We start from the raw sequence: 42,083 nt of genomic DNA on the forward strand, positions 1-42,083 counted from the left end.
CCGCTTTAATCCAGAACATCACGATGATCTCATTCTGGCGGAAGATGACGATGCAGCCGCGCGCCAGGCCATGCTCAACTGGCGCCTCGCCCGCGGCCTCGTCTCCCCTGAGCACGCCCGTGCATTCCAATACGGTATCCAAGCTCCGGCCTCCGTCGTCGCAATTAAACCGACCGGCGCCCGCAAGGACGCGCAGGTGGAAGTGGCGCTTCGCGTGCTCATTGCCCCGCCGTCCGCCCCGAGTTGGGAAGCAGAAACCAGTGGCTACGTGTTTCCCGAGGCCCTCGCGGCCTTGCAGGTCGGCTCCCCCGTCACGGCCTGGTACCTGCCCTCTGACCCGCTGACCGTAGCGCTAACCAACGATGAAGGCTGAGGAGGAATCATGAAAGACACTCTGGCATGGCTGCTCAATTTCCCGGTAAGCAACGGCTACGCAATGGTCTTCCTCGCAGGCTTTGGCCTGTTCGGATCGATCATGTGGATATTCAGGGGCCCGGCGGACGGTTACGGAAAACTCATCAAGATTCGCGAGCGCGAAGGCCTTCCCGAACCCCGCCTCAAAGACGATCTCTTGCGCATTTACCTTCCCATTCGCCGCACGGCAGCGCTGATCCTCACAATCATCCTCGGGATATCACTGGCAGCCGGGATCCGCGGCATGACCGGAGACACGTGGGTCCGCGAGTACATCTATGAACACGGCGTCACAGCAACGGGCGTCATGCTCGATTACGACGGCCCCATTCAGTTTCAGGCCGAGGACGGGACAACCTACACCGTCATGAACGAGTTCTTCAGCCCGTCCGAATACCCGGAGGACACGTCCTTCTACGCCTACGAAGGCGATAAAGTCACGGTTCGATACCTCCCGTCCCACCCGCAGGCGTACGTGATAGATACGGCCGCCGGGGTCCAGAGAACCGATTAGTTTTTCGACGACGGCGACCTCCCTCACCCCACCGTGCCAACCTTCGGACTCGAACGCTCGCAGTCCACACTAACGCTCGCCACCGCTGACCGGCCGAAGAGGTGGATATATCCACCCTAAACATATGGATATATCCACACCTCTACTATGGATATATCCACCACATTGGTCTACTGTCTTACCATGAATACTTATCGCCCTCGCACCATCGATGCAGAGCTTTCGCGGGCATTGCAAGCCTCTGGAGCCGTGGTGATCAACGGTGCGCGAGCGACGGGCAAGACTGAATCGGCCCGCCAGCTCGCGGCGTCGGAACTGCGCCTCGACTCGGGTGATCCCCGGGCAGTCCTCGCCCGGGAGCAACCTTCCAGCGCTCTACCCGGTGCCACTCCGCGACTTCTTGACGAGTGGCAGCTGTCCCCAGGGCTGTGGAACGAGACCCGGCGAGCTGTAGATGACCGCCGCACGCCCGGGCAGTTCATCCTGACAGGCTCCGCCGCGCCTGATGACGATCCCCTCCGGCATTCCGGCGCAGGGAGGTTTCGGCAGGTCCTGATGCGCACCATGTCCTTCTTTGAAACGGGCCACTCCACAGGAGCTGTCTCGCTAAGAAAGCTATTTGAGCAAACCTCGGGCGACGATAATTTCCCCGGTAATTTCTCGGAATCCGCCATTGATTTTCACGAGGTTATCACTCGAATAGTTACTGGCGGTTGGCCGGGATGGTTCGAGATGGAGGAGCACGATGCCAGATCACAGATTCGCTCCTACATCGATGACATCGTCCAATACGATTTCCCTTCGGTGGCTGGCCCACGGCGCGATCCACGGCGCTTCGCCGCGTTCCTTGGGGCGTACGCTGGGCTTGTCTCACAGCCAGCCTCTTTCGCGGCAATAGCCCGGAGGATGGAAGAGAGCGCCTCGGTGTCCTCTGGCGGCCTCGGTGCCGCACAGCTTCACGATCTGGCCGTGCGAGTTCATCTGATTGAAGATCAGCCTGCGTGGGCACCAAAACTGCGGTCACGGACTCCCTCAATTCAAACACCTGCCCGCCACCTGCTTGACCCCTCACTTGCTGCCTCACTCCTCTCGGCAAGCAGCGATCGTCTGCTATCTGAGCCGGAAACTCTGGGATTCCTCTTCGAATCACAAGTCGTCCACGACTTGCGTGTTTATGCCCAATCCATCCATGCCCGCGGAGTTTTCCACTATCGCGATATGAAGGCACGCGACGAGTTTGATGCCGTTGTGGAGGCCGACGGCGGAACATGGCTCGGCATCGAAGTTAAGTTGGGAGAGGCCTCAGTTGACGCAGCCGCCGCAAACCTCTTGCGCGTAGCGGCTAAGGTTGTCCGCGCCCCAACCGCGCTCATCGTCATAACGCCCACAGGAATCGCGCACCGGCGGAAAGACGGAGTATTCGTCATACCACTGACGGTGCTTGGCCCCTAGTACACAAGAAGTCTTCTCCACCTCGCTCAGGATTTGAGAAACGTCGTAATCCTTACCAATGGCTTGTAATGTCTCCTGTGACATAGGTAAATCGAATAAACTCGCGAGTTCCGCGCTGGGACTCATTGGATTTGCCATCCATTGTGAGAGAGAAGCATCGTGTCCAAACTACTTGCTACCACCGACGCCGCGCGTCGCAACTACCCCATCGCCCTGCTTGTTGGCCTCATTGGTGGAGCCTTTGCAGCGATAGTGAAGTTTGGCTGGGAAGTTCCCTTCCCTCCCCGAACGCCAGAACGAAACGCAACCAATCCCCCACAGGAACTCCTGCAGCAGCTCGGATTCTCGGCAGATTTCACCCACACCACCGTGGGCTTCAATGGCAATGACCTTCCGATCATCTCGTTCATCATCCACTTTGGATTCTCGATCTTCTTCGGGCTGCTCTACTGCATTTTGGCCGAAAAGTATCCGAAGGTGAAGGCTGGTCAAGGCGCAGTGTTTGGCCTGCTGGTGTGGATCGTTTTCCACGCACTCCTCATGCCCGCGATGGGCACCGTACCGGCACCTTGGGACCAGCCGCTTGAGGAACATCTATCGGAGGCGTTCGGACACGTCATCTGGATGTGGGCGATCGAAATCGTGCGCCGCGACCTGCGAAACCGCATCACACACCAGCCTGACCCAGAGGTCGAGCCCGCCTCACAGCGCTAGCCCACACGGTAACGTGCACAAACGAAGTCCCGGTTGCGCGCCACGTCAACGAGCTCAAGCTGTTGTTCGCGAGGGAAGAGCGGCTGACCAGAGCCAAGTGTAACCGGGGCATATTGGACCCAGACTTCATCCAAGTGTCCGGCATCGGCGAACTGTCCGGCCAAATCGCCGCCGCCCACCACCCACACGTCCCGGCCGTTGGCAGATGCGTCGATTTCTGGAAAGGCGTTGCCTACATCATCACGGACAAAGCGCACGTCCGCTCCTTCAGGCACAGAAAGCTGACGATGTGTGAACACCCAAGTCGGCTGAGCGTAGGCCCACGGGCCACCGCTGCGCAGCAACCATTCGTATGTGGAGCTTCCCATGACCAGCGCGCCGATTCCCTCGGCAAACGCCGGATACGCCATCGGGCCTTCCATATCGAAGTCCTGCTGGAACAACCACTCGAGCGAGTGATCCGAGGTTGCAATGAAACCATCCAAGCTTGATGCAGTATAGAAATGTGTCGCCATCTCGCGATTGTATATCGCTATCCGGACGGCACCCCCATCGAACTGAGCACATATTCTCGCTAGCGTTCCGCGAAGCGCCCGCCGCGCACGGTTTCGCCGAACGGTAGAAAACACTTGCACGCACAAGCCGCGCGCGGTGTTATTGACCGGTAGTCGCAATCTGTCATGGAAGTAGGCGAAAGCAATGCGTGCACTCTTACTCAGCGCACCAGGCTCAATTGGAAACCTCGCGATCGGGCACCCCGATAAGCCGGAACCCGGGGCCGGGCAGGTACGTATTCGGGTAGAAGCCGCCAGTCTCAACCCGGTGGACGTCTCCACGATCCGCAGCGAGGCCAATCCGGCGTGGGACTGGCCTCACATACCGGCTCAGGACGCCGCGGGAACGGTGGACGCTCTGGGGCCGGGTGTCGAAGGATTCGAGGTGGGTGACCGTGTGGCCAACCACGGTTCGATGGCGGATCAGGGTTCGCTCGCCGAATACCGGTTGGCGCATGTGGAGACCTTGGCGCGTATTCCAGATGACGTCAAGGTATTCTCTGCCGCCGCTCTGCCGTGTGCTGGACTCACTGCGTATCAGGCAATCGTCCGCAGGCTCCACGTACAGCCGGGACAAACGGTTCTGGTAACGTCCGCTGCCGGGGGCGTTGGCGGATTCGCCGTCCAACTGGCCACCTTGGCTGGCGCGCGCGTGATCGGCACCGCCTCGAAGGCGAACCATGAGCACGTTCGTCAGCTCGGCGCCACCGATGTGATCGACTACCACAGCGAGGACGTCGTCCAGCGCACCCTCGAACTCACAAACGGTCGCGGCGTGGACGCTGTGCTGGATCTGGTCAGCCCCGAATCGGCAACCGCTAACCTTCAGGCGCTGGTTCACAACGGCGGCCTAGCTTTCGCAGCTGGCCGGCCCGATCTAAACTCCGTTGAGCCCTTCACCATCGCTCCGTCCATCCACGAGTTGGCGCTCGGTGCCGCCTACGGGAGCAAGGATCCTGCAGCTCGCGAGCGTTTGGCCACCGATTTGGAGGAACTGCTCAAGCTCGTTGACGAGGGCAGGCTCGATCCCATGATCGAACGCGTGGTCCCGCTCGATGAAGCCCCCGAAGCCTTGGCCGAAGTGGGAGAAAGGCACGTGCGAGGCAAGCTCGTCGTCGAAATCGGTCCAGAAATTTAACGACGACGACGGCGAACCCATCACTCCGAATCCCCCTGCTTCGCGGCTCTCATCTGCTGGAAGTAAGCCAGTCGGTCAGTGATCGTTTTCTCGAACCCATGGGTGGTGGGGCGGTAGATCTGCTGCCTCTCCATCCCCTCGGGGAAATAATTCGCGCCTGAGAACCCACCCTCGGTGTCAGGATCGTATTGGTAGCCCTCACCGTAGCCAAGTTCTTTCATGAGCTTGGTCGGAGCGTTGAGGATGTTGGCAGGAGGCATGAGGGAGCCGGTCTCGCGCGCGAGTTTTCTCGCCGCACCGAAGCCTCGGTACACGGCAATCGACTTGGGCGCAGTTGCCAAGTACACGACGGCCTGAGCGATGGCGAGTTCTCCTTCGGGCGATCCCAAGCGCTCGTAAACGTCCCAAGCTGCCAGCGCCTGCTGGACAGCGTTCGGGTCCGACATACCAACATCTTCGGTCGCGAACCGCACGACCCGACGGGCAATGTAGAGCGGATCTTCACCGCCATCGAGCATTCTGGCCAGCCAATACAATGCGGCGTCCGGATCCGAACCTCGCATGGACTTGTGAAGTGCCGAAATGAGGTTGTAGTGGCCTTCTTGGGACTTGTCGTAGATCGGGGCTCGCTGCTGGACAAGTTGAGCGAGACTCCCAACATCCAACGGCTCCTTGATGCTCTGAAGTTGCTCGATGAGGTTGAAGATGTAGCGGCCATCTCCGTCCGCCATGGCGATCAACGCTTGCCGCGCCTGCTCATCCACCGGCAACGGCCTACCCGTCGCTTCCTCTGCGCGTCCCATCAGAGTGGTCAGCGCCCGTTCATCGAGCCTATGGAGCACGAATACTTGGCAACGTGAGAGAAGCGCACCATTAAGCTCAAAACTCGGGTTCTCAGTGGTGGCGCCAACGAGGGTGATCGTTCCGTCCTCCACGTAGGGTAGGAAGGAGTCCTGCTGGGCACGGTTGAACCGGTGGATTTCATCCACGAAGAGTAACGTGCCCTGCCCCATTTCGTGACGCTTCTTCGCGGCGGTGAACACCTTCCGCAGGTCGCCAACACCGGAGAATGTTGCCGAAAGCGGCTCGAACTCAAGATTCGTCCGCTCGGCCAACAGGCGTGCGATCGTTGTTTTTCCGCAGCCCGGCGGGCCCCACAGCACCATGGAAACAAGGCGTTGTTCCTCAACCATCCTGCCGATCGGTCCATCGGGGCCAAGAAGATGATCCTGACCAACAACGTCCTCGAGGGACTTCGGCCGCAAACGGTCAGCGAGCGGACGCGAATCGTCCTCTGGCTCGAACAGCGACATCTGTGCGTCGGACATTGAAGTTCCCCTCCCTTACTCTTCATCGAGTCTAAAGCTATCCTCCGACGCCCTTCGAGTCAGACCGAATGTAGGGTTCTGACAATCGAACCTGATCCGCCTGTTTGGTATGCCGAATGAAGTATTTCCTCACCCGGGGAATTAATGATGTATAGTGTCTCCTTGGAACGTCGCACGGTAGTGTGACCCCTAATCGCTTGAGGAGAACCCGGATGGCCAGTGACAATACCGTGATACGGGTGGAGGGCTTAACGAAGTCCTTCGGAAAGTTCCGCGCCCTCAACGGACTTGACCTTCAGGTCACAGAGGGCGAAACCCACGGATTTCTGGGACCAAACGGAGCTGGAAAATCCACGACGATTCGAGTTCTGTTGGGGCTGCTCAAAGCAGATAGTGGCTCGATCTCCGTACTCGGCGGTGATCCGTGGGGCGATGTTGTTGAGTTGCACCGCCGCCTTGCCTATGTTCCTGGTGACGTCTCCCTCTGGCCCGGCATGACAGGAGGGGAAGCCATTGACCTGCTCGGCTCCCTGCGCGGCGGGATTGATGAGAGGCGCCGCACCGAACTTATCGATCGCTTCGAGCTGGACCCAACAAAGCGCGGGCGCCAGTACTCGAAGGGAAATCGGCAGAAGGTTGCGATCATCGCGGCACTCGCCTCCAACGTTGAACTTCTTATCCTCGACGAGCCCACCAGCGGCTTGGACCCGCTCATGGAGAACGTATTCCAAGAGGTCGTGGGTGAGGCCAAGTCCCGTGGAACCTCGGTTCTCTTGTCCAGCCACATCCTCGCGGAAGTGGAAACTCTCGCGGATCAGGTCTCCATCATTCGCGACGGAAGAATAGTGGAAACCGGTACTCTCGATCAGCTACGCGGCCATGCCCTCACATCGATTCACGCGACTCTCAACCATCTGCCGGACCCAAGAGATTTATCTGAGGCCAGCGGACTATACAACGCACGGATGGACGGCCATACCCTGACCGCCCAAGCAGACGCGGCCAACATCGGCTCAGTCATGGAGCTGCTCACGGGCTACGGCATCACCTCCCTCACCGTGGAGCCGCCGTCCTTAGAGTCCCTATTCCTGCGGATGTACGACGATCCGGGCTCAGGCGATAGCGATCCGAACGGCATTGAGGCAACCGCCCGATGAACACCGCACTTGCCGGGACCCGGCCCCTACTCCACGCAACGCTCCGGCATGAGGGCCGCTCCTTCGCGCCGTGGATAGCGATCGTGACGCTCCTGTCAGCATCTTCCGTGCTGCTGTATCCACTGATCTTCCCTGATCAGGCTGATCGGGCAACATTCGCCGCTACCGTTGGCTCTAACCCCGCCCTCGGCCTCATCTTTGGCCCAGCCTTTGATCTTTCCACCGATGACGGCTTCAACGCGTGGCGCACACTCGCACTCGGCGGATTCCTCACGGGACTCGCCGCCATTTTCGCCGTGGTCAAGGCCGCGCGTGGCCAAGAGGATTCCGGCCAAGCCGAACTTCTGGCCTCCGGGGTGATGGGGCGCCAAACCCGCCTCCTGACAGCCGTGAGCCTTGCCCTGATCGGATCGCTCCTCGTGGGAGTGATCTCGGCTCTCGTGACCGTGTTGTGCGGGGGCGGCTGGGAAAACTCCCTTCTCTTGTCGGCCACATTCACGGTTACCGGCTGGATGTTTGCGGGCGTCGCGGCCATCACGGCCCAGCTGGGCACGGATTCGCGAACGGCCAACTCCATGGCCGTTGCCGTTCTCGGAGCCCTCTTCGTTCTTCGCGGCTTCGTCTACTCGATCGAAGCATCGAAATGGACGATCTGGATCAACCCTCTCGGGTGGATGACCGAAACACGTCCGTCCACCGGCAACGATTGGTTACCGGTTCTTTATGCGCTGGCGTTGAGTGCCGCAATGTTTGGCGCGGCCTTCATCCTTCAGGCCCGCCGCGATTTTGGACAGGGAGCAATCGCCCCGCGCCCGGGTCCTGCCCGTGGCAAGGTCCGCTCAACCATCAGGCTCGCGTGGCGGCTGAATGTCGGGCCGATTCTCACGTGGGCCCTAGCGTTCGTGGTGCTCGGCATCGTTTTCGGATACTTTGCCACCTCGATTCACGACATGCTAGAAGGCGATTCGGCCGTCTCACAGATCCTCGCTGCTGGCGCCACCAGCCACTCCGAACTGACATCCGCATTCCTCGTCACCATCCTCAGCCTCGCCGGGATCCTCGCCGCGATTCCCGGTGTGCAGATCGTGCTTAAGGTCCGCAGCGAAGAGTTGGAAGATCGGGTGGAACCACTTCTAGCCGGCGCGATCTCCCGCCCGCGCTATTACGCGAGCAACGTGTTCTTCGCCTTTCTGGCACCAACCCTCTACGTCCTCATCGCCGGCCTTGGTATCGCAGGGCTGGCCGCGAGCGCAGATATAGGCGTGGAATTCGCCAATGTGATCCTCCAAGCTGGTGCCACGATCCCGGCGGTGTGGACGATTGTGGCGCTCTCCGTTGCCGTGATCGGGGCCCGGCCCGCCGTCTCGCTGGCCGCTTGGGCGGGCGTCCTTGCCTCCTTCGGTCTGACCATCCTCGGCCCCACGTTCAAGCTCTGGGACTGGGCTCTGGCTATCAGCCCGTTCTGGCACGTCCCCAACGTCACCCCGGACAGCGTGGATTGGAGCGGCCTGGGGTGGATCAGCCTGTTCACACTGGGCTTTTTACTCGCTGGCTTCGTGGGCTTCCGCCGCCGGGACGTGGCGCGGACGAAGTAGAGGAACGACGACGACGTTTCAACGCGCCTACCTCACAGGGATGCTGATTCCGTGAGGTAGGCCTGCAGGGTTGGGGCAATGGCACGCACGAGTTCGTCATGTGAGAGTCCCACCAAAGGAGGAGCGTGCAGAACGTAGCGAGCCATAGCAACTCCAAACAGGTGCGAACTTGCCAACGCCATGCCTACCGTCATACTCCCACTCTGCCCATCACCAAGGCGCGCTTTCATCACATCCAAAAGCAATGCTGCGGCGCGCTCGGAGGAGGTCGCTGATCGTGCCAGAGCAAGAAGGACAGGCCTCGTTTCCTCATCTTCCCAGAGTGCTAAGTACGTGTCCGCGAGTCTCTCACCAACCGACGAGGGATCACCATGCAGGGACCCGGCGATCTTCTGGGAGATCTGGGTGCGATCCGCCATGGTTGCCATGAACAGCCCAGCCTTGTCTGAGAAGAAATGGCGAATTAAGCCCGGGTCAACGCCCGCCCGTTCGGCAATGGCTCGCACGGACGCTCCGTCATAACCGTTCGCTGCAAACATCTCCAGCGAGGCGTCGAGAATCGCATCGCGTGTGCAACTGTCCCCCACCGGGCGTCCCGGACGGCGGCGCTTGTGGGATGACCCCTTCTGTTCCATATCGTCAATTCTATTCTGGGCTGCCAATGGAAGGCGCGATGTGCTTTCTCTCCGTGTTATCGCCCAGCAACCGAATCGGCGACGAGTTCAATAATCCCCTTGTATGGCTTGCCCGTTGCCCGCGTCATGCCAAGTTCGCATGCGCGATTGGCTGAAGCGTGCACCGTAGAGTTCAGCGCCTCGACATCCGCGGCCTCGGGGGCCGTAGCCGATGCCGTCAGCTCTGGGTGGAGCATTCCGCGATCGCCCGCAAACGCGCAGCATCCCCAATTGTCCGGTAGGCGTACATCGTCTGCGATAGCACCCGCCACGTCAAGCAAGGCGGGCGTTGAGCCTAGGTGGGTGGTGGCACACGTGGGATGAAGCGTGACGGACGGGACGTGGCGGAGGATGCCAAGCCGTGGGAGAACCTCGTCTCTCAGGAACACCACGCCGTCAACGATCCGAAGCGGCCTAGCGCTGGGCGCATCCTGAAGCAGGCCGATAAAGCCCTCGGTACACGAGGAGGCGTCACATACGATCGGCAGCTCTCCCTCCCGGCTGGCCTTGACCACCGCGCCAATAACTCGGCGGCGCATCTGCTCTTTGCCCTTGAGGTATCCCTTGGACGACCATGGCGTGCCGCAACACAAACTATCGATATTCCGAGGAATATGGACTTTCAGTCCGGCCTCAGCGCACAACTCTTGGAAGCTGCGCTGCAGGCCTGGGCCGCCATCGGCTGGCCCGAACATCGCACTCTGGCACGATGGGATGTACACAAGATCTGCTTCGTCCGCCGGATAAGAATCGGCGATCTTCCCGCGCCGCGTACCGCCCGCAGGTAGGTCCGCTGTCCACTCGGGCATGGTGTCTTCACCGATGACCTCGCGGGCGGCCTTGGTCACGCCATTGACCAGCTTTGGCACTGGGACGGCCTTAGCAACAGAGAGGGCTGCGCTGGCCGCAGTAGTCACTACGCCCCACTTCTTCTGGGCTGCGTTCCATCCACCCGCAAGTGGTTGACGCGCACCGTCCGCCCTCAAGTGGCGAACCAGATCGGCGGTGTTGATGCGCATCGGGCAGGTGGTTTGGCACATCCCGTCCACAGCACACGTGTCAATTCCGGCGTATCGGTATGCTTCAGCCAACGAATCCGCGAGTTCCGTATCCCCGGCTGCCTGTGCTTTTGCCATATCTCGCCGCAGGGCGATGCGTTGGCGCGGAGTCAGCGTCAGATTTCTGCTGGGACACACAGGTTCGCAGTACCCGCATTCCACGCATCGATCTACCTCAGATTCCACCGTCACAGTGGTCTTGATGCCATGGAGATGGGCATCGTCTCGATTCGAAAGCAAAACGCCCGGATTCAAGATCTCCTGCGGATCACAGGCCCGCTTGATCGCCCACATCACCGCATACAGTTCATCACCGTATTGGCGATTCACGAACGGGGCCATGGCCCGTCCTGTGCCGTGCTCTGCCTTGAGTACGCCACCCTCACGCAATACAAGATCCACCATGTCCTCGGTGAAGGCAGCCAGCCGCTGCTGGCCCTCGGCAGTGTCGAAGCGGTCAGTGATCATGAAGTGAATGTTGCCGTCCTTGGCATGACCAAAGATCACGGAATCCTCGTAGCCATGGGCCTCGAACAGGTCCGTGAGCTGCATACACGTACCCGCCAGCCGTTCAACCGGCACTGCGATATCTTCCAAGAGTGCCGTGGTCCCCGAAGCGCGTGCACCAGCAATCGTGGCGTACAAGCCGTTGCGGATCTTCCATAGGCTTGCCCGAGTCACAGGATCAGCACTGAACACTGCCGGGGAAGCCAAGGGAAGAGTGGCGGCAACGGCTTCGGCAGCCGCCTTCTTTTGGGCAACAACCTCTTGATTCGGTTCCTGATACTCCACCAACAGGGCCGCATGATCTACAACGTCCAGCTCTGCAATTCCCGCAGCCGGGTCAGGCGTTTGTTGTGCCACCCGCAAGCTGGCAGCATCCATCAACTCGATGGCCGCCGGTTCCGTTGCCACGAGCGCCGGAAGTGAGGACGTCGCATCGTTCAGGTTCTCAAACACCAGCAGCCCTGTGGCCACATCGGTGTAGGCAGGGACCGTGACAAACACGGCCTCTGCGACAAAGCCAAGAGTACCCTCGCTTCCGATGAGGAGGTGAGCCAAGATATCCACCGGCCGGTTATAATCCACGAGCGAATTAACGCCGTAGCCGATCGTGTTCTTCATCGAGAACAGGTGCTTGATCGTGGCCATCGATTCCGCATCATGTCGCACGCGGTCGCGAATCTCGCCTAGCTTGGCATGAAGCTCGGGCCGCGCACTGGCCAGCAGCTCGTCCGCCCGCGCATCGGCGGTATCAATCGTTGTGCCATCCGCTAGAACAAAGGTCATTGACTCAATCGTCTTGTACGTATTGTGCACGGTCCCGCAGGCCATGCCACTGGAGTTGTTAGCCACAACGCCGCCGATCGTACACGCCACTGAGCTTGCCGGATCTGGACCAAGCTTGCGGCCATAACGCGCCAGCCGTGCGTTGACTTGATTGATCGTGGCGCCTGGCTGAACCCGTACCCGTATTCCATCATCTTCGATGGACATGGCGCGGAAACCAGCGCGCGTATCGATCTGGAGCGCCTCTGTGCTCGCTTGGCCTGACAGGCTTGTGCCACCCGAGCGGAAGGTGACTGGCTGGCTACGCCCATTCGCGTAGGACAAAATATCGGCAACTTGTTTGGCGCTCTCCGCACGCACCACACCTGTGGGCATCAGGAGGTAATGGGAAGCATCGTGGGCTGCTGCGTGGATATCGATTGGACGATCATGGACGGCATCTTCGCCGAGCAAACCGCGTAGTTCATCAATGAATAAATCGCTCATATATTTTAGCTTACCATTCGGCAATCTTTTCTTCGAGCCACACGAATTAGACGCAGAATCTCTCACAAAAAGAATGCATCTTAGCCTTCGTTGCACAGGGCGCCCATCCCATCGCTGGCATCACGGCCGCCACTTGTAACGGCGCCGTGTGGGAATAGGCTGGAGCTATGAATATTTCGTGCGAACGAGTCTATGACTGGAAACCGGAGGACTCAGGGGACTCACACATCTTCCCCGTTCTGGTGGACAGGCTTTGGCCGCGAGGAATAAAGAAGGAACGGTTGGAGGGTGTCACGTGGGACAAGGAGGTGGCCCCAAGCCCCGATTTGCGAAAACGGTTCCACTCGGGCGTACTCAGCTTCAACGAGTTCGCCTCCGAGTACCGCAGCGAATTGGAACATACCGGCGCCGCCGAAAAGCTACTTGCCCGCGCTTCCAAACAGTGCACGGAACGCCCAGACCTCATCCTGCTGTACGCGGCAAAAGACAAAGAACACAATCATTGTCTCGTTCTGGCCGATTACCTGCGCGAGGCGTGAGGAGTTGGAACCGAGTAGGATGGCGGCGTGACTAATCATGCGTTGAAGAACCCCATTGTTTGGATCGATTGCGAAATGACGGGCTTGGACTTGGCCGTCGATGAGCTCGTTGAAGTATCCGTGGTGATCACGGATTACGATCTCAACCCCGTGGATGAAGGAATTGACCTCCTGATCAAGCCCTCACCCGAGGCAGTCGCCCACATGGGCGATTTCGTCCGGGACATGCACACAAACTCAGGGCTGATCAATGAGTGGGACGGCGGCCTCGAACTCTCGGACGCCGAAGCTCAGGTTCTGGCCTACATCAAGGAACGAATCCCAGAAGTCCGCAAAGCTCCCCTAGGCGGAAACTCGGTGGGAACGGACAAAACGTTCCTTGAGAAGTACATGCCGCAGGTCATCGAGCACCTTCATTACAGGATAGTGGACGTTTCCTCAATCAAGGAGCTGGCCAAGCGCTGGTATGCGCGCAGCTATTTCAACGCTCCGGCGAAGACAGGCAATCACCGCGCCCTTGGCGATATCTACGATTCGATCGATGAGCTGCGCTACTACCGCCGAGTGCTCATGCCTGAGGGCGAAGGCCCCAGCACAGAGGATTGTGAAACCGCCGCACAGGACGTGACGGGGAAAACCCTCGCGCTCGCAAAGGACAAGTCCGAGAAGTAGAAAAGTACGTACGGAGTTCGCTGCACTTTTGTATCAAACGTGGTGTTGATCCGATAAGCTAATGGCGTTCTACACGATCGATTCTTAGGAGAACCCGTGGCAACGACGCCAGAAGCACCAGTCCTTTGCCTTGGTGAGGCACTCATCGATGTTGTTCATCGTGGCGGTTCCTCCACAGAACACGTGGGAGGAAGCCCTCTGAATGTGGCGTGCGGCCTCGCCGCGCTCGGCCACTCCACGGAGTTGGCCGCATGGTGGGCCAACGATCCTCGCGGAAAGGCCATTGAGGAACTGCTCGCCAAGAACAATGTGCGGGCAGTTTCCGGGTCCAATCAGGCGGAGAAAACCGCCGTGGCGATGGCGTACTTGGATGATCAGGGCCGCGCTACCTATGAGTTTGATCTGGAATGGAAGGTCCCCTCCCTGCCGGCGCCAGCCGAAATCTCCCACCTACACACTGGAAGCTTCGCCGCCACACTAGCCCCCGGCGGCAACGATGTACTGCGTGCGGTGAAAGCGCAATCCATCGTGGGAACGGTGTCCTACGATCCGAACGCACGTCCCAACTTGATGGGGTCCCCAGCCGATGTGGTGGGCCGCATCGAGGAAATCATCGCCGTCACCGATGTTCTCAAAGCCTCCGATGAGGATATCGAGTGGCTCTACGGAAAAGATACGCCCGTTGAAGACGTGATGCGCCGCTGGCTATCGATGGGTCCGGCCATGGTTGTTGTCACACGCGGGCCATGGGGCGCCTACGCGCGGCTGAAGAACGAGCGCGACATGCTGGTGATCGATCCCCTGAACGTCGAGCTAGCGGACACCGTGGGCGCTGGCGATTCCTTCATGAGCGGCATGCTATCGGCCCTTCTTGACGCAGGATTACTGGGAAGCGCCGATGCCAAGACCCGGCTGCGCAAGGCATCGTGGGGCGATATTGTCCCGGCCCTTCACCGCGCCACCATGACGTCCGGACTGACCGTCAGCCACAACGGCGCTTACGCTCCAAACCGTGATGAGATCGCTAGGGTCCTGGCCGCGAATCCCTTGCTTGGCTAGGCTTTTCGGCCCGTGACGCCCTGCAGTTCGCGCCCGACTCTCACAATTTGGGACGATGTACCTATAACTCACAACCTTTTTTAAGATAACTGTGTTTCCGATGCCATCCCAGATGGCACCAACGAAAGGACCTACACGTGAAGCTAAAGAAGCTCTCCACCCTCCTGATGATCCCCGCACTCGCAGTTGCACTCTCCGCTTGTGGCGGCGGTGAAAAGCCCACCAAGGAAGAAGTCACCAATGGCCTATCATCGGCCATGGAGGGCCAGATCGATCAGGCAACGCTGGACCAGCTAGGCGGCGACGCGCTGGACAACTACTACAGCTGCATCGTCGATGGTTCTTACGACGATCTGTCCGACGATACGCTGCGTTCACTCGCAGACGGCGAGGATCCCTCGGCTTCAACGGAATCGGACGATTACAAGGTGTTCAATGACGCCGTCAACACCTGCGCCCAGAGCCTGATGGATGAGGCGCTCAGCAATCTCGAAGGCTAAGAAACACTCAAGCCTTAAGGCGAAAGGGGAGTTGGTCCTACCTAGGACCGGCTCCCCTTTTTCCACCTCTACCTCCGACAAAAGTCCATGATTGAAGCCAGAACGGCCAACTAAGATGGAAGCCGACATCGCACTCCAGCGGCGCTCGGACCAACAAAGGAATTGTCCATGCAGAACGTGACTCTGAACAACGGCATTGAAATGCCAATCCTCGGATTTGGCGTTTTCAAGATCCCCAATGAGGAAGCGGAAGCTGCGGTGCTTGCAGCTCTCGAAGCCGGTTATCGCTCCATTGACACGGCAGCGATCTATCACAACGAAGAGGGCGTGGGCCGCGCCATCGCCAAGGCAGGCATTCCCCGCGAGGAGCTTTTTATCACCACGAAGCTGTGGGTCCAACCTGATGCGGCCAACACGCAGCGTGCTTTTGATGCCTCCCTCAAGCGGCTCGGCTTGGATTACGTTGATCTGTACCTGATCCACCAGCCATTCGGCGATGTGTTCGGCGAGTGGCGCGAAATGGAGAAAGTCTATGGCGAGGGCCGCGCGCGTGCACTGGGCGTTTCTAACTTCTACTCGGGCCGCTTGGTTGATTTCATCCTGCATACCGATTTGCGCCCGGCGGTCAACCAGATCGAAGCCCACCCGTTCTTCCAGCGCGTGAAGAGCCAGCGGGTCCTTGAGCACCGCGACGTTCAGATGGAATCGTGGGGTTCGCTCGGTCAGGGCAAGATGGGCGTGCTGGAGAATCCCACTCTGATTGGCATCGCCGATTCGCACGGCAAGTCCGTTGCGCAGGTTGTTTTGCGCTGGCTGATCCAGCGCGACGTCGTCGTCATCCCCAAATCGGTCAACCCCACCCGTATGGCAGAAAACTTCAACGTGTTCGATTTCGAACTCAACGAGGACCAGATGCGCTCAATTTCCACTCTGGACAAGGGAGTCTCCCCTTATCAGGACCACTATTCCGTGGATTCGGCAGAGCGTCTGGGTAAGCCAGATGATCTCTCCTCGGGTTTGCTCTAGCACCGTAGCTCGGACGCCCCCGGCCCGTCCTCCCACGTTGGGATGGCGCGTTGAGGGGCGTCGCGCTTTTTAGGACGACGACGAAGCCGTCCGTCCGCACCAAGCCCACGCACGTGTGCCTCACTGTGATGTGAAGAACTGCCCGGCCAGCTTGATCAGGGCTCGCCCAACGCGTTAGATTATCCGTACGGATACCCCCTAGGGGTACTAACTAACGTTTGGACGAAAGGAAGCCCATCATGGCAACAACGGAGTACAAGGTAACTGGCATGACCTGTGGACATTGCGAGAACCACGTGCGTGAAGAAGTGGAGAAGATCGCGGGAGTTCAGGACATTTCGGTCAGCCACAAGACCGGCCAGCTCTTCGTCACTTCTGATGCAGATCTCAATGATGCAGATGTTGCTGCCGCCGTGGATGAGGCCGGCTACGAGGCAGTTCGCGCCTAACATCCCAGATCACTACGAGGTAAGGAATTCACTATGGCAGCCGCCCCCGTTGCGGATACAGGCATTGAGCTAGACATTACCGGCATGAGCTGTGCCTCGTGTGCAGCTCGAATCGAGAAGAAGCTCAATAAGCTCGATGGCGTCAACGCAACCGTCAATTACGCGACGGAGAAGGCTTCGGTGCATGCGCCCACCGGATATGATCCGATGCAGCTCATCACCACCGTGGAGGATGCGGGCTACGGAGCCACGCTCCCCGCCCCGCCTCAGGCCACGCCTGAGGACCATCACGTGGATGCCAAGGATCAGGAATTGGAGACGCTACGTCAGCGCTTCATCATTTCTGCGATTCTGGCGGTGCCGGTGATCCTCCTCGCTATGATCCCCTCCCTCCAGTTCACCTACTGGCAGTGGCTCTCTCTCACGCTAGCCGCGCCGGTGATCGTGTGGGGCGCCTGGCCGTTCCACAAGGCCGCATGGAAGAATCTCCGCCACGGCGCCACCACGATGGACACGCTGATCTCGATCGGCACCTCGGCGGCCTTCCTGTGGTCCCTCTACGCACTGTTCTTCGGGACAGCGGGCCACGCAGGTATGACGCACGGTTTTGAACTCACCGCGCAGCACATGGACGGCTCATCCAACATCTACCTAGAAGTTGCCGCTGGAGTGACCACCTTCGTGCTGGGCGGGCGCTACTTCGAAAAGAAGTCCAAGCGCGAAGCCGGTGCAGCACTCCGGGCCCTCATGGAGCTTGGAGCCAAGGAAGTAACAGTCCTGCGCGGTGAACAGGAAGTTCTCATCCCCATCGAAGATCTGCGCGCCGGAGATCAGTTTATCGTCCGCCCTGGTGAGAAGATCGCAACAGACGGCGAAATCGTGGCCGGCAGCTCGGCAGTAGACGAATCCATGCTGACGGGCGAATCGGTTCCCGTTGAAGTGACGGCAGGTGACGCCGTCACCGGTGCAACCATCAACGCTTACGGGCGGTTGACGGTGCGCGCCACCCGCGTGGGTCCCGATACCCAACTGGCCCAAATGGCGAAGATGGTGGAGGATGCTCAATCGGGCAAAGCTGAGGTGCAGCGGCTCGCGGATAGAATTTCCGGCGTCTTTGTGCCGATCGTCCTCGTGATCGCAGTGGTGACTCTGTTTACTTGGGTGATCGCGGATGGCTCATGGTCCATGGCGTTCACGGCAGCAGTTGCTGTGCTCATCATCGCGTGCCCCTGTGCTCTTGGCTTGGCAACGCCCACAGCCCTTCTTGTAGGAACTGGACGTGGCGCTCAGATGGGCGTCCTCATCAAGGGACCTGAAGTTCTCGAATCCACACGCAAGGTGGACACCATCGTGCTGGACAAGACCGGCACCGTCACCACAGGCGTCATGACCGTTACGGACGTTGTAGGTATCGATGATCGCGCCGAACTCCTCGCACTGGCAGGAGCCGTGGAAAACGGATCGGAGCATCCGATCGCTCGCGCCGTGGCGCAGGCCGCCCTCAACGAGTTGGGCACGTTGCCCGAACTCACGGACTTCGTGAACGAGGAAGGCATGGGCGTGCACGGTGTTGTCAACGGACACCAAGTAGCCGTTGGCAAGAACCACGATCTCGCACTACCCGAACAGCTGGAACAGGCACGTGAAGCGCTCACCGGCAAGACTGTTATGACGGTGGCCGTTGATGGCAATGTCCGCGGCTTGATCGCCGTTGCTGACACAGTCAAGGACACGTCCGCCGATGCCATTGGCCAGCTGAAGGATCTTGGGCTGACCCCGATCCTGCTGACCGGAGATAACCAGTCCGTTGCTGACCAGATTGCTGGCCAAGTGGCGATCGACGATGTGATCGCCGAAGTACTGCCTGCGGACAAGGCCCAAGTGATTTCCGACCTACAGAAGGACGGAAAGATCGTGGCGATGGTGGGCGACGGCGTGAACGATGCGGCCGCCTTAGCGCAGGCCGATCTGGGGCTCGCTATGGGCACCGGAACTGATGTTGCCATTCAGGCAGCGGACATCACGCTTGTGCGTGGGGATTTGCGGGGCGCCACGGATGCGATCCGGTTGGCCCGCCGCACGCTTGGCACGATCAAGGGCAACCTCTTCTGGGCGTTTGCTTACAATGTGGCTGCCATTCCGCTCGCCGCCTTCGGTATGCTGAATCCCATGCTGGCGGGGGCTGCCATGGCATTCTCCAGCGTATTCGTGGTATCCAACAGCCTGCGGCTGCGTGGCTTCAAGAGCGTTGTGCCCGAGGTCATGCCCGCCAAAGGAAACAATCGGTAAGGAAGATAGGTGAATCATGGAAGAAGAACATCACCATCACGGTTACCTCAACGATAAAGATCGATACTTGGCTCGGATGAAGCGGATCGAAGGCCAGGCCCGCGGCATCCACCGCATGGTGGAAGAGGACAAGTACTGCATCGATATCCTCACCCAGATCAGCGCCATGAAAAGTGCTCTGGAAAACGTGGCGCTCGGCCTGTTGGACGAACACATGAAAACCTGTGTGATTGACGCCGCCCGCGAGGGCACCGAGGCTGGCGATGTCAAGATTGACGAGGCATCCAAGGCCATTCAACGCTTGGTTAAGTCCTAAACACTGCAGAGCACGATGGTGGGCCCGCTTACACATAGGCGGGCCCGCTTCATGCCCTCTGCCGATTGACGTATGGTCTTACTAAGGCCGGTACATCACCCACAAACGGAAGGCGAGGTGGTTCCCATTGTCTAGTGACAGTAGTAATTATTACTCGGGCACCTCGCCACTCACGTAGCCGCGCCCTCATAGCGGCAGCGGCGAAGCGCCCACTTTTCATGTGAAAGTGAGGTGCGCAGATGACTCGCGCAGAACGCGATCTCAACGAGATCACAGAAACCCTTAGCTCCGCCTTGGTGGACAATAATGTCAAAGCCGCTGCGCGCACCATCGCCAGCATCTCCACGGCCGATGCGGCGACGGTCCTTGAACGCCTGGGAACCAAGCAGCGGGCCGTCGCCTACCGCCTTCTCCCCAAGGATGACGCCTTGGACGTGTTCGAGTCTCTCGATCCCGTAGTCCAGAGCGAGATTGTTGGCGGGCTCCGCAACGAAGAGGTCAGCAGGCTTTTCGCCGAACTCGATCCCGATGATCGCGTCTGGCTGGTGGACGAACTCCCAGCCAAGGTTGCTGGCAGGCTCCTGAGCGGACTGCCCGCAAGCGAACGGCGTTTGACCGCCTCGATTCTCGGATATCCGAAGGATTCCATTGGGCGCCGCATGAGCCCCGAGTATGTGAGTGCGCACGCCGATTTCACTGTGGATGAGGCCCTAGTCAAGGTCCGGCGCTTAGCCGGACAGGCCGAAACCGTGTATACGATTCCGGTTGTCGATTCGAGCCGCAAGGTTGTGGGGGTCGTCGAGCTCAAGGACCTGTTGATTGCTGACGGAGCAGCAGAGGTCAGCACCGTGATGGTGGAACCTGAGATGGTGGCAGCCACCGACGGAGACGAGGACGCAGCGCGCCGGTTAAGCGATCTGGGCTTCTTGGCCATGCCTGTGGTTGATTCCGAAGCCCGGCTGGTTGGTATTTTCACGATCGATGACGCCGCCCGCATCCTCGAATACGAAGAGAGCCAGGACCGTGCGCGTCAGGGCGGCACCGAGGATCTGCGCCGCCCCTACCTTTCCACCCCCGTTTTCAGCATCGCCCGGTCCCGAGTGATCTGGCTGCTCGTCTTGGCCGTTGGAGCCTCCCTCACGGTGCAGGTGCTCTCAGCCTTCGAGGCCACGCTGGCACAAGTAACCGTGCTTAGCCTATTCGTTCCCCTCTTGATCGGAACCGGCGGCAACACCGGCAATCAGGCGGCCACCACCGTTACGAGGGCACTTGCACTCGGCGATGTTCATTCGGGAGACGTTGCCCGCGTTGCCGGCCGAGAGGTCCGAGTAGGGTTCCTTCTGGGGCTACTGCTTGGCGTCCTCGGGAGTGTGATCACGGGACTGATTTTCGGGTGGGACATCGGCTTGGTCATCGGGCTGACCCTGCTTGCCGTATGTACCGTCTCGGCCACCATTGGCGGATGCATGCCACTACTGGCCAAGGCCATCCGCGCTGATCCAGCCGTGTTCTCCAACCCATTCATCTCCACCTTCACGGATGCTAGTGGGCTGGTCATCTACTTTTTCATCGCTAAGGCTGTGCTCGGTATCTGAGCCCCGGGCGCCCTAATCGAGTCCCCTCGCCCTCAGCGCGTCCGATGTGGCCAAGGCGAAACCTACCGCTTGGACGATCGCCGGGACGAGGTAGCGGGGGGACAAGCCGCTCAGGCCCCGTGCCCGGGCTGAATCGCGCACGGTACTGAATATACTCAGAAGGTAGGGAATCGACCGCCACATGAGCGCCGCCGCCAGCGCAATCTTCTCCGGATCAGCACCAAGATATTTCAGGGGCCGCGCCCCGGAAGCGATCGCGTCCATCATCTGATTGATTGACGTGGTGAACGTGATGAGGCGCGCTAAATAGAGCGCGCAGATCACGTTGAGGAAGTAGAGCACGCCGCGCATAGGGGCCGTGACCACACAGTGATAGGCGATCAGCCCCGCCATCATGATGAGCAGCGCCCACGGCACGGGTAGCGCGATTCGGGCTGGCAGCCGGGCTCCTACTAGGAGAAGCCCGCTGGCGCAGGCAAGTGCTCCCCCGCTCACCCAGATGTTTTGGGCAAAGAACGGAAGCAGGCCAATGCCCAGCATCATCGCGTACTTCGCCCCTACAGGCAACCGATGGATCGGACTGCCACCCAGCTGAAACTGACCAAAGAGATTCATACCTGCCCCTAGGCTCATCTCAACGCCATCGCATCCCGATAGTGGGCGAGCACATTTGAGGGCACACCGTCCTCCACAACAGCCCCGCCCTCCAGCCAGATCACGCGGTCCATATCGCCAGCCACATCCAGATCGTGAGTAGAGACGATGATCTGGTGCGGGAGCTCTGAAAAGACCCGGCGCAACAAGTATCGGTTGCGAAGATCGAGCAGTGTCGTGGGCTCATCCGCCACGATAATGTCCGGTTCCACCGCCAACACCGTGGTCAGAGAAACAAGCTGACGCTCTCCCCCGGACAGATCGTAGATCGATTGGTCAGCCGTGTGTAACAGGCCCCTCTGTGCCAGCAGATCGCGGGCCTTCTCACGCCGCTCCCCCTTATTCTTGATCAGCGGGCGCAAGGACAGTTGAACATCATCGAGGGGCGTGGACATCACCAGTTGCGCGAGGGGATCGGTGAACACGTAGCCAACGCGCTGGCGCACCGCCTTGCCATGCTTGCGGGTATCTAGCCCTGCCACGCTCACCGTGCCGTCACTTGGAAGAATCAACCCGTTAAGCAGCTTGAGCAACGTGGATTTGCCTGACCCGTTCGAGCCCACAAGCGCGATTCGTTGTTCGGCCAATGTGAGGTTCAGGCGGTCAAGGAGAACCTTTGCGGGCCCGCGAGCGCCTGCGGCATAATCGGCGACCTCCACCCGTACGCCGTCCAGCTCAATCATTCGGTGATCCCTACATGCCACCACGTAGGCGCGGGAAGGCCCTGAGGATGGCCATCGCGATCACGGCGGCCACAGCCACCTTGATGAGATCGAAGCCAACAAATCCGGCCGTGGTGACCAGTGCACCCTGCAGGCTCATGCCCACATTCAGCATGAGGCCACCAACGCCAGCTGCGTGGATGCCAGCAAGCCCCGCCAACGCGGCCACAGCCAAGCCCACGAGCGCCCCGATCCCCGCAGGCCAACGGCGCAGCACGAACACGGCAATGGGGCCGGCCAGCAGTGGTGCCACCACATAGCCAACCAGGTAGCCGCCCGTGGGTCCGGCCAGAATGCCCATACCGCTCGCACCCCCGGCAAACACCGGCAGCCCTACGGCGCCCGCTACCACATAGAGCAAGTTGGCCAACAAGCCGCTCCACGTCCCTAGCACAAGAGGAGCCAAGAGGACGATGACGATCGTCATGACGAATGGGACAGGCCCAATCATGAATCCAGGTATCAAGGCACTGACGGCGATAAGCGCCGCGAACACGGATATGAGGGCCACGTTGGCACCTGCACGGGGTTTCACCGCCGCTGCTTGCGTCTGAGTCATGACCACTACTCTAACTTACTTTGGCGTAGGTTACCGAGGCGTAGGTCTCGCCGTCGTCGTCACACCCTCATCAACCACGCATCTGCCGAACGGTTTTCGGACTCGGACACCCGATCCGGTAACCTAGGTCACGGCTACCAAGGAGGAACACATGGCAAAGAAGGCAAAGCGCGTTGGCATTCTGACGGCCGGAGGCGACAGCCCGGGGCTGAATGCGGCGATCCGCGGTTTTGGCAAGGCCGCCATCGGCCATCACGGCATGGAGCTTATTGGTTTTCAGGATGGAATCCGCGGGCTCGCGGAGAACCGGTTCGAGGAGATGGATTCGTCCCGGCTGTCCGGCATTCTGACCGTGGGCGGGACCATTCTGGGCACGTCGCGCGACAAGGTGCACAAGATGCGCGTAGGCGATGAAACCAAGGATATGATCCCCACGATTCTGGAGAATTGTGAGAAGGACGGACTGGACGGTCTCGTGTGCATCGGCGGCGGCGGAACGGCCAAGAACGCGAACCGGCTGGCTCAGGCCGGCCTGAACGTCATTCACTTGCCGAAGACGATTGATAACGATATTGCGCACACGGAAACCAGCTTTGGCTTTTCCACCGCGCTGGGTATTGCCACCGAGGCGATCGACCGCCTGCATTCCACCGCTCACAGCCACCACCGCGTGATCGTTGTGGAGATCATGGGGCACAAGGCGGGATGGCTCGCGCTGGGATCGGGAATTGCCGGTGGCGCCGATATCATCTTGCTCCCCGAAATCCCCTACTCTGTGGAGGCGATTGCCGAATCGGTCCGCAAGCGGGCAGAATCTGGCCACGCATTCTCCGTTGTGGCCGTTGCCGAGGGCGCACGCGACCATCAGGATTCAGCTGATCTGGCTGCGGCGGAGTCCCTCGTCAAGGGTGCCGGCAGCCCCGAGGCGAAGGCGGCCGCTAAATCGCACCGTAACGCGGTTATTTCCTCGCACCGCGGCAATGCTTTCAAGCTCGCCGAGTCTCTGGAAGGGGCCACGGGGCTGGAATCTCGCGTCACCGTTCTGGGGTACGTCCAGCGCGGCGGAACTCCCGATGCTGAAGATCGCCTGCTCGGCACCATCCTTGGCGGGGCCGGAGCGGATCTGGTGGCCGCTGGCGAATACGGCGTCACCGTGGCATCCCAGAGTCAGGCCGCCGTGCCCGTTCCTCTGAAGGATGTGGCTGGAAACCTCAAGACAGTTCCGCTCGATCATCCGTGGATTAGCGCTGCCCGCCACGTGGGCACCTGCATGGGCGATTAGGAATCCTCCCGGCGCGGCCGCCCCTGACCCCTCATCGGGGGAGCCTTGGGATCGCGGCCCGCCTCCTTGAGGGAGTCACGTAGCACCACTTCGATTTGCGCGTTGACGGAACGCAGGTTGTCTGCAGCCCACTTGGCCATGGCGGCGTGGACCGCAGGGTCCAGCCGGAGCAGGACCTGCTTGCGCTCCCGCTTCTTCTTGGGAGGATCAGGCGGGCGTTCGTCTGACATCGAAGGCATCTTTAGGAATACAGGGAGCTCGCGTTGATGACGGGCGTTGCCGCATGATCCGATGTGAGCACTACCAAGAGGTTGGACACCATCTGCGCCCGGCGTTCATCATCAAGGATGACAACCTCTTCGGCTTCCAGCCGTCCAAGCGCTTGTTCCACCATCGATACGGCGCCCTCAACGATCTGCTCACGAGCCGCGATAATGGCTCCGGCCTGCTGGCGCTGGAGCATCGCTTGGGCGATTTCCGGAGCGTAGGCAAGCGAGGAAATCCGTACTTCTACGATCTCAAGTCCAGCAAGGGCCACGCGTTCCGCCACCTCGTGGGCAAGCTCCGTGGACACTTCGTCCGTGCCTCCGCGCAGCGAGGTTTGATCAGCGGAAGGCTCATCGTAGGGATGGATGGTGGCAACATGGCGCAGCGCGGCTTCCGCCTGAGTCTTGATGAACTCTTCGTAATCCTCGATAGAGAACACGGCGCGTGCCGTGTCCGATACCTGCCACACCACAATCGCTGAGATGTTGATCGGGTTTCCATCCGCGTCATTCACCTTGAGCTCGTTCGTCTCAAAGTTGTGGACTTTGACAGACACCTTCTTGCCGTTGGTGAATGGGGGCACCAGAACGAGGCCCGTTTTCCGAACCGTCCCGATGTAGCGCCCGAAGAACTGCCTGACGGAGGTCATGCCCGGGGACACGACAATCACGGTAGTCATCGTGACCGCCGAAATGAGGACGAGCACGATCCCCACGATGAGCCGGAATGGGTTCTCTCCAGCGTCCACGGCAATGCCGCCGAACACGATCAGCAAGGTACCGCCAACAAACATGATGAGCGTCAGCAGGGCAACACTGAAAGCCGCGGGCGAACCCCCTGACCGCGCTGGAGTTTCGGAGATTGCGGCGCGTACACCACTGTGCCCAACCGGCTCAGTGGCAGTTTCCGGCAGCGCATCGGCTGCTGTTTGATCGTTCATTGCTCCTCCAAGAGAATCGATCGAGTATCAATAAAACTGATATTAATCTGATATCACTTTTTGGTCAAGGCTGGACCACACGGAGATGCCACGCCAGAACGCGCTGGGACACCACAGAGGGCCAGAGGCCGCGGAAACAATCCACGAGCTCTAACCCTCTGATGATCGAGGAATCCCTGGACCCCCTTCAGCCCAAGAGCTCACCCGTTATATGCGGCCCGGTGAGCAACCTTCGCGCAAAGATTGCCCGCCGAACCTGGCTTAATTGGTTGATGGAGCCTTCGCCATGTGGCGCGCTGCAATCAATCCGAACACCGAAGCCGGGGCGATAGTGGAACCCGGCCCGGGATAGGTGTGGCCCATGACGGTGGCCGTGTTGTTGCCGGAGGCGTACAGCCCCTCGATCACGGAGCCGTCCTCGCGGAGCACGCGCGCATCCGTATCCGTCACCACGCCTCCCTTTGTACCAAGATCTCCCGCAACCATCTTGTAGGCGGTAAACGGACCCTTTTCGAGGGGCCCGAGGCACGGGTTGGGACGGACGGTGGGATCGCCGTAATAGCGATCGTAGGCGGAATCACCCTTGTTGAAGTCCTGATCACGGCCCGATCGCGCAAACCCGTTGAAGCGCTCCACCGTGGCTCGCAGTGAGGCCCGATCCACCCCAATCTTCCCCGCCAGTTCCTCGATGGTTTGGGCCTTGTGGAGGTATCCTTTTTCTTCCATACCTTTCATGAGTCCGGGCTGGATAGAGAACGTGCGGAAGTATCGCTTGTTGTAGGTTCCGGACGTGATCATCCAGTAGTCTCCGCCGCGGTCATGATCATTCATGTGATGCCCGAGATCAATATAGGACTCCGCTTCGTTGGCAAAGCGCTTGCCTTGGCCATCCACGATCATCATGTAGGGCAACGAACGCTCGCCCACAAGGAAGCCGCCTGCCGGCTTATCGTCATAGGGCTGCAGCGAACCGCCCCACCACGCATCGTCCATGTAATCCACCGCGGCGCCAATCTCTTGAGCAAATTCGATTGGCTTTCCTAGGTTTCCGGGGTTTCCCGAGGTGTACCCGGTGACGTTCTGGTACTTCTGGCGCCATTCCTGATTCGATTCAAATCCGCCGCCACCCAGCATGACGCCCTTATTGGCTCGCAATACGCGTTCACTAGAGCCGCTCTTGACGCGCACGCCCACCACGCGTTCGCCTTCAACGACGAGGCCAACCGCGGGAGTATCAAGCACAAGTTCGGCGTTGCCCTTGACCAGCACCGCGTATGCGTACTGGGCCGCGAGCGCTCCGCCTAGGCCCACAAGCTTCTTGCCTCGCGCCAGTCCGCCGATCGTGCGGAACACAAACTGCGCACCGCGCACGAATCCACCCGGCGTTGACCATGCTCGCCCAAGAAGCCATATATCGTTCGTCCGCACGGGCAGTGGCACAACTCCACGCTGGGACGCCGCCCACTCCCCGAGCTTCTTGACGTCAAAGTTCATTCCCTCGATGGCGCGCCCGATCTTTCCGCCGGGCTTCTCCGGATAGTAATCCGGGTAATCCGTATCCCTCATGAATTCCATGCCGTGGCGCTCCGCCGTCGTCACAAAATCATCGATGCTATCAACGAAAGCTTCGATTCGCTCCGGGGAAGAAGCCGGACCAGGATTCCCGATCACCTCGTTCATGTACTCGAGAGCTTCTTCGCGCGAATCCCCGGCACCCTCACGCTTCATCAGGGGATTGTTGGGTAACCACAGGCCACCGCCAGACATCGAGGTGTTCCCACCCCACTGATCCGTACTCTCCACCATGATCACGCTGAGGCCTTCGTCAATCGCTCCAAGAGCCGTTGCGAAGGCGGCGGCACCGCTTCCTACCACAACAACGTCATACGTATCTTTTTCTGGCACTGCCATCATTATCTCCTTGGTGTCTGAGGTACATCCCAACCGGACAGCTCTGTCCGGTTTAGTATACTGAGTCACATGGTACCTACGCACCCGGAACTTTTTTCCGACGACGACGGCGCGCCGCGAGCCCGCGGCGTACTGCAGGGTGCCGGGCCCAAACTCAATCGCACAAACCGTGGCCCAGCCGCAGCCGCCGCAAACCGCGACGCTCTCCTTGAGGCGGCCCGAACAATCTTTGCATCACGAGGGCTAGACGTCCCGCTCAGTACCATCGCCCAACAAGCGGGGGTGGGCCAGGGAGTGCTCTACCGTCACTTTCCATCCAGAATCGATTTCGCCGTGGCGATTTTCGAGGAGAACAAGACGCTCATCGAAAAGGCAGCCACCGGCCACGCGCAGGCTCACCATCTCTTTCAGGCCGTGTGGCGGCAGATGGTTGATCTGACAGTGAGCGATGTGGCCTTCATCGAAACCGTGGTGTCCTCGCCCCATGACCCTCGGATCGATGCGCTGAACGCGGATCTCGCCGCATTCCTCACGCCACTTCTGAACGAAGCACGCGCGCGGGGAACCGTGCCTGAGACCATCGACCTTCCCGCCCTGTACGGTGTGCTGCGCGCAGCCTACGGCCTTGTCATCACGCACACGCGGGACAATATGGGAATCCGCGAGGAAGTCGAGTGCTTGATTTCCGCTCTGGGATTGCCGAGCCAGCCCGGCTAGCCCTAGTAGGCTGGACCACTATGGAGGATTACCAGCCAACCGCCAACCCAAAAGACGGGCGCCACGCTGAAGCGATATCCGGGTTCGCGATGTTCGGGCTCAGCCTTGGTGTTGGCGTTCTCACCCTCGTCTTAGACGATCCCACCATCCCTTTGTGGCTGTGGGCCACACTTCTATTCACGTGGTTCGTGTCAATTGTCGTAGCTGGCGCTGGCATTGTGGGCCGGGCCGCGGAACTGTTGTTCTTTGCCTGCGCTGTGCTCGCATCGTGGGCCCTGCTGCTGACGGCGGACGCCAACGGCATGATCATGCTTCTGCTCATCACCGTTGTTGGCGTGGGCAGCTACCTCCTGGCGATGCCATGGATGGTGGCCCTCTCGCTCGTCAACTGTCTCCTACTATTCGGCCACGTGTGGCTGAGTAGCGGCAATTTGTCCAACGCAGCGATCTTCGCGGTTTTCTATTTTGTCCTTCACATAGCCGTCGTTTTCAGTTCTTACGCGCAATTGCGAGAGGTACGGCTCCGAGCGGAACTCGAACAGAAGAACCTAGAGCTGGAGGCGGCCAGCATGCTGTTGGAAGATTCCGTGGCTGGCGCCGAACGCCTGCGCATCTCCCGCGAGCTCCACGACCTGATCGGCCACCAGCTCACCGTCCTGAACCTAGAGCTGGAGGCAGCCAAGCACCTCGCCGGCGGCGAACACGTTGAACGTGCCAGCGCGGTGGCGAAGGATCTGTTGTCTGACGTCCGCGCAACGGTAGGTCAACTGCGCGAGACTCATCCCGCGGATCTGCGCGCGAGCCTGCAACGCTTGGCACACACCGTGCCCAGCCTCGATATTCACGTCGATGTGACAAACGATGCAGAGATCGATCAGGACATGACAGCCACACTGATACGCGCCGCGCAGGAGATTATCACCAACACTATTAAGCACGCTCAGGCCACAGAACTTTCTCTCCACGTCGAACAGGGCGAAGGCACCGTCACTCTCACCGGTACCAACAACGGCACCGCACCGCGCACCATTACGCCCGGCCATGGCCTCACCGGACTGGAGGAACGTCTCAACCTTGTTGGCGGTAGCCTAGAGATCCGCACCGCACCGGAGTTCGCCGTGCAGGCGCATATTCCGATCAACCGCGAGGGAGAACGTCCGTGAGCGATGTAGCCCCGCGCGTATTTGTTGTGGACGATCAGACGTTAGTTCGCCAAGGGATCCGATCCCTCCTAGAACTCGCCGGCATTGACGTTATCGGCGAGGCATCCGATGGCCGCGAGGCACTACGAGAGTGCAAGGTTCTTGAGCCCGACGTGGTCCTTTTGGACCTACGTATGCCTACATACGATGGAATATGGTTTCTTCGCCACCAAGCCGGATACGGAGTTGGTAGTCCTGCGCTAGTTTTGACGACTTTTGACGACGACGAGCTTGTCCTGCAAGCTCTCCGTGCCGGAGCTCAGGGTTACATGCTCAAGGATGTCACCGTGGACCAGCTCTCACGCGCCGTGCATTCTCTTGCCTCCGGAGGCACACTCATCAGTCCGTCCATTACTGACCGGCTCGTGCGGGCAATACGCTCCGCTCCCCCGCCCGCCGGGGCTTCGGGAGACGTTGTAGAAGAATTGACGGAGCGCGAGGTGGAGGTGCTGCGGCTAGTGGCGGCCGGATACTCCAATCGGCAGATTGCCGAATTGGTGTATCTGGCCGAGGGCACGGTGAAGAACCATCTCTCGTCGATTTTGACGAAGCTTGGTGCCCGCGACCGCACCAATGCCGTGCTGAGGGCCATCCGCGAGGGGATGCTTTAGCCTTTGCGGCGCTGCTGATCCAGAGTGGCGATCCCCGAGATGATCAGATCCACACCCAAGTCGTATTCGCGCTCCATCCCATCGTCAAACTCAACAATCGGTCCCTCCTCAGCAATGTAATTGCCGGATTCGACCACAGGTGCCAAATGCGGGAAGCGCTCCGCGGTGATGACCTCGTTCAGCAGAGCCACGCCTTGCTCAGGGATGGAAACCATACCTTCCTCGGCTAGACCCACCTCCAGCTCAACGGCGGAGGCAATGTGCTGGGAGATCACGAGAATCGCACCTACCTTCTCATCATTCGAAAGGCAAAGCGTTTCCATCGCAGCCAAACCATGGTTGGCCGCACGCACACTGTTGGGCATCACAACGGAGATTGGACCTCGGGGAATCTCGAGAACCCACGGGTGTGCGCGATAAGAGTCGCGGACCGCCTTTGCCCACAGCCGCAATGCTTCGCGCCAGTCGGAGGGAAGATCGAGCTCCTCTGGGATGTTGAGAGCCGAATCTTGCATCAGCCGCAACAGTTCATCCTTGCTGGAGACGTACCGATAAAGAGACATGGTGGTGAAGCCCAACGATCTGGCAACCGCCTGCATCGTGACTGCGGTGAGACCCTCAGCGTCAGCGATCTCGATAGCCGCAGCAGTGATTTGCTCGTGGCTGAGCCCCCGGTTCGGTCCCCGCTGCGGTGCCTCTTGCATCCCCCACGCGATGGCAACCGCACGCGGCAGTCCCGTTTCAGTGATATCGGCCATGGTTGATTCTCTCATAACTCACAATTGTGTACGTAGTACACTGTATATGCCATACTCTGTGTATGAGATATACAGATACGCCCCTTGTGGAGATTTCAGGGCTCTCAAAAGGCTACGGAAAGCACATGGTTCTCGACGAGTTGGATCTTGTCCTTCACTCAGGAATCCACGCGCTCCTCGGCCCCAACGGGGCAGGCAAAACCACGTTGGTGAATATCCTCTCCACCCTCATCCCCTACGATTCGGGCGAAGTACGGGTCCTTGGATTCGATCCGCGCCATGAAAAGCGAAGAATCCAAGAGCTCATCTCCCTCACGGGACAGTACGCTGCAGTGGACAACCAGCTCACCGGGATAGAAAACATGTTGATGGTGGGCCAGCTATTTGGCCTGCCTAGGCGCGACGCCACCCGCCGCGCCAATGACCTACTCGAGCGCTTCGAGCTCAGCGCGGATGCCGGGAAACGAGTTGCCACCTATTCGGGCGGCATGCGCCGGAAACTGGACATCGCGGCAAGTCTCATCGCCGGGCCACGCCTCATCTTTCTTGATGAGCCAACTACGGGACTCGATACGCGGAGCCGGCAAGCTCTGTGGGATGAAATCGCCTCGCTTGCTGCCACCGGGACCTCGATCTTCCTCACCACCCAGTATCTGGAGGAAGCCGACGCCTTAGCAGAGCGGATCTTAGTGCTGAACGGCGGCCGCATCGTGGCCAACGGCACTGCTGCAGAACTCAAGGATCGCATTGGCAGCTCGACGATTCAGATCCACGATGCCGCAGGCCGCGTGACACAGACGGTGCCCACCAACGGGTCAGCTCAGGATGTGGCGCAACGCCTCGCGGCACTTGCCCATCAGAATCCGGAGGCCACTGTGACTGTGCGCCGCCCAAGCCTCGACGAGGTGTTTCTTGAACTGACCGGACAAAAGGAAGGAGTCTTTGCATGAGCACTGAACGTATCGCTATGTCAGGCGCGAGCGGACTGACGGCATTTCACATCTTCACTGTGCGCAGTCTCAAGCATTCCTTCCGGGACGCAGAATCCTTGCTGATGGCCGTGTTGCTGCCGCTCATGCTGATGCTGGTCTTCACGTTCATATTTGGCGAGTCCATCGCGTCAGGACAGGGAGGAGATCGCGGGGATTACCTCGCCTATGTTCTGCCAGCTATTGCACTCACGGCTGCGGGCTTTGGCGCTTCGTACACCGCCGTCGTCGTCTCAAATGATATGACCACGGGGTTCATGAACCGGCTGCGTACTATGCCCTTCCCTTCGGCGACCGTATTACTCGGGCACGCCGCTTCATCCGTGGTGCGAAATCTGCTCGCAACCGCCGTAGTGGTCATCGCAGCCTTCGCGCTGGGTTTCAGAACCGATGCCTCGGCGGCGCAGTTTTTGGGCGCAGTTGGGCTGATTGCGTTGTGGATTCTGGTGATCACAACCGTTTTCGCAGTGTTGGGGATGGTGGCGGGATCCGCCGAAGCCGCAAGCGGCTACGGATTCATTCTGCTGTTTCTTCCCTATCTTTCCTCGGGGTTTGCTCCGGTCGAGACGATGCCGGGTTGGATGCAAGGTTTCGCTGGACACCAACCGATGACTCCCATCATCGATTCTTCCCGCGCACTACTCAATGGCGATGCTCCCGGCGCCGAGTGGTGGATTGGCATCGTGTGGTGCGCCGGATTCATTGCTATCGCGGTATGTTTGGCTATCGCAATCTTTCCCAGAAAGGTCGCTCAGTAGGTAACACGGGTTGCCGCGGCTAGGACTCGAATGGCCAGAGGAAGCCTTGCTTCTGGCCAGCGCCGGGCACTCGGCACACCTATCCTTGAGCGGCGAGTGACGAACGGGGCCAATGTTGCTTGGCCTAGTGGACAGTCCAAGCCAACAGAGAACTCCGTAGGACTATTGTGCCCCTACGCAACTGCGCTCGAGCCTGCCAAAAAGGGGACCAGCAAGTATGCGGTTTCGAGCTGACGTAGGAGCGTCACGCTGGAGAACCATCCTCATCGTGTCTGGGATGGATTCGGCTAGCCTATCCCGCTCTTCGATAATCGCAGCGAAAGGAAGATTCAGATCTCGCGCGAATTTTTCCCAATCGGCTTGCACAACACTGAAAAATCTGTCGTGGAACCCAATCTTCATGGCGGCTCTGGCAAACCGGAGCCGGTCAGTACCATCCAGTGAGTATCCAAAGCCCGTGGCCGCATCATACATGGGAGCAAACGAGACCGATTTATCAGGCAAGATGAGCACCGAGTAGTTCTTCGCATGAGCATCAGGGCATCCGGTGAGGTAGTTGTAGATCACCATCATCGCGAACGATGCCCGGAACTCTCTCGATTGCTCGGGGCCCATCGCGATGCGGTCCAGAAACGCTGCCATATGAGCCACATCCGGCCCACCTTGCTCCTCGTACTTCATTTCTGGAGCAACGCCAAGGGCTTGGCATAGGTCTTCTTGGTGTATACGGAGGACCTGGCCCGACAGAGCGAGTCTGTCATACCGTTCAACAACTACCGCAGGTACGCCGTCAAATTCGTGAAACTCCGACCGAGCTGCCGGCACGCCCAAGGCTTCCGCAGTCGCTAAGGTCATGTGTTCAGTCAATGCCTGATCTTCAACGGGTTCACGTCCGGCGAAGACAATGCCCGGCTTGATAATGTGCGTTGTTGGCATTCCTCCCACCGCGCGTGCCCAAGACCCGGCAGGCCCACGATGAAGGGCAATCTTCCCCTGCTGTCCAGCAACAGACCATCGTTCGTTTTTTGTCGCGGCCGGTTCGCCTCTAGTCACAGCAATCAAGCGCGCTCCGATCTCCTGTTCAGATATCGATTCAAGCGCAATTTTCCTCGTTGGCAAGGCCATTTCGGGCGTTATTTGGACAGCGCCCGCACAATCCAACCCCGAGCTTTTCAGCAGCGCCATCGAGGAGGTGTCTTGCTCACCATGCGCCTCGGCCATCGCACGCCGCAGCTCATACCCTTCAGGGAGCAAACCGGTAAACCATGCCGAGGCAACAGATCGTTCAACGCTTCGGCGGGTGAGAGGCATAGAGTGGGACAGCGTAGGACCCTCATATCGCTTCTCGTAGCGGAACCCCGTAATAAGAGTCCCTCGGCCTGAAAGAGTACCTACTCGTTCCCCGTAGAGAAACACGTTGAGATCACTCTTCGCCACGACGCGTCACAACCTCAATCAAGGAAGGGCGCCGGGACCCTACAGCTATACCTGACCGGTTCCGGAAAGCGTCCACTAATTCGCGGTGCTCCTCGGGAAGCTCAACTTGGCGTTCCTCGGCAAACTCGAATGTCATGCCCAACGCACGGGCAACATGGACTACCTTAGTCAGCTCTGCGCGAGGTGATTTCCCACGCTCGAAGTTCGATAGCCACCTCACCGACACGTCGGCCTTCTCGGCTAATTCCGCTTGCTTTACCCCTTGACGCTCACGTTCGTGACGCAGCTGCAGCCCAAAATCTGCAGCGGTTTTCATCTGGTTCTCCGAGCTCATGACTTAATAGTACGGTCAACAAGCGGCACCGGCAAGAACAGTCAAGTTGACCTTATTGACCGTACGGTCAAGGTGGGTAGTTAGGAGACCTCGACGATCAGTTTTCCACGGACGTGTCCACGTTGAAGGTCTGTATAGGCTTGGCGAACCGATTCCGTGGAGAATGGGTAAACGTGGGCGATCGAAACCTTGACGGTCCCGTTAGCCACAAGCTTTCCAACCCTCTCAAGATCGCCCGGTTGCGCGTGCCGTTGCCCGGTGGCAATTGCTCCCTTTTCGGTAGCTTCTGGAGTCCCGACGAGAGTTCCGTAGCTGCCCGCGCCAACGTTGAGGGCGATCGCTAGATCAACATACTCAGGACCAAAGCAGTCCAACAGCTTAGTGACGGGCGCTCCGGCCGCCTCACGAACACGCGACTCCAGATTATCTCCGTAGGCAACTGGGATGGCGCCGAGAGAACGTAGGTAGTCCGCATTGGACTCGCTGGCAATTCCGATCACAGTTGCGCCGCTGTAGACGGCCAACTGAACGGCGATTGCCCCAACGCCGCCTGCTGCGGCGCTGATGACTATGACGTCTGATCCCTGCAAATTGAGCGCACGGAGTGATCCGCATGCCGTCAGCCCGGCGATCCCGAGCGAGGCTGCGTCCACAAAGGACAAGCCATCGGGCATCTTCTCAGCGTCCTTCGCTGCAACGATTGCCTCTTTGGCCAGCGCGCTCGTGTTTTGCCCGTGGCTCCGGGCGCTCTTCATCGAACCGAACACTTCGTCGCCAACTGCCAAGCCCTCAACGCCATTGCCGACAGCCTGAACCACTCCAGAGAAATCATTGGCCACACCGGTGGGTAGTCCCGAGGTATCTCCACCGAACATCCCGGAGAAGATCTTCCAATCCACCGGGTTGAGCCCTGCTGCCTTCACAGCAACGCGAACTTCGCCGTCCCCAGGCTCTGCCGTTTCAGTTTCCACCACGTTCAAAACGTCCGGGCTACCAAACTCTTGATACTGAATTGCTTGATTCATCAGATCCTCTGCTTCCTCGGCGATCGTTGTTTCCACCAACTGTCAGGTTACGCGTGGCCCCATCTGGGCAACAGGGCACTTCGCTTACGGGAAAGAAGACCTCTCGGAGCAGCGCTAGACCAATGCCTTTAGCATTCGCTCGAGAGCCTCACGCAATTCGCTTCGTTGTGGTTCGGGAAAGTCCGTCGTGTATTCGATGCCCGAAGGAATGTATAGCATCCCGTACATGGCCTCACGCCAGTCCGAGCCGCCGATTGGCCAGCGCGTACGCTCACCCTCTGACGTCGCACCCTGAGACCACTGGCCAAACCTGCGCCTCATCTCATCGAGCGGCATATCGATAACCACGTCCGCTTCGACCGAGTGCGGAGCCCATGAGCGAGCAATCAGAACGAACTCCTCGATCTCCTCCGCCGTGAGCGGTGCGGGCTCGAATATCACACCCGTCTGCTGGATGTCCGAGATCCTGTCCACGCGAAAGGTTCGCCAATCATCGCGGTCTCGATCCCAGCACAACAGATACCAGTGTCGCTCCGCGGGTGCCAGTGCGTGCGGATCCACGTTGCGGCGAGTTGTCTTTCCCTGAACTGACGTATGGGAAAAGCGGACGCGTTCGTGATCGCGGCAGGCCATGGCGAGTTCGCCGAGCACGTCTGATGATACTGGCGCACCAGATGAAATCCCCGCCGGTTGTACCACCTCGGCCAATGCGTTGACTCGCTTGCGTAGGCGCGCCGGCAGCACCTGCTCCAACTTCGCAAGGGCAGTAATGGCGGTTTCGGGCCCGGATATGAGACGCCGCGCGGCAGCCACCCTCAACCCTATCGCCATGGCCACAGCCTCCTCATCGGTGAGCAGCAGTGGCGGCACCGCGCTTCCAGCCTCCAGCCGGTAACCGCCAGCGGCACCCGCCGACGATTCGATCCGGTACCCGAGATCGCGCAGCCGTTCGACATCCCGTCTCACAGTCCGCTCAGAGACGCCAAGGCGTTCGGCCAGTTCCGAACCCGGCCAGTGGCGGTGCGTCTGAAGCAAGTTGAGCAGGGCGAGCGCGCGCTCCGTGGTGCCGGTCATGTTGTTCAGTCTTCCACAGATTGAGGACAGAATCTGTCCGGGTTTCTCTCTACCCTCAATCCATGAGCAATGATCCGATCATCGAAGCACAAGGACTGTCCAAGAGATTCACGGTCAAGAAGAAGACCGTTGAGGCAGTAACCGACCTGACGTTTCAGGCTGCGCAGGGCGAGCTGGTTGCCTTCCTCGGCCCCAATGGTGCTGGCAAATCCACCAGCCTGCGAATGCTCACCACCCTGCTGCCTCCCACGTCAGGAACGGCGCGGGTGGTGGGAGCTGACGTCGTCGTCGACCCTGAAAAAGTGCGCGCCCGAATCGGCTATGTCGGCCAACTAACGAGCGGAAGCTTCGCCCAGCGCGTGCGCGACGAACTACTCAGCCAAGGTGCGTTCTACGGGTTATCCAAGCCAGCGGCACGCTCGCGGGCGGACTCCCTCATCGAATCCCTCGAACTCGGAGATTTTGCCAATCGCTCCGTCCAACAACTCAGCGGTGGCCAGAAGCGACGGCTAGACGTTGCCCTCGGACTCATGCACGCTCCTCCCCTGATCTTCCTCGATGAACCGTCAACGGGGCTCGATCCGCAAAGCCGAGCCAACCTGTGGCAGCACATCAACACCTTGCGGGAGCAATATGGCACCACCGTGTTCCTGACAACCCACTATCTGGAGGAGGCTGATCGCTACGCGGAGCGGGTCATGGTCATGGACCGCGGGCGTGTGATCGCCGATGACACCTCCGCACACTTGAAAGCGCAGCTGGCCGGGGATGTCGTGAGTCTGAGGGTTGGATCGCTCGAAGAAGCACGGCGCGCCTCGCATATCGTCGGGGCGCTGACGGATCGCGACGTCCGGGCGGCAGGTACCAACATTTCGGTGACCGCCCCTGACGGCGATGCCCTGCTACCGGCGGCGGTCCGGGCGTTGGACGCCGAAGGTATCACGGTGCTTTCGGCAAGCGGGGTGCCGCCAACCCTAGACGATGTATTCCTCGCCCTCACCGGGCGCACGCTGCGCGATGCGCACGAGAGCCACACGACCGATGACACGCTCACAGTGGAAGGAGCAAGCAAATGACAACGGTAACAACCCAAACTGACCCCACGCACGAGGTCCGCCCGAACATTGCACGCGATACATGGAACGTGCTGGTCCGCGAACTGAGGCCGGTGCTCCGCGATCCATTTTCGCTGACCTTCAGCCTGCTTCAACCGCTTGTTTTCCTTGCGCTTTTTGGCCCCCTGCTCACCACCATGTCGGGTGCCCCTCCCGTAGAAACTCTGGCGTGGTTCGTCCCGGGCGTTCTGGTGATGATTGTCCTGTTTGGCACCGGCGCAGTGGGCTCCAATCTGCAATACGAAATGGCCACCGGCTCCCATGAGCGCACGTTGGTGGCGCCGCTCTCTCGCTCCTCGCTACTCATGGGACGTGCGCTCAAGGAGATCGCACCGATTATCGTGCAGGCGCTATTAATCGTTGCCATTGCGTGGCCGTTCGGATTCAGAGCACATCTGGTGGGCTTGCTCGCCGGAGTGGTGCTGCTTGCCGTGTTTGGCGTTGGACTCGGCGCCCTGTCCTACACCCTCGCCCTGGTAACAAAGGGCCGCGAATGGCTATTCTGGAGCGTCCAGCAGATGCTTATCTTCCCGCTGTTGATCCTCTCTGGCATGCTGCTCCCACTGGATGATGGGCCCGGGTGGATGGGCACGGTGGCGGCCGCCAACCCGGTCAACTGGATCGTGCAGGGCGAACGCGCGCTGCTTGCAGGCGAGTTTTCAGCTGGGGCCGTTCTTTGGGGATCGGCGGCTGCGAGCGCCGTTGCCATCATCGGCCTAGCTGTTGGCATTCGCGCAATTCGGCGAAGTAGCTGAGGAAATGCCGCGGGCGGCTGGCTACGCTCGCTGAGCGCTCAGGTGGGTATAGAGCGCATCAACCAATTCCCGGTAACGAGCGGCAATATCGTGCCCGCCCGCCGTCAACTGGTAGGCGGGGCGTCCGGCAGCCGCCATACGCTCAACAAGGCCGTCATCTTCAAGCATCCGCAACGTTTGGGAGATCATGCGTTCATTGGAGCCACCGATACGGCGATGAATCTCGCCAAATCGAGTCATCCCCTCATCTAAGGCCATCATCACAAGCGGGACCCAGCGCCCCGACAGATCGCGCAGAGTGGATTGCGATGGGCACCTCTGGTCAAAAACATTGAAAGCTGGCGTCTGTGATTGCGCCATGCGAAATCCTCCTCTCGTGACGATTACTACGTGCGACGGTTCGTTTGGTTGACGCCCAGTCTACCGCACACTTACGATAGGTAAGTACTTACGATTCGTAAGTTTGCTGACAACAAGCTTACTGACAATACGCAAACACACGTAGACGCACGTGACGCATAGAAAAGAGAAACACCATGACCATCGCTATCACCGGAGCAACCGGCCAACTCGGACACCTCGTTATCGAGGAGCTTCTGGAACGCACCACCCCGGATCAGCTGATCGCCCTAGCTCGCAATACTGAGAAGGCCTCAGATTTCGCCGCGCAAGGCATCGAAGTCCGCACCTTTGATTACGACCAGCCAGAAACTCTCGCTCCCGCGCTCAAGGGCGTTGATCGCCTTCTTCTCATCTCGGGCAACGCCATCGGCCAACGCATTCCGCAGCACACTGCGGTCATCGAAGCCGCCAAGACGGCGGGAGTCCCCTTCCTCGCCTACACGAGTGTGCTTCATGCGGATACCGCGAAGTCGCTGGCGGTGGCTCCTGAGCATGTCGCAACTGAGAAACTTCTTGCTGAGGCCCCCTTCACGGTTGCCCTTCTGCGCAACGGTTGGTACACGGAGAACGTTATCGACACGGCAAAGCAGGCGGCCGAAACCGGTTCCCTCCTCACCAGCGCCGCAGACGGCCGCCAGTTCGCCGCACCCCGCAAGGACTATGCCGCAGCTGCCGCGATCGTCCTGACCGCCGCAGAGGCCCCGGCTGCCACCTACGAACTCGCTGGTGACACCGGCTTCACGCAAGACGAATTCGCTCAGACCGTCAGCGAGCTGTCCGGCAAGGACATCGCCGTTCAGCATGTATCCGCGGAGGATCACCGCGCCGCACTCGCCCAAGCCGGGCTTCCCGACGGTGTGATCGACTTCCTCGTCAGCACCGATGTTGCCATCTCCGATGGCGAGCTAGCCGATCCACAGCCGGGCACCCTTTCGCTCCTGCTGGGACGCCCCACTACCCCGCTACGCGATACTCTGGCCCCCGAATTTAACGCCTGAGTACTAAACCCTACGGTGCTCGGGCCTGCTCATGACTTTTGGCAGGTCCGAGTGGGAGGGGCCCGCCCGTAGGGTAGAGATATGAGAGATTTCGACGACGACGAGCCCACCTCGCTATCGCTCCGCCCGCCAGCCCATCCTGTGGAGCGGCGCGCCATTGCGTGGTGGATGCTGCAATCGCTGGTTGTGAGCGTGCCCTTGCTTGTTGCCGCCATCGTCGCCTACGTTCTGTGGGAGGCGGCGCGGCCGTGGCTGATTGTGGCGATTGCGGTTGCGGCGGTTTTCGCTGCAATTGGCCTCGTCGTCGAACCCCTCTGGCGGTACCGGGTCCACCGCTGGGAAACAACCCCGGAAGCCGTCTATGCGCGAAGCGGATGGCTGGTACGGGAGTGGCGCGCGGCCCCGCTTGCCCGAATTCAAACCGTGGACGCGCTTCGTGGGCCCATCGAACAAGTTCTGGGGCTCTCCACACTGCGCGTGACCACCGCCTCGTCCTACGGATCAATCGATATCGGCGGTCTCGACTGGCGAACTGCCGCACGCGTAGCAGAAGAATTGACCGAGGCCACTCAGCAGACTTCGGGGGACGCCACATGAATCAATGGCACCGCCTCAGTTCCAGAATCATCTGGGTGGATCTGGCCATCAGTATCCTTTCGATACTGCCAGCTGTGCTCGCGATTTGGCTGTTTGACGTGGATTCCTCACAAGGTCAAATATGGCCACTGATCGGCTTGGCAGTGTTTGGCGTTGCGGGTGCATATTTCGACGCGCTGCGGTGGGCGTTTACCCGTTTTCGGATCACGCCGAGCCATGTGGAGCTGAAAACCGGCATTGTGTTCCGCCAGCATCGATCAATCAAACGTGACCGTATCCGCAGCGTAGATGTGGAAACCAAGCTGCGCCACCGAGTAGCGCGCATGCGCGTTGTCACCATCGGCGCCGGGCAGCAGGCCGCCGCGGGAGAATCGGCGCTTGCGCTGGACGCACTCAGCGCCGAGGACGCTCAGGAACTGCAACATGCGCTACTTGATGAGGCCAATGACGAGGTAGAACTGGGCGGACAAAACGGCCAACTATCCCACGGCGACGAACCGCTCCGCGTGTTTGCGCGCTTCGAGCCGAGTTGGGTCATCTACAACATCTTCAACATATGGGCCTATGTGTTCGCTCTGGGCCTTGGATGGGGCGCCATTTGGCTGTTGAGTACTGTGGGCATCGATCTGTACGGCTTTGCGGTGGGGTTGCTTGACTGGGATTCGATTGGCTGGGCTGGCACAGCATTGATTGTTTTGGCTGGTGCCGGCATTTTCGGTGCGTTCGGGCTGGCCGTCACCTACTTCCTTGAAAACTGGAACTTCGAGCTTGCACGGGTTCGCGGGCGTGACGGCACGATGCTTCGTACGCGGAAAGGACTACTCACCACCCGAGAGGTCAATCGCGCCGAGAATCGGTTCCGAGGTGCCCAGATCTCCCAGCCGGTGCTGTGGCGGTGGATGGGCACAACCGATACGAGTGTGCTGACCACCGGACTGGACGTCTACTCGATGAACGAGCCCGCGGCTATCCTCCCCCGAGGCCCTCTGCGGCGTGCCACAGAAGTAGCCGGTCAGGTGCTTGGCGATCCGCACAACCCGTTCCACACTGAGCTTGCTGCGCATCCTCGCGCGGCACTGCGGCGCCGCCTGTGGTGGGCAACCGGGCTTGCCGCGCTTTTGGTTGCAGTCCTCTTCTGGCTAGCCCACACCGGCGTGCTCCCTGACGAGGCAATCTGGGCAGTTGGCGCATTCTGGCCGGTGGCGATTCTCGCAGCCGTTGTCGCCTATCGCGCACTCGGCCACACCATCACGGATCGCTATGTCATTACACGGTCAGGACTCTTCAGCCGAGCCACTACAGTGCTTCAGCGCTCAGCTGTCAGCACCATCGTCATCCGCGAATCAGTGCTCCAGCGGCGTCTCGGCCTGCAGACCGTCTCCACCATGACCGCCGCCGGCCACGGAGGTTATGACACGCCCGACATTTCACGCGACGAAAGCCTTCAGTTCGCCGTACAGGCTGCGCCGGGGCTTCTTGATCCGTTCTTAGTCCCTACAGAGTTAGTACCTACAGAGATCGTGGACACCACGCGAGAGACGTAGGCCGCGGCCCAACTTGCCCCGCTTCGGTCCTCTACACGTCGCGCGCGGCGAGCACACAGAACTCGTTACCCTCGCGATCGCGCAAGACCGTCCATGTATTCTCTGCCGTCTGGCCCACATTGGCATGGGTGGCTCCCATGTCCAGAAGCTTTGCAATTTCGGCGTCCCGGTCCTGACTCGTATGGGGCGCAAGATCGATGTGCAATCGATTCTTGACCGTCTTGTTCTCCGGCACCTTCACGAACACCATGCCCTGCCCGGCATTCAGCCATGTTTCCAGATCCGAGATGGGATCTTCCGTCATGGTCTTCGGGACAATAACAGCTTCCTCGGAGGTATCGAAAACGACCTGCCAATCAAGTACCTCGGCCCACCATCGAGCCTGCGCACTCGTATCGTGAGAATCGACGACGACGGTATACCAACGCAATGCCATAGTCTTGCTCCTTGCTCGTTCTCCGGTTTGGACCCCATCGAGGCATCCCATGAAGGCATCCTCTGCTTCACGGCTAGGCTATATCACCGTAAATCTGCTTGGGAACACTAACTAATAGCCCTCTAGTTCCGTCTGTTGAGGTTGGGTGTGATGGGTGGGGCTGTGGAGTGGTAGTGG

General features: G+C 59.8%; 44 protein-coding genes. 27 read left to right on the top strand and 17 right to left on the bottom strand.

The window, feature by feature from the left end:
• The 4 genes from ACTHV6_RS08070 to ACTHV6_RS08085 form a co-directional block, all read left to right on the top strand.
• Positions 1-373: hypothetical protein (locus tag ACTHV6_RS08070; protein WP_441386778.1), on the top strand; the 373-nt coding region annotated here is incomplete at its 5' end.
• A gap of 9 nt (positions 374-382) precedes the next feature.
• A complete protein-coding gene (locus ACTHV6_RS08075) occupies positions 383-928 on the top strand; it encodes a hypothetical protein (protein WP_441386779.1) in 546 nt (181 codons plus the stop codon).
• 183 nt (positions 929-1,111) lie between these two features.
• Entirely contained in the window at positions 1,112-2,380 is a 1,269-nt protein-coding gene (locus ACTHV6_RS08080) for an ATP-binding protein (RefSeq protein ID WP_441386780.1), read from the top strand.
• A 156-nt stretch (positions 2,381-2,536) separates the two neighbouring features.
• Positions 2,537-3,094 carry a YagU family protein gene (locus ACTHV6_RS08085; RefSeq protein ID WP_441386842.1) on the top strand — a complete coding sequence of 186 codons (558 nt, stop codon included), beginning with the start codon at positions 2,537-2,539 and terminating at the stop codon, positions 3,092-3,094.
• On the opposite strand, the gene ACTHV6_RS08090 is transcribed toward ACTHV6_RS08085, so the two are convergent.
• A complete protein-coding gene (locus ACTHV6_RS08090; protein WP_441386781.1) occupies positions 3,091-3,609 on the bottom strand; it encodes a dihydrofolate reductase family protein in 519 nt (172 codons plus the stop codon). The two genes, ACTHV6_RS08085 and ACTHV6_RS08090, sit on opposite strands and share 4 nt — an antisense overlap.
• Positions 3,610-3,793: 184 nt before the next feature.
• Between ACTHV6_RS08090 and ACTHV6_RS08095 the strand changes: the two genes are divergently transcribed.
• On the top strand, positions 3,794-4,786 hold the full coding sequence (locus ACTHV6_RS08095) for a zinc-binding dehydrogenase (RefSeq protein ID WP_441386782.1): 993 nt from the start codon (positions 3,794-3,796) through the stop codon (positions 4,784-4,786).
• Between the two features lie 20 nt (positions 4,787-4,806).
• Here ACTHV6_RS08095 and ACTHV6_RS08100 read toward each other — a convergent pair whose 3' ends face one another.
• A complete protein-coding gene (locus tag ACTHV6_RS08100) occupies positions 4,807-6,114 on the bottom strand; it encodes a replication-associated recombination protein A (protein WP_441386783.1) in 1,308 nt (435 codons plus the stop codon).
• A gap of 212 nt (positions 6,115-6,326) precedes the next feature.
• Here ACTHV6_RS08100 and ACTHV6_RS08105 point away from each other — a divergent pair, with 212 nt between their 5' ends.
• Together ACTHV6_RS08105 and ACTHV6_RS08110 are read left to right on the top strand one after the other, a co-directional pair.
• Positions 6,327-7,271, top strand: coding sequence for an ABC transporter ATP-binding protein (locus ACTHV6_RS08105; protein ID WP_441386784.1), 945 nt, complete (start codon positions 6,327-6,329; stop codon positions 7,269-7,271).
• On the top strand, positions 7,268-8,866 hold the full coding sequence (locus ACTHV6_RS08110) for an ABC transporter permease (protein ID WP_441386785.1): 1,599 nt from the start codon (positions 7,268-7,270) through the stop codon (positions 8,864-8,866). The genes ACTHV6_RS08105 and ACTHV6_RS08110 overlap by 4 nt, the downstream gene beginning before the upstream one ends.
• A gap of 32 nt (positions 8,867-8,898) precedes the next feature.
• Here ACTHV6_RS08110 and ACTHV6_RS08115 read toward each other — a convergent pair whose 3' ends face one another.
• On the bottom strand, positions 8,899-9,501 hold the full coding sequence (locus tag ACTHV6_RS08115; protein ID WP_441386786.1) for a TetR/AcrR family transcriptional regulator: 603 nt from the start codon (positions 9,499-9,501) through the stop codon (positions 8,899-8,901).
• Positions 9,502-9,557: 56 nt separating this feature from the next.
• Entirely contained in the window at positions 9,558-12,374 is a 2,817-nt protein-coding gene (locus ACTHV6_RS08120) for an FAD-binding and (Fe-S)-binding domain-containing protein (RefSeq protein ID WP_441386787.1), read from the bottom strand.
• Positions 12,375-12,541: 167 nt separating this feature from the next.
• On the opposite strand from ACTHV6_RS08120, the gene ACTHV6_RS08125 reads away from it, so the two are divergent.
• From ACTHV6_RS08125 to mgtE, 9 genes are all read left to right on the top strand, one after another.
• A complete protein-coding gene (locus ACTHV6_RS08125; protein WP_441386788.1) occupies positions 12,542-12,913 on the top strand; it encodes a DUF488 domain-containing protein in 372 nt (123 codons plus the stop codon).
• Between the two features lie 27 nt (positions 12,914-12,940).
• Positions 12,941-13,585, top strand: coding sequence for an oligoribonuclease (gene orn, locus ACTHV6_RS08130; RefSeq protein ID WP_441386789.1), 645 nt, complete (start codon positions 12,941-12,943; stop codon positions 13,583-13,585).
• 96 nt (positions 13,586-13,681) lie between these two features.
• Positions 13,682-14,644 carry a PfkB family carbohydrate kinase gene (locus ACTHV6_RS08135; RefSeq protein WP_441386790.1) on the top strand — a complete coding sequence of 321 codons (963 nt, stop codon included), beginning with the start codon at positions 13,682-13,684 and terminating at the stop codon, positions 14,642-14,644.
• 137 nt (positions 14,645-14,781) lie between these two features.
• On the top strand, positions 14,782-15,144 hold the full coding sequence (locus ACTHV6_RS08140; RefSeq protein ID WP_441386792.1) for a hypothetical protein: 363 nt from the start codon (positions 14,782-14,784) through the stop codon (positions 15,142-15,144).
• A gap of 168 nt (positions 15,145-15,312) precedes the next feature.
• Entirely contained in the window at positions 15,313-16,170 is an 858-nt protein-coding gene (locus ACTHV6_RS08145; RefSeq protein ID WP_441386794.1) for an aldo/keto reductase, read from the top strand.
• Between the two features lie 239 nt (positions 16,171-16,409).
• On the top strand, positions 16,410-16,619 hold the full coding sequence (locus ACTHV6_RS08150; protein ID WP_441386796.1) for a heavy-metal-associated domain-containing protein: 210 nt from the start codon (positions 16,410-16,412) through the stop codon (positions 16,617-16,619).
• Between the two features lie 33 nt (positions 16,620-16,652).
• Complete coding sequence (locus tag ACTHV6_RS08155; protein WP_441386798.1) at positions 16,653-18,908, top strand: heavy metal translocating P-type ATPase; 2,256 nt, start codon at positions 16,653-16,655, stop codon at positions 18,906-18,908.
• Positions 18,909-18,924: 16 nt separating this feature from the next.
• Entirely contained in the window at positions 18,925-19,224 is a 300-nt protein-coding gene (locus tag ACTHV6_RS08160; protein WP_441386800.1) for a metal-sensitive transcriptional regulator, read from the top strand.
• A 239-nt stretch (positions 19,225-19,463) separates the two neighbouring features.
• Positions 19,464-20,819 (top strand): magnesium transporter, encoded by a 1,356-nt coding sequence (mgtE, locus tag ACTHV6_RS08165; protein WP_441386802.1) that lies wholly within the window; start codon positions 19,464-19,466, stop codon positions 20,817-20,819.
• Positions 20,820-20,831: 12 nt separating this feature from the next.
• Here mgtE and ACTHV6_RS08170 read toward each other — a convergent pair whose 3' ends face one another.
• From ACTHV6_RS08170 to ACTHV6_RS08180, 3 genes are read right to left on the bottom strand one after another with little or no spacing between them, the layout of a single operon-like run.
• Entirely contained in the window at positions 20,832-21,434 is a 603-nt protein-coding gene (locus ACTHV6_RS08170) for an energy-coupling factor transporter transmembrane component T family protein (protein ID WP_441386803.1), read from the bottom strand.
• Positions 21,435-21,448: 14 nt separating this feature from the next.
• The gene (locus tag ACTHV6_RS08175; RefSeq protein ID WP_441386805.1) at positions 21,449-22,156 is read right to left on the bottom strand and encodes an energy-coupling factor ABC transporter ATP-binding protein; all 708 of its coding nucleotides are present in this window, start codon (positions 22,154-22,156) and stop codon (positions 21,449-21,451) included.
• A gap of 10 nt (positions 22,157-22,166) precedes the next feature.
• Positions 22,167-22,754 (bottom strand): biotin transporter BioY, encoded by a 588-nt coding sequence (locus ACTHV6_RS08180; protein WP_441386806.1) that lies wholly within the window; start codon positions 22,752-22,754, stop codon positions 22,167-22,169.
• Between the two features lie 151 nt (positions 22,755-22,905).
• Here ACTHV6_RS08180 and ACTHV6_RS08185 point away from each other — a divergent pair, with 151 nt between their 5' ends.
• Complete coding sequence (locus ACTHV6_RS08185; RefSeq protein ID WP_441386807.1) at positions 22,906-24,036, top strand: 6-phosphofructokinase; 1,131 nt, start codon at positions 22,906-22,908, stop codon at positions 24,034-24,036.
• On the opposite strand, the gene ACTHV6_RS08190 is transcribed toward ACTHV6_RS08185, so the two are convergent.
• The 3 genes from ACTHV6_RS08190 to ACTHV6_RS08200 form a co-directional block, all read right to left on the bottom strand.
• Positions 24,033-24,266, bottom strand: a complete 234-nt coding sequence (locus ACTHV6_RS08190; RefSeq protein ID WP_441386809.1) for a hypothetical protein — start codon at positions 24,264-24,266, stop codon at positions 24,033-24,035. The genes ACTHV6_RS08185 and ACTHV6_RS08190 overlap by 4 nt on opposite strands.
• Before the next feature lie 11 nt (positions 24,267-24,277).
• Positions 24,278-25,243, bottom strand: coding sequence for an SPFH domain-containing protein (locus tag ACTHV6_RS08195; RefSeq protein WP_441386811.1), 966 nt, complete (start codon positions 25,241-25,243; stop codon positions 24,278-24,280).
• Positions 25,244-25,504: 261 nt separating this feature from the next.
• On the bottom strand, positions 25,505-27,157 hold the full coding sequence (locus ACTHV6_RS08200) for an FAD-binding protein (RefSeq protein ID WP_441386812.1): 1,653 nt from the start codon (positions 27,155-27,157) through the stop codon (positions 25,505-25,507).
• 66 nt (positions 27,158-27,223) lie between these two features.
• On the opposite strand from ACTHV6_RS08200, the gene ACTHV6_RS08205 reads away from it, so the two are divergent.
• From ACTHV6_RS08205 to ACTHV6_RS08215, 3 genes are read left to right on the top strand one after another with little or no spacing between them, the layout of a single operon-like run.
• Positions 27,224-27,871 (top strand): TetR/AcrR family transcriptional regulator, encoded by a 648-nt coding sequence (locus tag ACTHV6_RS08205; protein ID WP_441386814.1) that lies wholly within the window; start codon positions 27,224-27,226, stop codon positions 27,869-27,871.
• Positions 27,829-29,034 carry a sensor histidine kinase gene (locus ACTHV6_RS08210; protein WP_441386816.1) on the top strand — a complete coding sequence of 402 codons (1,206 nt, stop codon included), beginning with the start codon at positions 27,829-27,831 and terminating at the stop codon, positions 29,032-29,034. The genes ACTHV6_RS08205 and ACTHV6_RS08210 overlap by 43 nt, the downstream gene beginning before the upstream one ends.
• Positions 29,031-29,684, top strand: coding sequence for a response regulator (locus tag ACTHV6_RS08215; RefSeq protein WP_441386818.1), 654 nt, complete (start codon positions 29,031-29,033; stop codon positions 29,682-29,684). The genes ACTHV6_RS08210 and ACTHV6_RS08215 overlap by 4 nt, the downstream gene beginning before the upstream one ends.
• Here ACTHV6_RS08215 and ACTHV6_RS08220 read toward each other — a convergent pair.
• Positions 29,681-30,442 carry a TetR/AcrR family transcriptional regulator gene (locus ACTHV6_RS08220; RefSeq protein WP_441386819.1) on the bottom strand — a complete coding sequence of 254 codons (762 nt, stop codon included), beginning with the start codon at positions 30,440-30,442 and terminating at the stop codon, positions 29,681-29,683. The two genes, ACTHV6_RS08215 and ACTHV6_RS08220, sit on opposite strands and share 4 nt — an antisense overlap.
• A 62-nt stretch (positions 30,443-30,504) precedes the next feature.
• On the opposite strand from ACTHV6_RS08220, the gene ACTHV6_RS08225 reads away from it, so the two are divergent.
• Positions 30,505-31,392, top strand: a complete 888-nt coding sequence (locus ACTHV6_RS08225; RefSeq protein ID WP_441386821.1) for an ATP-binding cassette domain-containing protein — start codon at positions 30,505-30,507, stop codon at positions 31,390-31,392.
• Positions 31,389-32,189 (top strand): ABC transporter permease, encoded by an 801-nt coding sequence (locus tag ACTHV6_RS08230; protein WP_441386822.1) that lies wholly within the window; start codon positions 31,389-31,391, stop codon positions 32,187-32,189. Before ACTHV6_RS08225 ends, ACTHV6_RS08230 begins: the two co-directional genes overlap by 4 nt.
• A gap of 162 nt (positions 32,190-32,351) precedes the next feature.
• On the opposite strand, the gene ACTHV6_RS08235 is transcribed toward ACTHV6_RS08230, so the two are convergent.
• From ACTHV6_RS08235 to ACTHV6_RS08250, 4 genes are all read right to left on the bottom strand, one after another.
• Positions 32,352-33,626 (bottom strand): HipA domain-containing protein, encoded by a 1,275-nt coding sequence (locus ACTHV6_RS08235; RefSeq protein WP_441386823.1) that lies wholly within the window; start codon positions 33,624-33,626, stop codon positions 32,352-32,354.
• The gene (locus tag ACTHV6_RS08240; protein WP_441386825.1) at positions 33,613-33,960 is read right to left on the bottom strand and encodes a helix-turn-helix domain-containing protein; all 348 of its coding nucleotides are present in this window, start codon (positions 33,958-33,960) and stop codon (positions 33,613-33,615) included. Before ACTHV6_RS08240 ends, ACTHV6_RS08235 begins: the two co-directional genes overlap by 14 nt.
• 80 nt (positions 33,961-34,040) lie before the next feature.
• Positions 34,041-35,021 (bottom strand): NADP-dependent oxidoreductase, encoded by a 981-nt coding sequence (locus tag ACTHV6_RS08245; RefSeq protein WP_441386827.1) that lies wholly within the window; start codon positions 35,019-35,021, stop codon positions 34,041-34,043.
• Positions 35,022-35,099: 78 nt separating this feature from the next.
• Positions 35,100-36,059 carry a helix-turn-helix transcriptional regulator gene (locus tag ACTHV6_RS08250; RefSeq protein WP_441386829.1) on the bottom strand — a complete coding sequence of 320 codons (960 nt, stop codon included), beginning with the start codon at positions 36,057-36,059 and terminating at the stop codon, positions 35,100-35,102.
• Positions 36,060-36,121: 62 nt separating this feature from the next.
• Here ACTHV6_RS08250 and ACTHV6_RS08255 point away from each other — a divergent pair, with 62 nt between their 5' ends.
• Both ACTHV6_RS08255 and ACTHV6_RS08260 read left to right on the top strand, forming a co-directional pair.
• Positions 36,122-37,135, top strand: a complete 1,014-nt coding sequence (locus ACTHV6_RS08255) for an ATP-binding cassette domain-containing protein (RefSeq protein WP_441386831.1) — start codon at positions 36,122-36,124, stop codon at positions 37,133-37,135.
• Entirely contained in the window at positions 37,132-37,929 is a 798-nt protein-coding gene (locus ACTHV6_RS08260) for an ABC transporter permease (protein WP_441386832.1), read from the top strand. The genes ACTHV6_RS08255 and ACTHV6_RS08260 overlap by 4 nt, the downstream gene beginning before the upstream one ends.
• A 21-nt stretch (positions 37,930-37,950) precedes the next feature.
• On the opposite strand, the gene ACTHV6_RS08265 is transcribed toward ACTHV6_RS08260, so the two are convergent.
• Complete coding sequence (locus ACTHV6_RS08265) at positions 37,951-38,289, bottom strand: winged helix-turn-helix transcriptional regulator (protein WP_441386834.1); 339 nt, start codon at positions 38,287-38,289, stop codon at positions 37,951-37,953.
• 176 nt (positions 38,290-38,465) lie between these two features.
• Here ACTHV6_RS08265 and ACTHV6_RS08270 point away from each other — a divergent pair, with 176 nt between their 5' ends.
• From ACTHV6_RS08270 to ACTHV6_RS08280, 3 genes are all read left to right on the top strand, one after another.
• Entirely contained in the window at positions 38,466-39,329 is an 864-nt protein-coding gene (locus ACTHV6_RS08270; protein WP_441386835.1) for an SDR family oxidoreductase, read from the top strand.
• An 81-nt stretch (positions 39,330-39,410) separates the two neighbouring features.
• Entirely contained in the window at positions 39,411-39,926 is a 516-nt protein-coding gene (locus ACTHV6_RS08275; RefSeq protein WP_441386837.1) for a PH domain-containing protein, read from the top strand.
• Complete coding sequence (locus tag ACTHV6_RS08280) at positions 39,923-41,470, top strand: PH domain-containing protein (RefSeq protein ID WP_441386838.1); 1,548 nt, start codon at positions 39,923-39,925, stop codon at positions 41,468-41,470. The genes ACTHV6_RS08275 and ACTHV6_RS08280 overlap by 4 nt, the downstream gene beginning before the upstream one ends.
• Before the next feature lie 31 nt (positions 41,471-41,501).
• Here the strand turns inward: ACTHV6_RS08280 and ACTHV6_RS08285 are convergent, their stop codons facing one another.
• Entirely contained in the window at positions 41,502-41,906 is a 405-nt protein-coding gene (locus ACTHV6_RS08285; RefSeq protein ID WP_441386840.1) for a VOC family protein, read from the bottom strand.
• Positions 41,907-42,083: the final 177 nt, after the last annotated feature.

Origin of the sequence: Ancrocorticia sp. (genome assembly GCF_052089425.1) — a bacterium.
GTDB lineage: Bacteria > Actinomycetota > Actinomycetes > Actinomycetales > Actinomycetaceae > Ancrocorticia.

Bases quoted from the DNA above. Each gene is read 5' to 3' on its own strand.
- ACTHV6_RS08075 (WP_441386779.1), top strand. From the start codon at position 383: ATGAAAGACACTCTGGCATGGCTGCTCAATTTCCCGGTAAGCAACGGC.
- ACTHV6_RS08080 (WP_441386780.1), top strand. From the start codon at position 1,112: ATGAATACTTATCGCCCTCGCACCATCGATGCAGAGCTTTCGCGGGCA.
- ACTHV6_RS08090 (WP_441386781.1), bottom strand. From the start codon at position 3,609: ATGGCGACACATTTCTATACTGCATCAAGCTTGGATGGTTTCATTGCA.
- ACTHV6_RS08095 (WP_441386782.1), top strand. From the start codon at position 3,794: ATGCGTGCACTCTTACTCAGCGCACCAGGCTCAATTGGAAACCTCGCG.
- ACTHV6_RS08100 (WP_441386783.1), bottom strand. From the start codon at position 6,114: ATGTCCGACGCACAGATGTCGCTGTTCGAGCCAGAGGACGATTCGCGT.
- ACTHV6_RS08105 (WP_441386784.1), top strand. From the start codon at position 6,327: ATGGCCAGTGACAATACCGTGATACGGGTGGAGGGCTTAACGAAGTCC.
- ACTHV6_RS08110 (WP_441386785.1), top strand. From the start codon at position 7,268: ATGAACACCGCACTTGCCGGGACCCGGCCCCTACTCCACGCAACGCTC.
- ACTHV6_RS08115 (WP_441386786.1), bottom strand. From the start codon at position 9,501: ATGGAACAGAAGGGGTCATCCCACAAGCGCCGCCGTCCGGGACGCCCG.
- ACTHV6_RS08120 (WP_441386787.1), bottom strand. From the start codon at position 12,374: ATGAGCGATTTATTCATTGATGAACTACGCGGTTTGCTCGGCGAAGAT.
- ACTHV6_RS08125 (WP_441386788.1), top strand. From the start codon at position 12,542: ATGAATATTTCGTGCGAACGAGTCTATGACTGGAAACCGGAGGACTCA.
- ACTHV6_RS08145 (WP_441386794.1), top strand. From the start codon at position 15,313: ATGCAGAACGTGACTCTGAACAACGGCATTGAAATGCCAATCCTCGGA.
- ACTHV6_RS08150 (WP_441386796.1), top strand. From the start codon at position 16,410: ATGGCAACAACGGAGTACAAGGTAACTGGCATGACCTGTGGACATTGC.
- ACTHV6_RS08155 (WP_441386798.1), top strand. From the start codon at position 16,653: ATGGCAGCCGCCCCCGTTGCGGATACAGGCATTGAGCTAGACATTACC.
- ACTHV6_RS08160 (WP_441386800.1), top strand. From the start codon at position 18,925: ATGGAAGAAGAACATCACCATCACGGTTACCTCAACGATAAAGATCGA.
- mgtE (WP_441386802.1), top strand. From the start codon at position 19,464: ATGACTCGCGCAGAACGCGATCTCAACGAGATCACAGAAACCCTTAGC.
- ACTHV6_RS08170 (WP_441386803.1), bottom strand. From the start codon at position 21,434: ATGAATCTCTTTGGTCAGTTTCAGCTGGGTGGCAGTCCGATCCATCGG.
- ACTHV6_RS08175 (WP_441386805.1), bottom strand. From the start codon at position 22,156: ATGATTGAGCTGGACGGCGTACGGGTGGAGGTCGCCGATTATGCCGCA.
- ACTHV6_RS08180 (WP_441386806.1), bottom strand. From the start codon at position 22,754: ATGACTCAGACGCAAGCAGCGGCGGTGAAACCCCGTGCAGGTGCCAAC.
- ACTHV6_RS08185 (WP_441386807.1), top strand. From the start codon at position 22,906: ATGGCAAAGAAGGCAAAGCGCGTTGGCATTCTGACGGCCGGAGGCGAC.
- ACTHV6_RS08190 (WP_441386809.1), bottom strand. From the start codon at position 24,266: ATGTCAGACGAACGCCCGCCTGATCCTCCCAAGAAGAAGCGGGAGCGC.
- ACTHV6_RS08195 (WP_441386811.1), bottom strand. From the start codon at position 25,243: ATGAACGATCAAACAGCAGCCGATGCGCTGCCGGAAACTGCCACTGAG.
- ACTHV6_RS08200 (WP_441386812.1), bottom strand. From the start codon at position 27,157: ATGATGGCAGTGCCAGAAAAAGATACGTATGACGTTGTTGTGGTAGGA.
- ACTHV6_RS08205 (WP_441386814.1), top strand. From the start codon at position 27,224: ATGGTACCTACGCACCCGGAACTTTTTTCCGACGACGACGGCGCGCCG.
- ACTHV6_RS08220 (WP_441386819.1), bottom strand. From the start codon at position 30,442: ATGGCCGATATCACTGAAACGGGACTGCCGCGTGCGGTTGCCATCGCG.
- ACTHV6_RS08225 (WP_441386821.1), top strand. From the start codon at position 30,505: ATGAGATATACAGATACGCCCCTTGTGGAGATTTCAGGGCTCTCAAAA.
- ACTHV6_RS08230 (WP_441386822.1), top strand. From the start codon at position 31,389: ATGAGCACTGAACGTATCGCTATGTCAGGCGCGAGCGGACTGACGGCA.
- ACTHV6_RS08240 (WP_441386825.1), bottom strand. From the start codon at position 33,960: ATGAGCTCGGAGAACCAGATGAAAACCGCTGCAGATTTTGGGCTGCAG.
- ACTHV6_RS08250 (WP_441386829.1), bottom strand. From the start codon at position 36,059: ATGACCGGCACCACGGAGCGCGCGCTCGCCCTGCTCAACTTGCTTCAG.
- ACTHV6_RS08255 (WP_441386831.1), top strand. From the start codon at position 36,122: ATGAGCAATGATCCGATCATCGAAGCACAAGGACTGTCCAAGAGATTC.
- ACTHV6_RS08260 (WP_441386832.1), top strand. From the start codon at position 37,132: ATGACAACGGTAACAACCCAAACTGACCCCACGCACGAGGTCCGCCCG.
- ACTHV6_RS08265 (WP_441386834.1), bottom strand. From the start codon at position 38,289: ATGGCGCAATCACAGACGCCAGCTTTCAATGTTTTTGACCAGAGGTGC.
- ACTHV6_RS08270 (WP_441386835.1), top strand. From the start codon at position 38,466: ATGACCATCGCTATCACCGGAGCAACCGGCCAACTCGGACACCTCGTT.
- ACTHV6_RS08275 (WP_441386837.1), top strand. From the start codon at position 39,411: ATGAGAGATTTCGACGACGACGAGCCCACCTCGCTATCGCTCCGCCCG.
- ACTHV6_RS08280 (WP_441386838.1), top strand. From the start codon at position 39,923: ATGAATCAATGGCACCGCCTCAGTTCCAGAATCATCTGGGTGGATCTG.
- ACTHV6_RS08285 (WP_441386840.1), bottom strand. From the start codon at position 41,906: ATGGCATTGCGTTGGTATACCGTCGTCGTCGATTCTCACGATACGAGT.